The organism is Brevibacterium sp. 239c (genome assembly GCF_900169365.1).
Classification (GTDB): Bacteria; Actinomycetota; Actinomycetes; order Actinomycetales; family Brevibacteriaceae; genus Brevibacterium.
In genome coordinates, this window is the sequence record NZ_FXZH01000002.1 from 113589 (window position 1) to 171111 (window position 57523).

Consider the following 57523-nt stretch of genomic DNA (forward strand, 5'->3'; position numbering starts at 1 on the left):
AGACCGAGGATGATCATCTGCAGCGGCACATGTCCGGCTTCGATCGAGACGAATTGCGGGAGGGCCGCGACGAAGAAGATGATGGTCTTCGGGTTCGAGATGCCCACGATGAAGCCCTGCATGAACATTGAGCGGTAGCTGAGTTCGCGTCCGGCAGGGACAAAGGAATCCACCTCGCAGTCGCCGCTTGTGGCGAGTGTCGGGTCCTCGGGCACTTCATTGCCGATCTTGCGATGACGGATGCCCTGAACACCCAAGTACACGAGGTAGCCGGCGCCGAGGATCTTGACGATCGTGAAGATCACGACCGACTGGGCGACGACCGTGCCCACTCCGAAAGCCACGGCCACAATGAGCGGGATGATGCCGACGCTGCCGCCGAGTACGCTCGTCAGGCCCGACCGTCGTCCATGGGACAGTGATTGGCCGACCACGAAGAGCACTGTGGGCCCCGGGATCACGATGATGATGAGGGCGGCGGCGAGAAAAGCGAGAAGAGCGTCGGTGGTCGGCACAGAAGAATTCTATGGTCGCGACTGAACCGCAGGTAAGGGGCTGACGCGGAGATTTCGATCACGTGACGGGTGCCGGGCGGGGAGATGTCGGGCGGGGAGACGTCGGGCGGAGGGGACCCTGAAGACTCCACTCAGACTCAATTCATAGACTGGGCCGCTATGAATGAGCAGCAGTTGTCTGTGGTGCGGACGATGTCGGCGGTGCCCGCGTGGATCTGAATCAAGGCCTATCGACATGGTGGGACGCCATCACGTCCGGATTCGGGCGCCAGGACGGCCTTGAGCCCGATGCCGTGCAGCTGCTCCTCGTCATCGGCATTCCTCTTCTCGTCACGCTGACGCCCGGAATCTGGCGCTTCTTCGGCATGTTCGTCACCTTCGTGCACGAACTCGGCCACGCCTTCGCCGCGCTGATGACCGGTCGAGTCGTGAAGGGAATCTCCCTGAATTTCGACCACTCCGGACAGATGAACTCCTTCGGCAAGGTCGGCTTCTCCGCGACCTGGTCGGGCTTCTGGGGATATCCGGCACCCGGCGTCCTCGGATTGGTCCTCATCACCTCGGCGACTCAGGGCTGGGCTCCTCTGGCGCTGTCGGTCGGTGCCCTCATCCTGCTTGTTGCGCTCATCTTCATCCGGAACCTCGCGGGCGCCTTGATCGCGGTGGTCACGGCTGTGGCCGCGCAGCTCGTCGTCGTGTTCCTGCCGATCGAATGGATCTCCGTGTTCGTCGCCGGCCTGGGAACAGCTCTGGCTATCGGCTCGCTCAAGGACCTCGTCAAGGTCATCAGAGTCCACACCCGCAGGCGCCATATCCAGCAGTCCGACGCCTACATCCTCGCCCAGGGCTCCAGCCTGCCCGCGGGCGCCTGGCTGAGTCTGTTCGCGCTGGTCATCATCGTCTGCGCGCTCGCCTCCACCTCCATCCTGTATTCGGCATCCACGCTTTCGCTCGGCTGATCTGAGGCTGGGTGTTCCACGACCGATCTGAGGTCACTCGGGGCGGCTCGAGACCGAGGGCGGCGGCAGCTGGGTCAGTGCCGAATGGCAGAATCGGAGTATGAATCTGAGCCCGAAGTATGCCGCTGTGTTGTTCGACTGCGACGGAGTGCTCGTCGACTCTGAGCGCCTCACGAACACGGTTCTGTGGGAAATGCTCAATGAAATGGGGTGGCAGATCTCGCGGGAGGAGTGCATTTCCCGGTTCGTCGGGAAGATGCTCCGCGATGAGGCCGACGTCATCGAGGAACATTCCGGAGTCCGCATCGACGCGCAGTGGCTCAGCGAGTTCCGTGAGCGTCGCAATGACGCTCTCGAGGCTTCATTGGAAGCAATTCCGGGAGTCGCCGAGGCGGTTCGTGCCCTTGACGCCGCCTACCCCGGCCGGCTCGCGGTTGCATCGAGCGCTGACCGTCCCAAGATCAACCTGCAGCTGCAGAAGATTGGACTTTTCGGCGTCTTCGACGGCCGGATCTTCTCCGGTATGGAGCTGCCGCAGTCGAAGCCGGCTCCGGATGTGTATCTGGCGGCCGCCGATGCTCTCGGCGTCGATCCTGCCGAGGCAGCAGTGATTGAGGATTCACCGACCGGTGTGAAAGCGGGAGTGGCGGCGGGCGCACACGTGCTCGGGTTCTGCCCTGACTCACCAGTCCACCAACGGCCCGAAGTGCTCGAAGACGTGGGAGTCCATGAGATCTTCACCGAGATGCAGCAGCTGCCGGGGTTGCTCCTGCGCTGATATTGCTGGATCTGGACGGAGTTCGCCGGGCCTGCTGGGAGGTGCGCCCGGATAGGTTGCTCAGTGAAAGTCGCTCAGACATCCAGGTCAATAAAGCGATGTGATCGAATCATTCTCGAACTAAACCACTGTTTGTGATCATATTGTGATGTTAACCACCGATGACTGCGACTAGAATTGAGGTAGGCACACACAGCGACGTGAAGATCAGGTGACCACCCGTGAAGCTTCCTTCCGATTCCGACAGAACCGAATCCGAACCTGCACGTGACTTCGTTGGAAATCCTCGTCGCCTCCGCATCGATGCGGATTCTCCTTTCGCCGATGCCGCTCAGATATTTGCCGCAAGCGACCAGGCGCAGCTGTCGGCACTGGATGTCTCTGCCGAACTGTTCTTCAACGAAACCGTAGAGAATCTGCGCCTCTACAACCCTCGGCCCGGCCAGCCATATGCACACGCGACGATCGCCGAGACCGTCCGCAGGTTCCAACATGACCGTCGTTCGTCCAAAGTTTCGAAGGCCAAGAATCGGAAGAAGCAACTTCCGTCCTTTCCTCGCTTCAGGCTGGACCAGACCTTCTACGGCTGGGTGCACGACCTTTCCCAAGCTGAAGACATCGCGGAGTTCACTACAGTTTTGGGCACGACGACCGCACGAGCATTTGCGCAGATAACTTCAGCGATGATTCTCCTGCACGGACTGCCCAAATTCTTTGCGCGCTGCCTCGCCGGTGACTTCACCATCGAGCACGTCCACGCCACTGCTCATGCCTGCCGGGACGTGAAGTTCGAGAATCTTCCTCTCATCGATGACTACCTTGCGCAGCGTCGCCCCGACATCACCATTGAAACCTTCAAGAAATCCTTGGGCATGAAGATCGCCGTCCTCGAGCCCCTCGAAGAGCGTATGGAAGAGGCGAGCAAGCGTCGCCGAGTCTCCATCACGACCACTGCCGATGGGACCGCGTTCCTCACCTTGGCTGGACCGGCTCCCGAACTCCAGGCGTGCTATCTGCGGATAGCAGCTTTCGCACGAGCGATACGCTCCGGGAATATCGCAGCATTCAGCGACCAATTTGAGCCGGGCACCGCGATTGACGATGACCGGGGAATTGATGCGCTGATGTTCGACATCCTCACTCGAACCGTTCCCCAGCTCAGCATTCAAGTCACCTCGACCGATACGACGACGGGGGAGACGTCGACACGCGACATTCCCCTTGATCTGTCTGCTGAGCAGCCTCCGACTCCGGCGTCCGTCGTCAATGCCGTGAATAAGAGTGTCACCGGGGCTTCTGCTGACAACGCCAGCGGTTGCGAATCAGACAGCAGAGGTGGCGCAGACGCTGGTGAAGCTGCGAGAGGAGCGGAAGTCGTTCTCACGATGCCTACTCACGAGCAGTGGCTGGACTCGCAGGCAAAGATGATCACGACGGTCCCTTTCCTCACCCTCGCAGGCTCTGCCGAACTCCCCGGAACGTTCTCTGATGGTTCTCCGATTCCAGCGGATACCGCGCGACGCGTCGCCCAACACGCGAAGTCCTGGACTCGGATTCTCACAGACCCGGCCAGCGGTACACCGGTCGACGCCAAGGCTACGACCTACCAAATACCCGCAAATGTTCGCCAGACTCTGATTGCGAAATGGCAGTCATGCACGATTCCCGGTTGCACGCGCAGAGCGGAGACCACTGAGATCGACCACATCGTCCCCTTCGACCACGATCATCCGGCCGCCGGTGGACTTACTCGATTCGGTAATCTCCACCCGCTGTGCAAGCTGCACCATCAGGCGAAGACAGATCGTAAGTACTCGGTACGGATGAATAGATCGGGTTTCGTGCAGTACGTCTTCCGACACGGCATGAGCGCCGAAGTTGCGGCCGGAGACCATCCGATCAATGCCGCTCACGCGAAGATATTCGCTGAGTTGCAGCAGCCCGTCACCACGTCTGATCCACCGAAACCGGAAAGCCGGCCCGCAGGCGAGCCGTGGCACGGGGAGAAGCGAACGTCTCAGGAATGTCCAGGGCCGGCGGCTGCCAATGGGCAAGCCGGATGGGTGAAGAACAGCCCGATGCTCAGCGATCACGCGAGCGAAGACGAGTGGATTTGGGATTCCGGTGGCCCGCCGCCCTTCTGAGCCTCAGGTTCCAGCAGAAAGCCGCCAGTGCTGGGTGCGTATGCACCACCACCGGCGGCTATGACTGAGCTGCGGGACGACGAGTCTATGGAGCTGGGTCGTCCGTTCAGTTGGACAGGTGTCAGTCTTCGGTCTCTCTGATCACTCGGCGCACGTCATCTTGAGTCTGCGCCTCGCCCTTGTTGATCGCCTCCACAACCTTCTCGTGCTGATGGTCGGTGACGACAGGAATCTCCTCACCGTTGCAGTCGACGATCTTTCCGTCCTTTACGGTGTCGCCCTCCGCGAGAAGAGCCTCGCGGTTGATGAGTCGTTCGAGTTCGTCCTTGCGGATTGCTCGGCCGGTGCCTGCGACGAACACCGAACGATCTGTGCGGTCCTTGTTCTTCACACCGATGTGGTTGAACACCAGGTTGAGCAGCACAGCCATCAGAGTGGCCGAGGAGATGCCGGACTGGAGGATGATGCCGACCCAGGATGGGAACGAGCTGTAGAACTCGGGCTCGACGACCGGGATGATGCCGAACGCCAGGGCGACGGCGACGAGGATCATGTTGAGGTTGCCCTCGTATTCGACCTTGGACAAGGTGCGGATGCCCGAGGCTGCCACGGTGCCGAAGAGGACGATGCCAGCGCCGCCGAGTACCGGAGAAGGAACCGCGGCGACGACTCCGCCCATGACCGGGAGCAGGCCGAGGACGACGAGGATGGCACCGCCGGCAGTGACGACGAAGCGGGACTTCACCCCGGTGATCGCCACAAGTCCGACGTTCTGAGCAAAGGCTGACTGGGTGAAGGAGTTGAAGATCGGTGACACTGCCGAGGACAGCATGTCTGCGCGCAGGCCCGAGGCGATGCGCTTGGAGTCGACCTTGGTCTTCACGACCTCGCCGACAGCGATGATGTCAGCGGTGGTCTCTGCAAAGGTCACGATGATGACGATGAACATCGAGACGATGGCGGCCGCTGAGAATGTCGGCATACCGAAGGCGAAGGGCTCCGGGAATGCGAAGATTCCTCGATCGAGGACCTGGGAGAAGTCGGCCCAGCCGAAGATCGCGCAGACGACCGTCCCGACGACGATGGCCAAGAGGATCGAGAGTCGAGAAACCATCGCCACGGGAATTCGGCTGAGCACGAGGACGATCGCGAGTGTGCCGACGGCGATGAGGATGTTGCGGCCACTGCCGTAATCGGGGGCCTCGGCGTTTCCGCCCATTGCCCAACCGGCGGCCACCGGCATGAGGGACAAGCCGATCGTCGTGATGACGGTGCCTGTGACGACAGGTGGGAAGAACTTCACAATGAGCGCGAAACCTGGTGCGACGATGAGGCCGATCACCGAGGCGACAAGGACTGCACCGAAGACCTCCGGCAGTCCGTCACCTCCAGCGAGGATCGACGTCATTGTGGCGACTCCGGCGAAGGACACTCCCTGGACGAGAGGCAGCTGTGAGCCGAAGAAGGGAACGCCGAATGACTGCAGAATGGTGGCCAAGCCGCCGACGAACAGGCAGGAGGCGATGAGTACGCTGATCCCGCCGCCATCGAGGCCGGCTGCTTTGCCGATAATGAGGGGGACGGCGATGATGCCGCCGTACATGGTCAGTACGTGCTGTAGACCGTAGGCGAATGAGGTGCCGACCGGAAGTCTCTCATCCTCCGGACGAGTCGATTCCGTTCGCGTGTTCTTAGGAGCCTGCTGAGATGCCGACATCTATCTCTCCGTTGAGTTCCTCCCTGAGTGACAGCCTCGGGCCCGTTGCCGCGATGGGCGATTCGGGTGGTCGACTGAACGTGAGGGATCGGTTTCACTACTTCCGAGATGTGAAAGTATATTTCCTTATCGCAAAATGCTAGGTGAATGGTCAGTGGATGGCAACTTCATTTGGTGACCTGCCACACATGCTAGAGTTCAGTCTTGCCGGTGGCGCCACGGGGGACAAATAAGTGCCCCCTGAGGTGCATTACCCGAAGGTAAGCGGTATAGCGCGGTATTGCTGCGAGTGCGGAAAGCACTCGCATCCTGCGACCCGCACCATCACACCGGACGGCGGAGCAGCAGACGCCGAGAAACCTGAGCTGGCGGCGATTCGCCCCCAGTCGTGTCGCCGCACAACGGTCGAACTGATGATTTGACCGATTCAGCACCGAAAGGCGGCACCATGAACACGGGAATCGAAACTCCAGCAGCCAACACCCCAACTCCAGCAGCTCGCACCCGGGCAGCCAATACCTCGGCAGGCTCCACAATGTGGCTGCGCAATCCTATGGCCGTCCACCTCGGCCGTGGTATCGATCCGGCTCAGGCCTTGGGCGGAATCGTCGTGGACACGACGTCCGGAACGATTGTCGAGCTTGTTCCCGCAGGTGGTGAGCCCAGTGGGGGAGCACAGTCCGTCGCCGAGGTGGTCGATGCGAGTGCGCACGTGATCACTCCGGGACTCATCAACACCCATCATCACTTCTACCAGACCTTGACTCGGGCCTGGGCTCCCGTGGCGGATTTGCCGCTCTTCGGTTGGCTGACCAATCTCTACCCGGTGTGGGCCCGTCTGACACCGAAGGCCCTCGAGCTGGCCACCACGGTGGCCATGGCGGAACTGCTTGAATCGGGATGCACGACAGCCGCCGACCACCACTACCTGTTCCCGACCGGCATGGATGAGGCGATCGACATTCAGGTCGACGTGACCAGAATGCTCGGCATGCGCGCCATGCTCACCCGCGGATCGATGTCCCTGGGAGAGAAGGATGGCGGACTGCCGCCGCAGCAGACCGTGCAGGATGCGGACGTGATCCTCGCCGATTCCCGCCGCCTCGTCGAGGCCTATCACGAACGCGGCGCCGGGGCGCAGATCCAGATCGGCTTCGCCCCATGCTCGCCCTTCTCCGTGACCACCGAACTCATGCGCGATAGCGCGATCCTTGCCGAGGAGCTCGACGTCCGGCTTCATACTCACTTGGCGGAGACCCTCGACGAGGAGGAGTTCTGCCGGGAACGATTCGGACTGCGCACCGTCGACTACCTCGAGTCGGTGGGTTGGCTCACCGATCGATCCTGGCTGGCCCACGGTGTGCACTTCGACAGTGATGAGATCACCCGCCTCGGCGAGGCCGGTGCCTCCGTGGCACATTGCCCGACCTCGAACATGCGACTGGCCTCGGGAATCGCTCGGGCCGTTGAACTCGAGGATGCGGGCGTCAACGTGGGCCTCGGGGTCGATGGTTCGGCGTCGAACGATGCCTCGAATCTTATTCGTGAGGTCCGCCAGGCCCTGTACATTCAGCGTCTGCGCTACGGCTCGGAAGACGTCACCTGCGCTCGCGTCCTCGACTGGGCCACCCGTGGATCCGCTGCGGCGCTGGGCCGTGATGACATCGGTCGCATCGAGGTCGGCAAGCAAGCGGATCTGGCGATGTTCCGCCTCGACGGACTGGCCTTCTCCGGCTCACACGACCCGATTCCTGCGCTCGTTCTCTGTGGGGCGGAGAAGGCGGATCGGGTCATGGTCGCCGGCCACTGGCGCGTCCTCGACGGCAATGCCATCGGCAGCAACGGTGTACAGCTGGACAAGGAAGCACTCATCGCAGCCCACCAGGAAGAGGCCCGGAAGCTCGTGGCTGGCTGAGCTGCAGTCCCCGAGCTGAGTCCAGCCCTACCTGAGTCCAACCCAGCCGTACCTAAGCCCAGGCTCAGTTCTCGGGTTTCCGGAATACTTCGCGCATGTGATCGCTGGTGAGGAAGTCGCCGACGCCGATCATGATGAGGCTGAAGACGATCTGCTCGGTGATCATCCACACGGGATAGAGGCCGGGGATGGCGGCCATGACCAGGGTGATCACCGGGAAGATCTGGGCAAACAGGCGCAGCCGCTGGTAGCCCCAGTAGAAGCCCTTTGTTGAGCGCCAGAAGAAGTAGAACAGTGTCGCGGTCATGCCGAGGACGACGACGGTGCGCATCCAGACCGCGAACGGCACAGGTTCGCCGGCGCGAGCGATGATGATGGCGAAGACGACGGCACCGAACCCGAGGACCAACTCGAAGATGAGCAGCCCCGTGATCCACGCGAACGCGCGCTTCGTCTTCGGGTGAGTAAGACCTTCGGCCGGAACGATGAGCCCGGCCTTGCTGCCACCCGCGATACGGTCGATCTTTGCGAACACATTTTCGAAGGCCATGACTTCAGGCTAGCCTCCGAACACGCTGGTTCTCCGCGAATCAAGGGATTTTGACCGTGTGAGGACGAACATCAATCAAAAGTTGGGAATAGAGTTCAATCCTCTGGGTCAGGATACTGGGGCCGAATCTTGATGAAGTATAAGCATGAAGAAAATATTCAACGCGGCATTCGCATACATGATCATCGGTGTCCTCGCCGGCCTGTTCTACCGTGAGTTCACCAAAGCCAACGACTTCCCTGAAGGAGACTTCACCCAACTGAGCGTGGTTCACACGCACCTGCTGACGCTCGGCTTCATCGTCCTGCTCATCGTCCTCGTCCTCGACAAGGTCTTCGGGCTCTCGGGCACGAAGATGTTCTCCTGGTTCTTCTGGACCTACAACGCAGGCATCATCCTCACTGTCGGCATGATGGTTTGGCATGGATCGCTGACTGTCCTCGGCCAGGAATCCAACGCCATGATCGCGGGCATCGCCGGACTCGGCCACATCGCGCTCTCCGTGGGCATGGTCCTTCTGTTCCTGTCACTGCGGAAGGCGATCGTCACCGGTTCCAATAAGGTCACCGGAACCGATCCGGTCGCACCGTCGATCACCAACTGATCACGACCACCAAATGATCGTCACCTACTGATCACGACCAGCAGCAGGCCAAGCCCGATCAACTGATCACCGCCGCCGAGGTGGCTCAGGGGCCCGCACCGAACGACGTCATCGTTCGGGGCGGGCCCCTGTTCGACACTCTGCGATTCGTCGAAGGCGCGCGACTCATCGACGCTCTACGATTCATCGACAGCCTGCGGCTCGTCGAGGGCGCGCGATTCAGCTCGTGATCGGCTGCTGAAGTTCGACCACCCAGCCGGAGCGGTCTGAGTCGCTGTTGCTGGAGTCGGCACTGTCGTCGCCGACTTCCAAGTAGACCTCTCGGCACGGACCGATGAGAGAGTATCCCTGAGTAACGCACCACTCCGAGAGGTGCTGCCAGCTCGCGCCGATCCGACTCATCGACCCTTCGTGAATGAGTGTGCCCGCAGTGCACGACGGCAGCTCGGTGATGCGGAGGTCATCAGCGTGGAATTCAACGGCGTGTAGCGAGGCGCTGTTCTGACCGTCGGACGCGGTCGCACGGTAGCCGCACGCGACTTCGGTTCCTGCCTCGGCGACTTTCCTGAGCGGGATGCCCAGAGAATTCAGCGCCATGATTCGGTTCAATCGGGTCAGCTGAGCCACCGAATAACTGCGATGGCCGCTGAAGTGGTCGACCTCGTACGGCGGCAGCAGGCCAAGTGTCTCGTAGTGCCGGAGCATCCGGACGGAGACCTGGCCGAGCCGGGCGAATTCACCGATCTTCATGAGTTGCCCTCTGCATCACTCAGATTCTGGAGCTGTTCGTGTCGTCATTGCCATTGACTCACCTGCCACAGTGTCAGATTCGACCCTCTGTCAGACACAACCCCGTGTCAGGTTCAAGGCTATGTCGACGTTCGTGTTCGACATCAGTGACAATGGTCGGCATGAGCGATATGAGGATCCTGGTCATCGAACATGAGGCCGGCGCGGGACCGAAGAGATTCGGCGAATGGCTGACCGAGGCCGGCGCCGAGGTGGTTGTCCTTCGCCCCTACCTCGGCGATGAGATTCCTACCGCTCTGGACGGCTATGCCGCTCTTCTCGTCCTTGGTGGGTCTGCCGGGCCACTCGAGGACACGGTCAATCCATGGCTGCCCGAGGTCAGGGACCTGTTGCAGCGATCGGCGGCCGGGGAGTTCCCGAGCTTCAACATCTGCCTCGGCGGTGAGCTCTTGGCCGCTGCCACCTCGGCGAAGATCATCCGCCGGGAGCACCCGCAGATCGGGATCTACGACCTGCACACCACCTCGGCGGGAGAAGCAGATCCCGTGTTCTCCGCCATCGCGGGGGAGACGATTCCGGCGGTCCTCTTTCACCAGGAGGAGATGGAGCTGCCCGGCGGTGCCGAACTCCTGCTGACGGGATCCGACGCACCGATCCAGGGCTACCGCGTCGGCGAATTCGCGTGGGGCACCCAGTTCCATCCCGAATCTGATGCCGCGCAGGTTCAGCTGTGGCTGAGTTCGGATCCCCTCCAACTGCCTGCGGGCAAAACCAATGAGTCCATCACGGCCGAAGTCGCCGAGGCGGACTCCGATCTGATCAGGATCAACCGGGCACTCGCGCACAGCTTCGTCGACTTCCTGCGCGGACGCGAGTGAATTCTGGAAGAGCCCCGGTGACCTCAGGGTTTGTTGAAAGCTGAATGTCAGCTGACAGCCGGTGGCGTTCTTGCTAGGTTGATCTCAGGCGCCGGTCCCGGACCGATCCTCCGGACGAATCGCAACCAAGCGCCCGTGAAGATGAAACCTATAATTGAAAATTTTGGCCAGATCCACGACATTGCCGTTGTGGATTCCACTCCGATCAGTGCAGACCGGATGACCACCGTTTCCCAATCCGTTGACGTATCAGCAGGCGGAGACGTCATAGCAAACACGGGCATCACAGCAGACACAGGCATTACAGCAGGTACAGACGTCACAGCGGCAGGCGTCGACCAGGCGATCGAGTCGTTCTTCGGTCCGATCGCTCAGACCTTCAGCGAGATCGTCTTCTTCGAACTCAACATCGGCGGACTGGGCATCCCGCTCATCGTCGTCTGGCTCATGGCAGCAGCCGTCTTCCTCACCATCTATCTGAGATTCCAGCCGGTCACAGGACTGAAGTACTCAGTCGGAATCATCCGCGGACGCTTCACCCGCAAGACCGACCCCGGGCAGGTCTCGAGCTTCCAAGCGCTCGCCACCGAACTCTCCGGCACGGTGGGCCTGGGTAATATCGCCGGTGTCGCGGTCGCCATCACGATCGGCGGGCCCGGTGCTGCCCTGTGGATCATCATGTTCGGCTTCTTTGCCATGACGGTGAAGATGGCCGAGGCTACTTTGGGCGTGAAGTATCGCAAGGTCCATGCTGATGGGACAGTCTCCGGCGGGCCCATGTATTACCTGCGTGACGGGCTGGCTGAAATCGGGCGCCCGAAGTTGGGTAAGTTCCTCGCAGTCTTCTACGCAGTCACCACAGTCATCGGCGTGATCGGTGCAGGCAATCTGTTCCAGGCCAATCAGGCGGCCTCGATCCTCGTCAAGGCCTCCGGTGGTGAGGGCAGCTTCCTCGATGGGAAATCCTGGCTCATCGGTGTTGTGTTCGCAGCGCTGACCGCGTTGGTTATCCTCGGCGGAATCAAGAAGATCGGGCAATGGACGTCGAAGCTGACTCCGCTGATGGCGATCCTCTACTTCTTCAGCGTCATCGTCATCCTCGCCGTGAACGTCGGAGAGATTCCGCACGCCTTTGCCCTCATGTTCACCGGCGCCTTCAGCCCCGACGGGGTGACCGGCGGAATCATCGGCGTTGCGATCGTCGGGATTCAGCGTGCCCTGTTCTCCAATGCCGCAGGCGTCGGCTCGGCCGGTATGGCCCATGCCGCGTCGAAGACGACGAAGCCAGCGACCGAGGGGTTCGTAGCGATGTGGGAACCTCTCATCGACTCCGTCATCATCTGCACCCTGACCTCACTGGCAATCATTACCACAGGCCTTTACGGATCGACGACCGAAGACGGAATCGGTTTGACGTCGGAGGCCTTCGCGACCGTCGCCGGTTGGTTCCCGCTTCTGCTGACGGTCTGCGTCGTCCTCTTCGCATTCTCGACGATCCTCGCCTACGGCTACTACGGTCAGCAGGCCCTGGGATACCTGACCGGCAACTCGAAGAAGGCAGACAAGGCCTATCAGATCTTCTGGATCCTGGCCGTCATCATCGGCGCGTCCATGTCGCTGGATTCGGTCATCGCGTTCTCCGATGCGATCTTCTTCCTCATGGCATTCCCCAACCTTCTGGGACTCTACTTCCTGTCGAGGATCTTGCGGCTGGAGATCCTGCGCCTGCGCAAGCGCATCGATGTCGGAGTGATGCGGGAGATCACGCCCGCCGAACTGCAGGTGGGCATGGGTGACCATGAGCCGACCGCCGAGCAGATCAAAGCCGCCGAGGCGGGCCGTCGTCGCAAGCGGGACAAGTTGCGTGAGGTGCGGGATTCCCTCCGAGCAAAAAAATTGGAGCGTACGAAGAGGAGCGGCTGACCCGTCGCTGAACCGATGGCCGCAATAGGTGTGAGCGCGTCGCAGATCCCGGTGACCCGGGAAACTTCCCTGGTGAGAACATTTGCAGTAGTTTTCGGTCCGCGAACTGGCGGGAAAAGGTTGTGGGGATTTATCCTGGGAGACAAGACCTCTTGGTGTGCATCGGCTGAAAAGAGAGTCGTCTCGAAGTGTTGACTCGAAGTCCAGGACCGATATACTCGTCGGTAACACCTGCTAGTAACTTACGTCACAATAGCGGCTCCGACATAGCAGTCGGTGTCGACAGGAGGATCAATGAAGTTCCCGAAGTTCAACAGTCTTCGCAAGATCGGCTCGTCCCACACAGGACGGATCGCCCTTGTCGGAATACCTGCCGGCATCGTCTCCGCAGCCCTGCTGGGAGGAGTCGCACAGGGTGCCGTACCGGTTTCATTCGCCATCTCGGGCACCCAGTTCAAGATTTCGTCCTCGCAGCTTGAGGGAACTGGGTTCTCCCAGTACAGCGGCACCGCAAAGGACGCCGAGGGCGTTGAGCACTCGGTCGTGACCGCCAACATGAAGGACGCCACGCTCAAAGACCTCTGCCAGTCGGCCGTCACGAAGACACCGATGGGCAAGGTGGGCGTCCTCATCAGTGCAGGCGGCGGCAAGGAGCCAGCATCTGCGAAGAACCTGCAGATCGGCATGACAGGACTCAGGGGCGACGCTGAGTTCAAGAACATTCGGATCGGCGTCGACGCATCAGACGTCAACACCAAGGAAAAGGGCTCCAAGGGTGACTTCGCTCAGGACTCCGACACGGTGTCGATCAAGGACCTGAAGCAGGACTCGTGGAGCACCACGGCATCGGTCTTCACCCTCAAGGACATGAAGTTGAAGCTCACCGACGGAACCGAGACGTGCTTCTGATGAAAGAAGCGGGTACAAGCGCCCAGCAGCTCAGTGAACAGGAGGCAGGTGTGCAGAAGACCAATGAACAGCGGACCAGCCTGCTCGCCTTGTCCCGGCGAAGTCGTCGCGTCGCTGAGCAGGAAACAGGTACTGAACAGGACACGATCGAGATGGAACGCTCCGAACAGGAGAACGACGGTTCGGCTCGGGAGGGGTCCCAGGAGGACGCCGGTTTTCGGCATTGGTGTCGGCAGCGGCCGTTCATCAGTGGACTGCTGGTCGTGGTCGGCGGAGTTGAGCTCTTCTTCTCCGGCCAGCTTGATCTGGGGAATCTGCAGATTCAGTTCGGAATCGAGGGTCTGCAGGCCACAGTCATTCCGATCGTGCTCGTTGTGCTGGGCGCCCTTGCGATCTTCAAGCCGACGCATCACGTGTTCTACGGAATCATTGCGCTCGTTCTTGCGGTCTACTCGCTGATCGGGGTGAACCTCGGTGGGTTCATCGTCGGCATGCTGCTGGCGAGCATCGGTTCGGTTCTCGTGGTCGCCTGGATGGGTCCACGTGAGCCAAAGGCCAAGAAAGCCAAGAAGCTGAAGAAGTCCCGTAAAGCGGAACTGGACGCCGAGGCGCCAGCGGCTGAGCGGAGGGGAAGCCAGGATTCCGTCGGCGAAGAGGGAGATTTATGAAAATGCCCAATCGCCGCACGGCGTCACTCGTTGCGGTACTCGCTCTGAGTGTCGCTTCGACGCTCAGTGCGACGGCGGCGGCCACGGCCGACCCCGCCGCCCCGCTGTGCAACTCACAGACCGGGTGTGAAAGTCCTGACGCATCCGGACCCGGAGAGAGTTCGAAGCCGAAGGTTCCGAGCTCGCCTGGTGCCCCGACGCCATCACCGACGGACCCATCAACTCCGGGACCCAGCGAGTCGCCTGCTCCGACAGATGAGCCGACGGATCCAGCGACACCTGATCCCACCGAATCTGGAATTCCGACCAAGGAACCGACCGAAGAGCCGAGCGAAGAGCCGAGTGAGCCTGTCAAGGCGCAGAAAGATGACGACGCACCGATCTTCACGAAGACTCCGGCGGCAATGGGTTCTGAGTCGCTGTCGTTCAAGGGACTCAGCGGAATCGCCATCGTGAAAGTTCCTACGGCTGATGGAGGGTCCACCCGTGCGCTGAAGATCTCGGCGGATGAGATCAAGATCGAAGGGTTCTCGCTCACGGTCAGCCCTCCCGAGCAGGCTGGAGAGGGCGGACTGGTGACCAAGGCCGACACGATGACGCTCAAGGGAGACGTTGAGGTGTACATCGGGTCGATCACCGCGACGACGAAGGATGGTTCCTCGTTGACGATCGGCACCGACACGCCGCCGCCACTGGATGACGTGGAGCCCGGGTTGCTTCGAGTCACGATGGGGCTGGTCGGCTCCACTGCGGATTCTATTGAGTACACGAACACCGACCAGGCGATCGTCGAACCCTGACCCGCCTCGGGCTGCGTTCGTACGCTGCCCATCGTTCAGGCCCCGTCTCCCACCACGTCACAGTGCTGGGAGACGGGGCCTGACTTGGCTCCTGGCTGCGAGGACCTGCCGAACAGAACAGGGTGATCTTCGTCGGTCTCGACCGATCACCGAACCGGTGCATCGGGGCCCAGCGGGATGCCCAGGCCCCACCAGAGGAAGAAGAGCAGGCTCCACATGATCGTCATGCACACCGCAAGCGGCAGGGTGTGGGAGGCGAGTGTGCCGATGCCGGCGGACTTCTGATAACGCTGCATGAAGCCAAGTGCAAGGATGAAGTAGGGGCTCATCGGGGTGATCGCAGTCGAGCCCGAATCGGCGATGCGGAAGATCGCCTGCGAGGTCTCGGGCGGAACCTCGAGGAGCATGAGCATCGGCACGATGACCGGGGCCATGATCGCCCACATCGCAGATCCGGAGGTAATGAGGACATTGACGACCGAGAGGACGAGCAGGACGAGGACGAAGACCACCCAGGTGGGCAGGCCGAGTCCCATAAACAGCTCCGAGGTCGACACCGAGACGAGCATGCCGATGTTCGTCCACTCGAAGTATTCGAGAAACTGGGCGATCGCGAAGAAGAGAACGAGGACTGGTGCCATAGACACGATGCCCTGGCTCATGAGCTTGGGGACATCGGCGAACTTCTCGACCGTGCCGTCGCGGAAGCCGTAGACGATTCCGCCGACGCCGAAGAGCATGGCGATGATGAAGGCGATGCCGGTGAGGAACGGGGACTCGCCGATCGGGCCGTCCCCGCGCAGCGGCGCATTGTCCGGCACGATGAGGACGACGATGAAGATGACCATCGCGAGCACGGCGACCATCGCGAGCTTGAGAGCCGAACGTTCCTTGTCGCTGATGATGAGGTCCTCGTGCTCGGCGTCTTCATCGGCGTCGAGGTTCTGCCGCTTCGTGAGCACAAGTTCGGTGACGATGGTGATCACGATGGCCAGAAGGATGGAGCTGGCGATGTTGAAATACCAGTTGCCGATCGGAGTCACGATGTAGTCGGGATCGATGATGTTCGCCGCCGCCGAGGTGATTCCCGCGAAGATCGCGTCATTCGGCGTCGGGATGGGGCTGGCGTCGTAGCCCGATGCGATCGAGGTGTAGGCGACGATGACGCCGAGGACGGGGGACCGCCCGACCGCCTTGAACACCATGCCGCCGAGCGGGACGAGGATGACATATGCCGCAGCCGAGGCGACGTGTGAGACCGTTCCCATGAAGGCGACGGTGAAGACGACGAGAGACGCCGGGACTCGGGCGATCGAGACCTTCATGGCCGTCGACAGCAGCCCGGTGCGCTCGGCCAGTGCCACACCCATGATGACGACCATGATCGTGATCAGCGGAGGGAACGACTGGTAGGCATCGAGCGAGGTGCTCACGGCCATCGCGATCCCGTCGCCGCTGAGCAGGTTGTTCACCGGGGTCCATTCCCCGCTGCCGGGATCGTTCACCCCGACTCCCATGACAGAGAGGACGAGGCTGAGGACGGCGAGGATCCCTGCGAGGATCCAGAACAGCCAGAACGGATGCGGCAGTCTGTTGCCGACGTTCTCGATGACATTGAGGAACCGGATGACTGCCGGGAGTCGTTCCTGAGTGGGTTTGTCGGAGGTGGTCGTTTCCATGTCTTACTCCTGAAATCCAGGTGAGTGAAGGAGTGACAAGGCACGACTCGGCGATGCCCGTGAACTCCATCGGTCAAAGTGGTGGGAAGGAAGGCTGGCGGTAGGTGATGGTCTGGTGCGTGGTGGCCCTGCAGTGGCTGGCTCGCGCTCGGCTGCGAGCGGGGGAGGGGGAGTCCTGCAGGTCGGCTCAGGCGGTGGTTGCTGTCATAGGCGCAGCATCTCCCGGGCGTAGGCGGTGAGCTTGCCGGTGATCTCGCCTAGGATGTCCCGCCCGGCCTCGGCAGTTGCGGTACGGGGATCCCCGAGGACCCCGTTCTCGGCGTACTGGTCGAAGGTGACCGCGCTCGATGGCGACTTGGTCCGGCTCAGTCGTGCCCGGGGGCCGAGCTCATCGAGCGTCGTGGCCCCGGGCGTCAGTCGCGGAGAGTCGACGAGGCGGTCATCGATGGCGAGGATCTGCGCGGTCTCTGACTCCCCGCAATGGCCGCTGACCTCGGTGCGCGGCAGAGCGGAGGTCGTCTCCGTCGCTAGGGCACTGACGGGCGAGTAGGCGAAGACCAGGTCCGGATGGGAGTCGAGAAGCGCCTGCTGGGCCACACCGAGTGCTGCCAGGTTGCCGCCGTGGCCGGTGATGACGAGGATCTTGGCGAATCCCGAATCGGCGAGTCTGCCGGCGACCGTGGTGACGATGTCGATGAAGGTCCGAGGGTCGAGGCTGATCGTGCCAGGGAGGAACTTATGGTGCGGAGACACTCCGTAGTCGATGCTCGGGAGGACGAAGGCTCTTCCTGCCAGCTCTTCGGCCACCGTGAGAGCCACATGGTCGGCGCGGATACTGTCCGTGCTCAGCGGCAGGGCATCGCCGTGCTGTTCGCAGGCTCCCACCGGGAGGATGAGAAGGCTGCCGCTGTCCTTGGCAAGCTCGACCTCGAGCGAGGTCAGCTCCCCGTAGGAGCGGATCGCCGGTCGGATCTCGCCTGGCGTTGGTCGTGTCATCCCTCGGCTCCGTTCTGTGGGGCGGCCAGCGGTGAGGTGCCCTCGGAGCCTTCGTCGTTCGTCCAGTCTGCGAGGACGACGGTCTTGATCGCCTCGAGATGCTTGCGGGTCCGATGTGCGGCTTCGAATCCATCCCCGCGTTTGATCGCGTCGAGGATGTCCGCGTGCTCATCGTGATCGCGCAGTCGGTCATAGGTGGTCCGGGCCGCCTGCTGAGTCCGCGAGTGGATCGCGAGCAGGGAGACGAGCATCTCGTGCAGGGCACGGTTTCCCGAGGCTCTGGCGAGTTCGACGTGGAAGTGTCCGGCCGGCACCGCTGTCTCGACCTGCAGTGCATTGTCGAGTGCAGACTCCATCGAGGCGACAGCCTCGACGTCTTGGACCTGAGCCGCCAGATCGGCGATGCCCGGCTCGATGGCGATGCGGGCATCGAGGAGCTCGATCGCCGCAGCAAGGTCGACGGGCACATAGTGCGGGTTGTCGAGGATGCGGCGGTTGATCGCTTCCCGCACATAGGTTCCCGAGCCGTGCATGAGCTCGACCGAGCCCGTGGCTTCGAGCCGGCGCAGCGCCTCGCGGACGGTGGGGACGGTGACCTCGAAGCGTTCGGCGAGGACCTTCGCCGAGGGCAGCGACTGGCCGGGCTGAAGATTCTCGGTTCGAATCGTGTGAACGATTTCTCGAGTGAGACGTTCGACGAGTCCGATAGTTGATGTCATGCCACTCTCCTTCAAGTGTTTAAGTCATCTAATCACTTTGATATGTGTGTGTCAACGGTCACGTGCCGATCCGCTGCCGGCGGGCGCGACTGCGCCGGCTCGACGCGCCTGCGCCGCTTCAGTGCGCCTGCGCTGGCTCGGCGCGCCCGCGTCGGCCGGGGCCCTCAGCGGCTCGTCGGTCCGGGGTGTTTCTTGAAGAACTCCCACAGGGTGTCGGTCGCCGAGAAGTTCTTCGTCACGTACCCGCCGCCGCTGTAGACCACTTCACCAGGCCAGACGTGCCCGCCGTCGGTGACGGAATAGAGCTCGACATCGCCCGTGCGCGAGCCTTTCGCGTCCTGCTTCGACGTGCCGGACGAACACTTCTTCCAGCTCGTGCGCAGGACGTGCTCGCCCTTCTTGCCGATGTCGCGCTCTGTCTTCACCGTGCAGTTCGAGGCCTCGACCCAGGGTTCGATCCATTCGCGCACGCCCGGATAGGTCTCGCCCTGACGCTCGCCTCCGTCGTAGTCCATCGTCGCGTCGCCGGTGCCGTGGATGGCGAGCATCGGCGTCGGCTCCGTGTAGTCGCAGCCCTGCGTCGGCTCCGTGTAGTCGCAGCCCTGCGTCGACTGCGGATAATAGGCTCCGGCGACGATGCCGAAGGCCGAGAATCGCTCGCGCAGATTGCAGGCCAGCACCGAGACGAAGCCGCCGCCGTTGGACTTGCCGGTGGCATAGACACGGCTGAGATCGATGCAGTGCTCGTCCTCGATCGAATCGAGCAGATCGGAGACGAATCGGACGTCGTCGGCACCGCTGGCATAGGGGGCGCCCTGCCACGATCTCTTGCCGTCCTTGAGCGCCCCATCGGGGAAGATGGTGATCGCAGGCAGTGTGGGCAGGCCCGTGTAGTTCTGGAACTCGGCGCCATCGGAGCCGTTTCCGTGGAACCCGATCACCAGCGGCAGGGGCGTCGATGCCTCGTAGTCCCGAGGAATGTTGATTCGATAGGTCCGCTCCTGACCCGCCGAGGTGATCGTCCGTTCGTCATTGCCCGGAGTCTGCTCGGTGCCGCAGCCCGCGGAGGGAATGGGCTTGACCGTCGCAGAGGTGTCGGCTGCCTCACTCGGGTTCGAGGCCTGGGCTGGTCCCAAGGCCGGGCCCAAAGCAAGAAGGCTTGAGGTGAGTACCGCGGCGGAGCTTGCCGCGAGGATGGTGGTCAGGGTGCGTTTCGTTCTCGATTGCATCATGAGTCCTTTGATCGTCGGTGATCGTGGACAGGACTCTAGCACAGGTCATTAGATGACTATATGACTCACGCGATTCCAGGCTGCCCGGATGTCGAGTGTCGTTACGTGGCGAACGGGATCGCTCAGGGAGCGGTCTGCCCGGTGAGGACGGACCAGTTCTCCCTGGTCAGCTCCACGGCTCGGCTCTGGTCGCCGCGGCGGATCGCGGCGATGATCTCGGTGTGCTGCTCGGGGGAGGCGGAGCCCTTCACGGAGTCGAAATGCAGATACTCCGCGCGGCGCAGGGTGGCCGTGACGACCTCGAGGTGATCGGGGATGAGCGGATTCTCGCTGCGCGCGAGGGCCACCTCGTGGAAGTCGTCATCGGCGGTGATAGCCGCGTCGATGTCGCCCTTGGCGAGAGCCGTGCGCAGCCGTTCATTCGCCTCGGCCATCTCTGCGAGGTCCGCCTCGGTGAGGGCGGCGAAAGCGAGTGTCATCGCCAGGGCATGAAGCTCGGCCGCGATCTGGCGCGCGTTGATGATGGCTTCGGGATTCTCCGGTGCGACCCGGGTCATCCTTCCCGGCTGGGCGACGACGAGTCCGGCTTGGGCCAGGCGCTGAAGGGCCTCGCGCACGGGTGTGCGGGAGACCTGCAGCCAGGCGCCGAGCTCTTGGTCACGCAGCTGCTCACCGGGCGCGAGCTGTCCGCGCACGATGGCATCGCGGATCGAGCGGTAGACGTCATCGCGCAGCAGGGTGCGATGCGGCGCGGGCGAATTCTCTGGAATAGGCACGCGCCCATTGTAGTCGAAGCCGAAATGCAATATATTGCATATTGCAGGGTGCGAACCAGATCACACTCTGCGGCAGGTCACCCCACCACACGAAGAGGACGTCATGGCCATCACTGATTTCGAACGCTATCCGCTCACATTCGGGCCGAGCCCGGTCCACACGCTCGACCGACTCGGCGACCACCTCGGCGGGGCCAGGGTCTGGGCCAAGCGTGAAGACGTCAACTCGGGGCTCGCCTTCGGCGGCAATAAGACCCGCAAGCTCGAATACATCGTTCCCGACATTCTCGCCTCCGGGGCCGACACCCTCGTGTCGATCGGCGGCTACCAGTCCAACCACACCCGGCAGGTCGCGGCGGTCGCCGCCCACCTCGGGCTGGGGGCCCGACTCGTGCAGGAACGCTGGGTCGATTGGGACGATCCGGTCAATGACAAGGTCGGCAACATCGAGCTCTCCCGGATCATGGGCGCCGACGTCCATCTGGATTCGGCCGGTTTCGACATCGGCATCCGCTCGAGCTGGGAGCACGCGATCGCCGAGGTCGAGGCCGCAGGCGGCAAGCCCTACCCGATCCCGGCGGGTGCCTCCGAGCACAAGTTCGGCGCCCTCGGGTTCGTCAACTGGGCCTACGAGGTCGCCGAACAGGAGAAGGAACTGGGCGTCTTCTTCGACACCATCATCGTCTGCACCGTCACCGGGTCGACCCACGCGGGAATGATCGCCGGATTCGCGGCCCTCGAAGCCGCCGGGGGACGCCCACGCCAGGTGATCGGCATCGACGCCTCCGCGACCTTGGAGAAGACCCACGACCAGGTGAAGCGAATCGCGAACAACGCGGCACAGCTCATCGGTCTCGGCCGTGAGATCACCGATGCTGATGTCGACATCCGCTCGGGTTGGGAAGGTCCCGCCTACGGCATCCCCGATGAGTCCACCGTCAACGCCATTCGAACCACCGCGCAGCTTGAAGGCGTCATCCTCGACCCTGTCTACGAGGGCAAGTCGATGGCGGGTCTGATCGATCTCGTCGGAGAGGGTACGGTCGGCAAGGATTCGACGGTGCTCTACGCCCACCTCGGCGGTCAGCTGGCGCTCAACGCCTACAGCTCGATCTTCTGACCGCGCTTCGATCTTCTGACCGCGCCGTCAACCACCCCGCCCGCCAACGAAGGATCAATGACGATGAACACGCCGGCCGCCCAGCACTCAAGTGACCTCGACCCGGACCGCGCCCCGGACCCGGATCACGCCCAGGACCGGGACCATATCCAAGTCCCGGACGAAGAACTCCACCAGTTCGAAACGTCCCTGCAGGTCAGTCCGCCCGGGACGAATGACCGTCCGCTGCGGGCATCGGTCTCGGGGGAGGACACGGTGCTCGACGAGATCGCGCAGCGGGTGCTGTGGCTGGCGACATCGATCATCGACCGGGCCAATCGGGGGCGGGCCAACAGCGACGGCGTCAAGGTCGGCGGGCATCAGTCGTCCTCGGCGTCGATGACCGGCATCATGACCGCGCTGTGGTTCACCCAGCTGCGCTCGATCGATCGGGTCTCGGTCAAGCCGCACGCCTCGCCGGTCCTCCACGCGATCAACTACCTCCTCGGCGATCTCGAGGAGAGGCACCTTGACTCGCTGCGATCGCGCGGGGGTCTGCAGCCCTATCCTTCGCGGACGAAGGACCCCGACATGGTCGATTTCTCGACCGGGTCCGTGGGCATCGGCGCGACCGCACCGATCTGGGCGGCGCTGTCCCACCGCTATGTCTCCGATCGGTTCCCGGAGACCCCGAGCGCGGGTCGCTTCTACTCGCTGCTCGGGGATGCGGAGATGGACGAGGGCGCGGTGTGGGAGGCGATCATCGATCCCGAGGTGCGCACGCTGGGCGAAATCGTGTGGATCGTCGACCTCAACCGGCAGTCCCTCGACCGTGTCATCCCCGACGTGCAGATCAAACGGCTGCAGGGCATGTTCGCCGCAGCCGGCTGGCAGGTCCTCACCTGCCCCTGGGGGCGCAGACTCGAGGCCGTGTTCGCCGGGCCCGGCGGTCAGGCGCTCAAGGACCGCCTGGTGTCGATGCCCAACCCCGAATACCAGCGGCTCCTGCGCGCCCATCCGACGGAGGTCCATGATCGGCTGCTCGCCGGCCTCGCCGAGGCGGCCGATCAGTCCCTGAGGGCCGTGATTGACCGTTTCGACGCCGATTCCCTCGCCTCCCTCATCCGTGACCTGGGAGGACACGATCTGGGTCAGCTCGTCGAGACCTTCGAGGCCATCGATGACACACGGCCCACCGTAGTCTTCGCCTACACGATCAAGGGCAAGGGGCTGGCCACGGAGGGCCACCCCGGCAACCATGCCGCGCAGCTGACCGAGGCGCAGATGCGCGACCTCGCGACCGCCTCGGGGATGGATCTCGACAATCCCTGGGTTACCTTCGACCCCGACACCTCGGCCGGACGGCTGTGCGCGAAGACCGCTGCTTCACTGGAGCGGGATGGCCACGAAACCCATGCCGTTGCCGAGGTGCCTGCAGAGTTGGGCTTCACCCCGCGGCCCGTGATCTCGACCCAGGCCGCACTCGGTCGTTTCCTCTCCGACCTCAAACACGTCGCTCCCGAGGTCGCCCGCCGGGTCGTGACCGTCTCACCCGATGTGGCCACGTCGACCAACCTCGGCGGGTGGATCAACAAGACGGGGATCTGGTCACCGGCCGGGCGCGAGGACTGGTTCTCCGACGATCGGGAACGGATCCTCAAATGGCAAGAAGGCTCGCGCGGACAGCACATCGAAATGGGCATCGCCGAGGTCAACCTCGTGTCCCTGGCCGGGGAGCTGGGCTCGACAGGATCCCGCTGGGGACAGCCGCTGCTGCCGATCGCGACGATCTACGATCCATTCATCAACCGCGCGCTCGAGCCGTGGACGTTCAGCCTCTACGCGGGCGGGCGCTCGATCATGGTCGGCACGCCCTCTGGGGTGAGCCTGGCGCCGGAGGGTGGGGCGCACCAGTCGTTCAACACTCCCTCGGTCACCCTGGAGATCCCGGGGCTGACGAGTTGGGAGCCGGCGTTCGCCCAGGACCTGGAGTGGACCCTGCTGGAGGCCCTGCGGGAAATGGCCGACCCGGATGGGGACTCCGCCTACTTCCGGCTCACCACACGACCTGTGAGTCAGGACTTGGCCGCCGTGCCCGGGGACCCCCTGCTGCGGCAGCGCAGACGCGAACAGGTCATCGCCGGTGGTTACCGCCTCAGCGCGCATCCGGCCAGCCAAGATCAGGTGACGTTGGTGGGTGCTGGGGCGATCATGACCGAGGTGATCGAGGCCGCAGCCAGGCTCGAATCGCTGGGGGTGCGGGCAGGTATCGTGTGCTTGACTTCGCCATCGAAGCTCTTCCGTGCTGTCCAGGAGCGCTCACGCGTGAACTCGACGCCGCGCTCGGCGATCGCGGAGGAGCTCTTCCCGGCCGCGCATCCGGCCCCGCTCGTGACCGTCCTCGATGGACACCCGCACACGCTGGCCTTCCTCGCCGGTGTGCGCGGGGATCGCACCCGCAACCTCGGTGTCACCGAATTCGGTCAGGCCTCCTCGGTGAGCGAGGCCTACGAGATCCACGGGATCGACACGGCCTCGATCGCCTCACATGCCTTGGATCTGCTTGGCGTGTGAGGTGCTTCTGCGGTGTTCGGGGACAAGGTGGGGGCGCCGATGTCCGACGCCTCTGTCATTGCCCACCGATCATCGCTAGACTCACAGGCGACTGCTTCTGTTGTGTTCGCTGTTGAACACAAACTCAAATGGTGAAAGGACAACCGACGTCATGGATGCCGTTGCAGAATTTTTCGACACGATCAGCGGATTCGTCTGGGGTCCGTTCCTCCTCATCCCCCTGCTGCTGGGGACAGGCCTGTACCTGACGATCCGTCTGGGTGGACTGCAGTTCACCAAGCTGCTGCCGGCTCTGACCCTGGGGATACTCAAACGCAAAGATGCCGGCTCCGAAGGCGACATCACCCAATTCCAGGCGCTGACAACGGCTCTGGCCGCCACCGTGGGCACCGGCAACATCGTCGGCGTGGCCACAGCGATCGGCGTCGGCGGCCCTGGCGCGCTGTTCTGGATGTGGATGACGGGGCTCCTGGGCATGGTCACCAAATACGCAGAGGGGTTCCTGGCGGTGCGCTTCCGCGGTACAGATGATGCGGGGGAGAAGTCGGGCGGCCCCCAGTACTATCTCGAACGCGGTATCAAGGGGCCGTTGGGCAAGGTCCTGGGACTGATGTTCGCTGTCTTCGCCGTTTTCGCCTGCTTCGGCATCGGCAACATGACCCAGGGCAACTCGATCGCGGCCAATGTCGAATCCAGCTGGTCGATCCCCGCCTGGATCACCGGTGCCGTCCTCACCGTCCTCACCCTGGTGGTGCTCGTCGGCGGCATCAAGTCCATCGGCCGGGTCACTGCCGGACTTGTGCCGGTGATGATCGTCTTCTACGTCCTTGGGGCCCTGTTCATCCTCCTCGCCAACATCGACAAGGTGCCCGGCGCCTTCGCTGCGATCTTCACCGAAGCCTTCACCGGCACCTCGGCGGTCGGCGGATTCGCGGGGTCGGCGATCATCATCGTGGTGCAGATGGGCGTGGCCCGTGGTCTGTTCTCCAATGAGTCGGGCCTCGGCTCGGCGCCGATCGCCGCTGCTGCCGCGCAGACCACGCACCCTGTCCGCCAGGGGCTGGTCTCGATGACCCAGACATTCATCGACACCATCATCGTCGTCAGCTTCACCGGACTGACGATCATCGCCACCGGCACCTGGAATCAGGTCGACCCCGAGACCGGGGAACAGATCAGTGCCGCACTCATGACCGGAGAGGCCTTCTCCAATGGGCTGCCCGGGCAATGGGGCCATTGGATCGTGACCATGGGCATCGTTCTCTTCGCCTTTTCTACTCTGCTCGGTTGGTCGTACTACGGCGACCGCAATGTCGAAAGGCTCGTCGGCCGCCGCGGTGTCCTGCCGTTCCGGATCTTCTTCTCACTCGTCGTGTTCGTCGGCTGTACCACCGAACTCGAGCCGATCTGGAACTTCTCCGATGTGATGAACGGTCTGATGGCCCTGCCGAACCTGCTGGGCATACTCATCTTGTCGGGTCTCATCTCTCGCGAGACCAAGCACTATCTCAAGAACGACCCGAATCTCACCGCGGACAAGTCCACGATCGAGGCGTTCATGGTCGGTCAGCCGGGCTGGAGTCAGTGGAAGGCGGGCGACGTGGTCGGTTCCTCACGACGGTTTGACTGAGCGACCGTCCGGTCGGCAGTCTGTCTGATCGCTCGTGCGGCCGAACGCTGGTTTCGTCGAGCTAGTAGTTCGCGCGGAAATCGTCGCATAAACTGCGGAATTCGCAGCAATGTAGCAATTCGCCAGGGCTGTGTGCGGAACTGATGATTCCCCCAGGCTGCGGCACTTGTTGCGCACGTCACGTGTTGATAGCGTGAGAGGTGGGCCTACGCAATCCGTCGATTTCGACGGTGATCAGGTAGGCAAACGCCTTTTCCGGCGCCACCCGGGCGCCACACAAGTCAAAGGAGTCTGGAATGAGCAATGTAGGCAGTGCTGCAGGCGGTTACCGCGTCGAGAATCCGGCCACGGGCGAAGTCGTCGAACGCTTCGAGAACGCCACCGACTCACAGATCGAGGAGGTCCTTGAGGGCGCTCACCAGGGCTTCCTGAGCTGGCGGGAGAAGACCACCGAAGAACGCGGAAAGATCGTCAATAAGGTTGCCTCGCTCTTCGGGGAGCACAAGGAAGAACTCGCGAAGATCATCGCAGAAGAGATGGGAAAGCCCGTCGCGGAAGGCATCGAGGAGGCCGAATTCTGCGAGGAGATCTTCAACTACTACGCGGACAACGGACCGGATTTCGCCGCCGACGAACCCATCAAGTCGATGTCGGGCGGCAAGGCTTTCATCCAGCGCCGCCCCGTGGGCGCGCTGCTGGGCATCATGCCGTGGAACTTCCCGTATTATCAGGTCGCCCGCTTCGCAGCACCGAACCTCGTCCTCGGCAACACGATCATCCTCAAGCACGCTGAGATCTGCCCTCGTTCGTCGGCGAAGATCGCCGAGATCATGAAGGAGGCCGGCGTTCCTGAAGGTGTGTACAACAACATCTACGCCACCCACGATCAGATCGAGACCATCATTGCCGACGATCGGCTCGAAGGCGTCTCGCTGACCGGTTCCGAGCGCGCCGGTTCGGCCGTCGCGGCCACAGCGGGCAAGCACCTGAAGAAGGCCGTACTCGAACTCGGCGGCTCCGATCCCTACATCGTCCTCGACACGGACAATATGGACGAAGCCGTCGACACTGCTTGGGGCACTCGTCTCTACAACACCGGCCAGGTCTGCAACGCGAACAAGCGCATGATCGTCATGGACGACATCTACGACGACTTCGTCACCGGACTGACCAAGCGCGCCCAGGATTGGACGAAGGGGACTCCCGCCGAGGCGGGCGACGGCAAGTACTCGCCGCTGTCCTCCCGTGGAGCCGCAGAGAACCTGCGCAAGCAGCTCGACCGCGCTGTCGAGCAGGGTGCGACACTCGTCGGCGGCGAGCTGGCATCGGACGGCTCGGCTTACGTCTCGCCAGCCGTGCTGACCGGAGTCACCTCTGACATGGACGCCTACCGCGAAGAGCTCTTCGGGCCGGTGGCCACGGTGTACAAGGTGACCAGCGACGATGAGGCCCTCAAGCTGGCCAACGACACGCGCTTCGGCCTCGGCGGCGCGGTGTTCGCCAAGGACGAGGAGCGTGCCGCGAAGCTCGCCCAGCGCCTCGAGGTCGGCATGTCGAACGTCAACACCCCCGCCGGGGAAGGCGCCGAGATCCCCTTCGGCGGCACCAAGCGCTCGGGCTTCGGCCGCGAGCTCGGCCCCTACGGCATGGACGAGTTCGTCAACAAGCGCATGTACTACGTCGCTGGCTGACCGTCACCGATTCCAGACGCGGGCGCTGAACTGAGACGCGGGTGCGCACCCGTTTCTCAGCGCAGCGCCCGCGTTGTGCTGTCACGGTGGGATCAAGACTTCACCCTATGACGGGCACCGTGGGTGAGGTTCGTCGGAACCTCGACACTCGGGGAGGCACTCGGTAGCGTCTGTGACGTCCCTGACCGATGAGCGAACCCATGAATGAGGCGAGACGGATGCCCAGAATGCTCATCCTCGGCCTGTGTGCCGGACACTTCCTCGTTCTCCTCGATGTGACAGTGGTCAATGTTGCGCTGCCGCAGATCAATGCTGACCTCCAGGCAGGTCAGACGGGGATGGCCGGGGTCGTCAATGCCTATACCTTCGTCCTGGCAGCGCTGCTGCTCGCGTTCGGCGCAATCGGGGACAGATGGGGCCACCGTCGTGTCGTGGTTCTCGGTTACCTCTGCTTCTTCCTCGGTTCGCTGGCCTGCTCGCTGTCGCCGACGATCGATCTGCTCGTCGCCTCGCGCGCCCTCCAGGGCGTGGGGGCTGCCGCAACGATGGCTGGGACCCTGGCGATGCTCTCCGAATCGGCCGCGGACGAGCGCGAGCGAAGCAAGCTCGTCGGACTCTGGGCGGCTCTGGGCGGGATCGCTCTGCCGATCGGGCCTCTGCTGGGAGGACTGCTCGTCGACGTCGGCAACTGGAGGGCGGTCTTCTGGCTGAATCTGCCGGTCATTCTGCTGGCGCTCATCCCGATCCTTGTGCAGTCCTCACCGTCGAGAACATCGGTCCCGTCGAGAAGACTCGGCCGAGGAGGCGGTGACCTGATCGAGGATGCCGGGCCGTCCGAGTCCTCGCACCCAATGCGAGCGAGGTTCGCCATCGCCTGCGTCATTGCGGGACTGCTGAACTTCTGTGTCCTCGGCTCACTGTTCCTCCTTACCCAGTACTTCCAGGACGAACGAGGGCTGTCTCCGTTCCAGGCAGGGCTGGCCACACTGCCTGCCCTGCTGCCGCTGCCGTTCTTCGGGGCGTTGTCAGGGGTGATCAGCAACCGGCTCGGCGTCTGGAAGACAAGCGCAGTGGGGCTCATCGTGGCTGGAGTGGGCCTGGGGCTCATGGGGCTGACGATCTCGGGGGCACGTCTGTGGCTCCTGTCGTGCGCCCTCGTCGTGTGGGCGATCGGTGTCGGGATCCTGATGCCTGCGATCGTGGCGGCGGCCATGCATGCCCTGCCGCAGAGGCCAGGATTGGCCTCGGGTGCTGGAAGCACTGCGCGCAACGTTGGAGGAGCCCTGGGCGTGGCGGTCTTCGCCGCTCTGCACGAGGTGGAGACCGGTGTCCTGATGGCAGGGGCCGGCGTCGCCATGGTCGCCGCCGCATTCCTCTGCATGAAGGTGCAGCAGCGTGGGAGAGCTCAAGTCTCGAGCGCCAACCGCGCATCAGTCGGCCGTGAGGGAAGCGGTCACTCTGGGCCTCCGGGGCACGTCATCTCCGAGAATCGGCGGCATTGACACCGGAACCCGATGTCAGGGTCGAGATCACCTCTGCCGGACTGAGTGCGGTGTCAGTGAACCAGCGGCTTGCCGCGTTCTCGGCAATGCCCTCAGCCTGGTCGATGAGTACTCGGCCGCTGTCGGTGAGGGTGAAGTCGCCGGACTCCGAACGTGAAAGCCAGCCGAGCTTGACCAGAGGAAGGCTGGAACGCACCGTAGACGACCGGGTCTCGCCCATCGCCTCGGCGAGATTCTCCCGGGTCAGTCCCTGCGGGCGCGCGCCGATGATCCGCAGCCGGCGGAGATCGTCGAGTGACAGGCCCACGCGAGAGAGCGCAGTGCCGATCACAGTGTCCAGTGAACTCTTCGCCCCGGCTAGGAGCAGTGCAGCATCCAGGTTCGGTGCTGCATCCGCGGTCTCGAGCGTCGGATGCTCAGAATTCATCGGCGTGGCCCCGAGCGCACTTTGACATCCTCGACGCACACGGGGGAGACATCGACGGTCCTGCCGTCGAGACCCCGATTCTTGAGGTCGGCTTCGGAGAGTTCCTGAGCTCGGATGCTCGCCGCCACATCGGCGTCATCGGGATTTGCTTCGTCGATGGAGAGCAGAAATCGGTGCTGATAGTTCACGAGTTCGGGTGTGTAGAGGAACGTCCCCTCCGGTGTGAAGCGCGCGGCGAACATATCGTGGTCCTCCTGTGCTTCTCGCAGGGACGTGCGCTGGGAGTCATCGAGGTCGATGAAGCGGCCTCGGACCGTGGTGCGGTAGGTGCGAATCATAGATGTGTTCCTTCTGGAGCTGCGTTGGTGGTGCTGCGGGTGGCATGGTCGAAGAGCGACACGAACTCAGCTGTCATGGCTTCTGTGCGGGAGGCACCAACAGGTGCTCTGCTGCTGCTGCTCAGGCTCGCGGCCGCCGTGTCGAGGACCGAGCGGAGTGCCAGTGCCATCGTGAGCGGGTCGAACCTCCGCATCTCCCCCAGCCGCTGTCCGTCCTCGAACAGTGCGATCAGATCGCCGACGGAGTCCCTGGCGCGATCTTCGTAGGACTCGGTGCCGTTGCGGCTGAGGTAGCCGACGGCGGCGACGATGGCTGCGGCCGAGGCCGGCTTGGCACGGGAGTAGTCCATCGAGGTGGTGATGTAGTCTGCCAGCCGTGTTCTGCTTGAGGCGGCGCGGGAGAGAGCTTCAGCCAGCTGTGCGCCGAGGTCATTCGAGACTGAGTGGACCACGGCGCGGGCAAGCTCGTCCTTGCCGGAGAAGTTCCCATGCACTGCACCCCTGCTGAACCCCGCGTGCTCGGCCACAGCATTGAGCGGGGAGCCTGACACCCCCTGAGCGGCGAAGAGTTCGATCGCCGCAGCGACGAGGTCTCGCCGAGTTCTCTCGCGACTCTCCTTGCGTGTGAGGCGAACCGGGCGGTGCTCGGAGTCGGTTGGTGATATCATAAATATAAGGATACATGAGGGTATCTGAATACTTAAATGTATCTTTAGGCGATGCCGACGGCTGCCGATCCGGGTTCGGCCGCACGCCTGTGTCAGGGGCACGGGCGGGTGGAGGCAGCGCGCGCAGGTCAGCTCTGGCGCGGTACAGTTTCAAACGCGGTTCAGCCCTGGAGCTCAGCTGCCTTCGCGGCGGCGCGCTCTTCGGCGGTGGGAATCTGGACGATGGGGCCGAGCACCACGGTGAAGAAGAAGATTCCGATGGCCAGTATGACCGCGCAGACGATGAAGGCGGCGCTGAAGCCGCCGGTCGCCTGCACGACGAAACCGGTGACGATCGGTGCCGAAACGCCGATGAGGTTATTCACTGAGTTCATGATCGATCCGGTGGCCCCGACTCCGCCCTCGGGGGCGATGAGCGCGGGCAGTGAGTTCGTTACGCAGAAGGTGATCGTGATTCCGCTTGTTCCCAGAGTGATCCAGAACAGTGCCCACGCCGGATCGTGCGTGAATGCCGCACCCATGACCGTCATGGCGATGAGCATGCCCGAGATGATGAAGACCTTGCGAACCGCGGTGCCGGACTTGCCGATGCGCATGAGGTGGTCGAGCAGCCAGCCGGGGAAGATGAACTCCACGGCCACTGCGACGAGCCAGGGCAGTGCGGTGAAGATGCCTGAAGACATGATGCTCATCCCCATCTCCGACTGCAGATATCCAGGCAGCCAGGTCAGCAGCATCCACTGCGTGTAACCGGCGCAGCCCAGGCCCAGTGACATCCCCCAGACCTTGCGTTGTTTGAGGATGTATCCCAGGTTCGCCAGGGGGTTGGGGCGAGGCGCGTCCTCGTCCTGTGCACCGCCCTCCCGGATGTAGTCGAGCTCGGTGTCCTTGAGTTTGCCGAGGCGGTTCATTGCACCGCCATTGCCACCAGGGGGAACCCGACGACATTGGACAGACGCTGCCCGGAGTCGAAGATGGCGGTCGCTGTCCCGCGCTCAGATCGCGGGAACCAATAGCCGGTGGCCTTCATTGCGCCCGGGAAGATCGGTGACTCGGCAGGCCCAGGATGATGCGAGCGAGGATGAGCAGCCCGGTTCCGCTGATGATGGCAGTGAGAAAGCAGGAGAGGCTCCACGGTGAGTCCCTTCGTTGGTGTCTCGCTCGTCAGTGAGCGTGTGGCGTAGTGGACTCCGCGGCGAACTCCCCAGAACTTCCACGCTATAGAAACATGATTTCGCTGGATCGAAGTCAATGTATAGCGGCGATTAGTCGAGTGTCGAAGCGAAGATCTACCCCGGGTGTCGTTTGGGGTGTTTTCCGGCGCGCATTAAGTCCTGTGATAAATCATCATCCCAGGTAATCGAGGCTCCTGGCTTGATTCGCCCCTCGGTATATTGGAATGACTCAAATGAACTCCATGGTCATTCTGTGCTCAGATCACCGTTAGCGAGAATCGAATCATTCCACAATAGGCAAACTGCGAAAATGCGACTCAGGAAACCGTATCGACTACCGGGCTGAGTGAGAGCAGAACTGCATCGAGTCGTGTGCGCTCCTATACTGAGAAGGCGAGTCCCGCAGGCGTAATGACTGCCCGTGGACGCGATGAACACTCGTCGATCCAGCGAATCCAGGAGGCTGCACTTGCCGATCACCGCGATGATCCTCAACGTTGCGCAGTCCGATCCAGAGCAGCTCGCACTTGTCGGTGCCCGAGATCGCCTGACCTACAGCGGGCTCGTCGAGGACTCACGGTCCATGTTCGCCATCGTCGACGAACTGCATCGGACGCAGCCACTGCCTCCCACGCCTGCGCCGGAGACCGACAACATACCGATTACGGCGATCAGCACCACCTCGGCGTACGACACCTCACGCATCATCGCCGGACTCGCCGGCTACCGTGCCGTGTCCGCGACGATCGACCCGCGGTGGCCGCTGAACCACCAGCTCGGCGTTATCCGAACCACCGGGATCGGCGTCGTGATCAGCGACTCGCCCGCCCTTGCCGAGGCGCTCGCCGCCTCCGGGTGGACAGGCACGGTCATCAGCCTCACCGACTTCCGGGCTCGTCAAGCAGCCGCTCTCCCCGCTCCCGCACCTGCCGTTCGGGACGGGAATGAGCCGTTCCTCATGCTCTTCTCCTCGGGTACGACGAGCAATCCGAAGGCCTTCATCAAAACCCGTCAGCAGTATCGGGAGAACGTGGCCGTCTCTTCGGCCCACCTGGGGCCCTTGCCCGGTGTCGCGACCTTGGCACCAGGGCCGGTGTCCTACAGCCTCACGCTCTACGCCGTCATCGAAAGTCTGGCGATTGGCGGCAGCGTGCATCTCGCCGACGAATTCGATCCGATTACGATGGGCAGCCGCATTGCCGCGGAGGAGATCACCCGCGTCGTTGCGGTCCCCGCAGTGGTCCGTGCCCTCGCCGAGGCTGCCCGCCGTGACTCCGAGCGCTTCGCCTTTGTCGACCTCGTCGTCACCGGGGGAGCCAATCTGCCCGCGAGCATCCGGGACCGCCTCGGCGAGATCCTCCCCGCAGCTCGCCTCATCAGCTACTACGGTGCTGCCGAGATCGGATTCATCGGTGACAGTCGAGACGGTGACGGCACCTGGATCCATGTCTATCCGAGCATCGGTGCCCAGATCCGTGACGACTCCGGTGCAGAGCTTCCCGAGGGCGAACTCGGCACTCTGTGGATTCGAGCCGCCGCCTGTTCCTATGGCTACGTCACTGGCACCACTGAGGCGGTGCTGCGCGGCGCGGACGGTTGGGCCACCGTCGATGACCAGGGGCGGGTCGTCAACGGCATGCTGCAGCTGGCCGGTCGGGCCGGGGACATCGCGATCACCGGAGGTCACAAGGTCTCACTGCCGGAGGTCGAGCGCGCATTCGAAACGTACGACAACCTCGGCGAGGTCTGCGCTATCGCCCTCGACGACCCTGCGTTGGGCAGCATCATCGTACTCGTCATCGAAGCGAGCACAGACAACGCAGACAACGCAGACAACGCAGGCAAGGCTGCCCTGCTGAATCACGCACGCGCCCGCCTGGCACCGCAGTTCGTTCCGCGTCGCATCTATCGGCTCGATCGCCTACCCAGGACGGTCGGCGGGAAGGTTCGGCGGACCGAAACCGTTGACCTCATCATGGACGGACAAGGACAGAGACTGTGAGAGAAGAACGCCGCGTCGTCATCACCGGGATGGGCGCGATCACGCCGAGCGGCAATGACGTCGACTCCCTCTGGGACTCGGTGGTCACCGGCCGCAGCGCGATCGGCGTGCTCGAGGGGGAGCAGTTCGCGGACCTGGCTGTTCGCATCGGAGGCCAGGTGAGAGATTTCGACGCCGAGGCAGTCCTGCCCCGAACGCTTGCCCGACGTCTCAGCCCGGTCCAGCACTGGGCTGTCGCCGCGGCCGACCAGGCCCTGGCCCAGGCGGGGATCGCGAGCCCGACAGCTGGCGCGAAGACGGCTCAGAGGGAGACATCGCGTGGTGGAGACGCCGACGAACTCCCCTGGGTCCGATCCCGCGTCGCCGTCATCGCGGCCACCGGCTCCGGACCTGTCGATGCCATGCAGAACGCTACACGCTCGCTGCTCGACGGCGGCCCCCGCTCGGTTCCCCTGACACTGGCGATTCACGGCGCACCCGACTCGGCCGCGGCGCTGCTGAGCCAACGCTTCGACTTCCGCGGGCCGGGGCAGGGAGTCTCGGCCACCTGCGCCAGCGGAGCGATCGGCCTCGGCGAAGCACTGCGGCGCATCCGTCACGGATACGCCGACGCGGTGCTCGTCGTCGGGATGGAGGACTGCCTCAACGCGATCAACCTGGCCTCGAACGCGAACATGAGGGCCCTGGCCGCCGGCTTCGAAGACGACCCGAGTTCGGCCAGCAGGCCCTTCGACAGTGCGCGGACCGGGTTCGTCATGAGCCAAGGTGCCGGCGCGATCCTTCTCGAGTCCGAGACCGGCGCCGCAGCCCGCGGGGCCACCGTGCTCGCCGAACTCGCAGGATTCGGTGCTGCCAGCGACGCCCACCACCCGACGAATCCGCACCCCGATGGTCGCGGTGCTGCCTCGGCGATGCGAGAAGCCCTGGCCGACGCGGACCTGAGGGCCGCCGATATCGATCACATCAACGCCCATGCCACCGGTACCCCCGCCGGCGATGCGGCCGAGCTCAAGGCCTTCGACGCGGCGCTTGGAAAGACCGCGCACTCGATTCCGATCAGCGCCACGAAGTCGTCCACGGGCCACCTCCTTGGTGCCTCCGGTGTCGTCGAAGCCATCATCGCCATTCGTGCGATGGCAGATCAGAGGCTTCCGCCGACACTCAATCTCAAGAACTGCGAATTCGACGGCTGGGACATCGTCACTGATCAGGCCCGTGCAGTTGACCATTCTGAGAAGCCGATCGACACCGTCTTGTCGACGTCGTTCGGATTCGGCGGACACAACGGTGCAATCATCCTGCGCCGAGTCCGCACCGACTGATTGCCCGCTGTGGTGAGCAACCGACCCAATGAGCAATCGACTCCATGAGCAACGGACCCCGTGAACAAGGAGACATAATGTCTGACCGTGAGACCCACCTCGGCGAACTTGCCGAAAAATACCTCCCCGACGAGGTGCTCGAGCGCTTCCGCGAACGCGCTGGCGTCTATGACCGCGAGAATCGCTTCTTCGACGAGGACCTCGCCGAGCTGAAGTCGCTGGGCTACCTCACGCTGTTCGTTCCAGACGCCTACGGCGGTCCCGGACTGAGCCTGCACGAGGTCTCGCGCCTGCAGCAGCGATTGGCTGCAGCGGCCCCGGCCACGGCCTTGGCGATCAACATGCACCTCATGTGCACCGGTGTCGTCAAGGCCCTCAACGATCGCGGCGATGCCTCCCTGAACTGGGTGTTCGAGGAGGTGATGGCCGGAGAGATCTTCGCCTTCGGCATCTCCGAACCCTCCAACGACTGGGTGATGCAGGGGTCGAACACGGTGGCCCAGCCGACCTCCGACGGCGGCTACCTGCTCACCGGAGTGAAGATCTTCACCTCCTTGTCCCCGGTGTGGACCCGACTAATCGTCCACGGAGAGATCGTTGCCGATGAGGAGGGAATCGCAGGCCCCAATGCGGAGCAGCCGGCCGAAGGCCAGTTGGTCTATGGCTTCATCGAACGCGGCACCGAGGGCATCACGATCTCCGATCACTGGGACGTCATGGGGATGCGGGCCTCGCAGTCGCGGGCGACGATCCTCAAGGAGGTGTTCATGCGACCCGAACGGGTCTCGCGCATCATCCCGGCCGGCAAACACCCCGACCCGCTGACCTTTGCCATCACCAGCAATTTCCAGCTGCTCATCGCCTCCGTCTACGCCGGTGTCGCCGCCCGAGCGCTCGAACTCGGCGCGGCTGGTCTGAAGAAGCGCAAGTCTGCGAAGGCCGGAACCACCTTCGCCGAGGTGCCCGAGACTCGCGCTCGCCTCGCAGACGCGCACCTGGACTACCTCGCCGTGCCCGCCATGCTCGATGCCTACACCAGGGACTTCGACGCCCTCGTCGACCACGGGGCAGGCTGGCCATTGCGCCTGGTCGGAGCCCGGATCAAGGCTTCCGATGCGGCCCGGAACGCGGCCGAGACAGCACTCATGTGCAGCGGTGGCAGCGGCTTCGACAACAGTCACGAACTCTCCCGCCTCTACCGGGATGCGACCGCCGGCCTGTTCCATCCGCCGAGCGCCGATGCCGCCCGCCCGATGTATGCGGCGGCACTGCTCGACGGCTGAGGAGAATTGTCTGCTGGTCTCAGCGGCGAAAGACGTCCGACCGTTGAAGGTTGTGACGTGGCACGATGGTGAGCAACTCACACCAGCTGCAGAGACGGAGCATCCCATGGAGGAGAGAACACCGACGATCGTGCGCGCGGATTCGATCGTGTCGCAGGCAGGGACGCCAGCAGGGATTCAAGCAGGCGCCCCCGAGCCCGAAGCGCTCGCGATCACCGGCGAGACCGTCAGCGCGAGCGGGACGCTGGCCGAACTGCGGGAGCGGTTCCCCGCCGCCGAGGTGCTCGACTTCGGTGACTCGACCATCATCCCGGGGCTCAACGACGCCCACATCCACCTCGCCATGACCGCCGGTGATGCCCTCCACCTCGACCTGTCCCATGAAGCGGTGGGAAATGTTCCCACCCTGTTGGACACGATCGCCGCTGAGGTCAGCACCACCTCGGCGGGGGAATGGGTCAAAGGCAGTCGCTATGACGACGAAAAGACCGGGATCGTCCTCCGCGACGAACTCGACCGGATCGCGCCCGAGACCCCGGTGATCGTCAACCACGTCGCCGGGCACTGGGGCGTTCTCAACTCTGCCGGACTGCGATTCCTCGGGATCGAGGAGTCCTCTCCCGACCCTGACGGTGGCCGCTTCGACCGCTACTCCGACGGTCGACTCAACGGGAAGCTCATCGAGCGGGCGCTGATGAACGTGCTGATGCCGGCCACTGCCCGCGGTGACCGTTTCATCCCCGGTGACACGGTTGAAGATCTGCAGCTCGGTGCCGCGCGGACGATCGCGAAGTGGAGCGCCGCGGGCCTGACCTCGATTTGCGACGCACTCATCAGCCCCCAGGACATCGGGATCCTCTCCGCCGTGCGCGATGCCGATGCGCTGAACCTGCGCATCGGAATGCTCCTGTCCATCGACCACTATGACAAGGCCGTCGAGCTCGGAGTGGGCAGTGGATTCGGTGATGATCGGCTCAAGCTCATCGGCGTCAAAGCCTTCCTCGACGGAGCGATCGGGGGACGAACCTGCCTCCTCTCCGAACCCTTCACCGACCCGAACTATCAGGGTGTGCAGACCACCTCGACCGAGGAGCTGCGGGCAAACGTCGAACGCGTCCATGCCGACGGCAACAGGATCGGCGTCCACGCCAACGGGGACGCCGCGATCCGTCTCGTCCTCGACGCGTTCGAAGACGTCGCCCAGCGCATTCCACGCCCGGGCCTACGTCATCGGATCGAACACTGCAGCCTCATCGACGACGACATCCTCGAGCGGATGAACCGCCTCGGCGCCATCGCGGTCCCCTTCGCCGGATATCCCGGCTATCACGGCGGGGCGCTGAACTCCTGGTACGGGGAGGAGAGGATGGAGAGGATGTTCGCTCACCGCTCGTTCCTCGACAAGGGTGTGACGGTGGCAGGTTCCTCGGACTATCCGTGCGGGCCCTACCAGCCGCTGTTCGGACTGCAGTCACTGATCACCCGCACTGGCGTCGACGATGGGACCACCGTCGGAGCTTCGCAGAAGGTCGCTGCGGCCGAGGCGCTGTCGATCTTCACGCTCGGATCCGCCGAAGCCTCAGGGGAAGAGTCTTACAAAGGCAGGCTGGCGCCGGGTTACCTCGCCGACTTCACCGTCCTCGGAGACAACCCACTGAGCATCGACCCGCACGGAATCGCGGACATCGACGTGCGAGCGACCTATGTCGGTGGGGACGAGGTGTACGCGGGCTGAGGCCTCCGGCGCCGTGCGTGCAGGTGCCGCTGCCGTGCCTCAGGTGCCCACCTTCGCCCGCTCCGCCGCCGGAACCCAACGCGGGTCCGGCTTAGCGAGAGTGACAACCACGACGACGATGAGGTTGGCGGCGACGGCCCACAGGCCGCCGTTGATGCCCAGCAGCGGATCGTTGCCCGTGTAGTGCAGGGCCACCATGGTCACCGATCCGACGATGAGTCCGGCGGCAGCAGCCTGCTTGCTCATCCGCGGCCAATAGAGGGCGAGGAGCGCGGCGGGCACGACCTGTGCCAGACCTTCGTAACTGAGCACGGACAGCTCAACCAGTGCGTCGGGCATGAGCAGGCTCATCACCAGGGCAATCACACCGACGATGAGACACACCCACTGGGACAGTGTCTTCTGCCGCAGACCCCGCGCAGCCAGCTGGTCCTTCGTCATCGTCGCGGAGTTCTTCGGTCCAGACAGTCCTCCGCCGAGGACCGTGCGTCCCCACATCGAGCCGATCGAGAGCATGTACACGCTCATCGGCACGATGGCTGAGAGTGCACCGGCGACGCCGATGACAGCGACGAGCGGGGCCGGCAGCGAGTCGATGACCACGGAGAACAGCGCCAAGTCTGCATCCTTGAGAGCGGGAATGACGAAGAGCGCTGCCACACCGACCATCATCGGCACGAGAAGCAGCAGCTGGTACCAGGGCAGGATGATGGAGTTGCGGCGCAGAGTGTTCGCCGAGGTACCCGAGAGGTAACCAGCGATCGACGTGGGGAAGACGGTGATCGTGATCCCGTTGAGGATGATCGTCGAGATGAACCAGGCGCTTCCATACGTTCCCTCGCCCGCACCCGGGAAGGTCAGCCACTGTGACTTCTCGACCACGAGCCGGTCGAGCAGCGGGGCCAGACCGTCGAAGTAGTGCAACGGAACATAGATCGCGAGGAAGGCCACGGCGAGGATGACGAGCCCATCCTTGAGCGCACTGACCCAGGCGGAACCGCGCAGACCGGAGAAGAGGATGAACGCCTCGGCGACGATGAAGGAGATGATGGCGGCGACCTTGAGGTCGATGGCCCCGTAGCTCATGGCGTTGACGACGGCGCCCATACCCTGAATCTGCAGCTGGATGTAGGGGACGATGAACACGGTCGCGAGCACGGCCACGAGGATCGCCAGACCCCGCGAGCGGAAACGGTGCTCGACGATGTCGGAGAGGCTGACGAGTTTGTGCCTGGCCGCATAGGTCCAGAACAGCGGTCCGACGAGGTAGGCGACAACGAGCCCGACGCTGAGGTAGCCGATGAGGTAGAGGATCGGCACACCGTAGGAATACGACCAGCCGGCGGTGCCGAGGAACGAGAACGAGGTATAGGTCTCGCCCGCCATGAGGAGGAGGATGAAGATGAATCCGAGGCCGCGTCCGGAGACCGACCATTCGTCGAGTGACTTCTCACGTCCCCTGCCTGACCAGACGCCGATGCCGATGGTCGCGAGCATGCTGAGGCCGAAGATGATGCAGGCGATGATCGCTGAAGAGCTCATTTCTGGGTCTCCTCTCCACCGGCTGCGGGGGTGCTATCGATCGCATAGTCCTCACCGAAGGCAGCGTCGGCTGGGACGTATTCGGCCTTGTCGCTGCGGTAGTAATGATCACCGCGTGCGGCCATCCACACGAAGAACCAGGTGAGGATCGTGACGACGATTGTGTAGGTGAGAATGAACGGCATCCCGAAGATACGCGGTTCGATCGTGTTCGCCACGAACGGGGTGAGCAGATAGAGAACGACCGGAACGATGAGGAAAAGCAACGAGAACCGCCGCCGAGGCGGCCGCGGCGGCGGTGACGAATCGTGAACTCCCGACATGCGCAACCTCTTCCCCATCGAATGGACACCGCAGGTGAGCGGACTGCGCCAGGTTAGTGCTGCGCGTCACGGGAGGTGAAAGTCAGTCCGAAATGTGGAATCGGGGTGCGCCGCGCACAATCCTCAAAGGAGAGAGCTGAAGATCTGCTCCCTCAATTGGCCCCAGGCGACTACAGCTCCGGCAGCAGCGAGATCGGGTTTTCGATGCAGTCGGCGATGAAGGTGAGGAACTGGCTCGGTTCGGCACCATCGCAAGCGCGGTGGTCGAAGACGAATGATAAGAACATGACCTTGCGGACGGTGAGTTCGCCGTCGACGACCCAGGGGCGATCCTTGATCCGTCCGAGGCCGAGCATCGCAACCTCGGGCAGGTTGATGATCGGCGCAGAGCCGTCGACTCCGAACACGCCGTAGTTGTTGAGCGTGAACGTCCCGCCGGTCAGCTCCTGGGTGCTGAACTTGCCGGTCGAGGCCTTGCCGACGGTCTCGGATACCGAGTCGCGCAGCTGCCGCAGGCTCATCTCGCCTGCGCCATGGACGACGGGAACCATGAGACCACGTGGCGTTTGCGCGGCCAGGCCTAGGTTGATGTCCCCGTGGGTGACGATCTCGTTGTTCTCGGTGTCGATCGAGGAGTTGATGATCGGGTGCTTCTTCAACCCCGCGACGACGAAACGGGACACGAGTGAGAGCAGGGAGTATTTCTCCCCGGTCCTCGACTCGAGGGCGCGTTTGGTATTGAGCAGTTCGGTGGCGTCGACGTCGAGCCAGATCGTGGCTTCGGGAATCTCCTGCCGCGACCGCGTCAGACGCTCGGATACGACCTTGCGCAGTCCCGTGATCGGAGTCCTGGTATCGCGGTCGGCGGGTGACCCGAAAGGGGCCACGTTCGCCGAGGTGGTAGTGCCGACGTGGCCGTCACTGGCCAGAACGGTGTTGTTCGGGACGGAGGTCGTCGTGCCGGACTCGATGGCCTTGAGCACGTCCGCCCTGGTGACGATACCGCCAGCGCCGGTACCCGGGAGATGTTTGGCGCTGAGTCCGTTGTCTTTTGCGAGCTTGCGCACGATCGGGGAGGAGACCGGAGAGACTGAAGGTTCGGCCGGGGGAGTGGCCGCCGGGACTGCACTGTGAGCAGCCGTTGAGCCGCCGGTCTTCGCACCGAAGGACCGTTTCTTCGTCGACCGCGTCTTGGGCTCGGACGTGCCGTATCCGATGAGGTTCGCGCCGCTGCTATCTGAACCGGCACCGGAATCGGAACTGGAACCGGGACCAGAGTCCGCGTTCGCACTCGAACCGGCACCTGCCTCGGCGACGGAAAGCAGGGGCTGACCTGCGGACACGGTGTCACCGGCGTTCGCGTGCAGCGCCTCGATTCGCCCCGTAAATGGGCACGGCAACTCGACGACGGACTTGGCGGACTCGACCTCGACGACCATCTGATCGACATGGACCTCATCGCCGACGTTGACCAGCCAGCTGATGAGCTCGGCCTCGGTCAGTCCCTCACCCAGGTCGGGGAGGATGAAATCGCGGGCGTTCGTCGCGCGCGCGGAACTCGTCTCGGCACCCATCACAGCTCCCAATCCCAGGATTCGAGGGCATCAAGAATGCGTTCGGCGGTCGGCAAGAAGTACTCCTCAAGCTTCGGCGACGGATAGGGCACATCGAAGCCGGTGATCCGCAGGATCGGAGCCGAGAGGTGGGTGAAATTAGCCTCGGTGACCCGGGCAGCCACCTCGGCGCCGTAGCCACCGAACTGGGCAGCCTCATGGATGATCGCGGCACGAGACGTCTTTCGCACCGACGCGGACACCGTCTCATCGTCGAAGGGCGAGAGCGACCGCAGGTCGATGACCTCGATCGACAGTCCATGCTCTGCACCGTCCTCGGCCGCGGCCAGGGCGGTGCGCACGGTGGGACCGTAGGTCAGCAGGGTCACGTCCGAGCCTTCGCGGACAACCTGCGCTCGATCCATCGGTGCGGTCTGCACGGGCAGGCTGAGCTTGTCCTTCATCCAGTACCGGGACTTCGGCTCCATGAAGATGACCGGATCCTCGGAGGCGACTGACTCGCGCAGCAGAGAGTAGGCATCGGCTGGGTTCGAGGGCGTGACGACGGTCAGGCCCGGAGTCGAACACCAATAGGCCTCTGAGGAATCCGAGTGATGCTCGACGCCGCCGATGTCACCGGCGTAGGGAATCCGGATGGTGATCGGCAGGCTGACATGGCCCTTCGTGCGGTTGCGCATCTTCGCCACGTGGGACACGATCTGCTCGAAGGCAGGATAGGCGTAGGCATCGAACTGCATCTCGATGACCGGGCGCATCCCGGCCATCGCCATACCGATCGCGGTGCCGACGATGCCGGACTCCGCCAGCGGCGAGTCCCAGACCCGTTCGGGTCCGAATTCCTTCCGCAGACCTTCGGTGACACGGAATACCCCGCCGAGGCGACCGACATCTTCACCGAAGACCAGGACGGTGTCGTCCTCGGCCAGACTGTCGCGCAGAGCCTGGTTGAGTGCCTTCGTCATCGTCACCGAGGCCGGTGCCGGAACGTCTTCTGCCGTGGTGAGCGCGGTGACGGTCATGACTGAGCCGCCGCTGCCAGCTCGGCTTCGAGCTTGCCCTGCTGGGCGATGAGGTTCGCACGCGGATTCGCATAGACGTAGGCGAAGAGTTCGCTCGGATCGACCTCGGCCTCGGTGTTCATGGCGTCACGGACCGAGGTGGCAAGCTCCTCTGCGCTCGCCGTGATCTCAGCGGCGGTCTCGTCATCGAGGACCCCGGCTGTGCGCAGGTGCTTCTCGAGGCGGTCGATGGGATCGAACTGCTTCCAATGCTCGACCTCCTCGGCGTCACGGTACTTCGTGGGATCGTCGGAGTTCGTGTGCGACTCCATCCGGTAGGTCAGGCACTCGATGAGGGTCGGCCCCTCACCGTTGCGGGCGCGTTCGAGGGCTGCCGTAACGGCGGCGAACACGGCGGCGATGTCGTTGCCATCAACGCGCAGTCCCGGCATTCCATAGCCGGCGGCGCGGTCGGCGAGCATGGTCGCGTTCGACTGCTCACGCAGCGGAGTCGAGATCGCATACTGATTGTTCTGCAGCACGAAGACGGTCGGGGTCTGCCACACCGAGGCGAAGTTGAAGGCCTCATGGGTGTCGCCCTCGCTGCTGGCGCCATCGCCGAGGAAGGTCAGGGTGCAGGCGTCTTCGCCCTTGAGCTTCGCGGCCATGGCGAAGCCGGTCGCGTGCAGGGTCTGCGTTGCCAGGGGTGTCGCCGCAGGTGAGGTGTGATATTCGTTCGGATCGAACCCGCAATGCCAGTCGCCGCGGAAGGCCGCGAGGATCTCTGTCACAGGAACACCGCGGGTCAGCAGCGACGCGGAGTCGCGGTAGGTGGGGAACAGCCAGTCGTTGGGTGCCAGTGCGGTGGTCGCACCGACCTCGATGGCCTCTTGGCCGGCGGCGGAGGGGTAGGTCGCCAGGCGTCCCTGCCTGGTCAGATGCGTAACCTGTGCCTCGAATCGACGGACCTGCACCATCTTCTGATAGAGCCCCAAGAGGGTGCGATCGCTGGGGATCGTGAGCCCATCGGCAGGGACATCGGCGGGCTGTCCGTCTGCACCGATGAAGCTGACGGGCTGCAGCTGGGGCAGTGCGCGGCGAGAGGTGGGAACGTCAATGGTCATGACCCCATCGTGGCGTGAGCCGAGTCACCGATCCAGGGTCTGCGAGCAGCCCCGGACGCCGATGCCGATTGTGTTGAGAAGTGTGGACGAAGTGCTCGGTTGTCGTATGGGCGGAGGGACGTTTGGCCGGGGTGCGGAGCTCAGATTTCGCCCCATCGATAGTCGCGCGAGGTGAACGCTTCGGCGACCTCATCCTTCTTGCCTTCGACGTCTCCCTTGTACGCCTGGTGACCGCCTGCGGTGAGGACCGTCAGTTTGCCGCCGTCGAAATAGGCAGTGGAGAAAGAGGCTCGCGAGATCCGCAGCGGATGGTCGTCGGGGCGCCCGATGAGGATGTCGTCATCGCTGATGCGCAAGGGAGTCGTCGAGACGGTGATGACAACGGTGGCGATCGCGCCGATTACCGCACCGATGATGGGTCGGGCGATGACGACCCAGGCCTGGTCGAATTGGCTGAGCTTTTCGACGGCATCTCCGAAAGGGATCGGGAATCTCGCGGCGAAGGCACCCAGCGCGGGAAGGAAGAATCCGAGGGCGATGCCGACCCCCACGCAGACTGCGCCGATGACGATGACCTCGGTCCAGCCGAGGGCGAACACCGAGGCGTCGTCGGGTGCGGGACTTCCTGAAATGCCGTTTGGCTCGGACGTCTCGATCGAATGTGTGCGGTTGGTGTGGGGTTCCCTGTCTGCCATGGTCTCTCCGAGCCTTGCTGCGACGACGATCTGTGGGGAATCGTCGGGCATTCGCGTCAATGTCGATGGTTCGCGTAGGGGTCAGCGAACCAAGTGGTATATAAGTGTACCAAACTGGAACAATGGTGTACCACCATAAATGTGATCAGGCATGATTGACGGAAGGAAGAGACTGGCCGAAGGAATGAGGGCGTTGATGGGTGAGGTGAACGGCGGAATGCGTCGGCTGGGGAAGGGCGCCCTGGTCACGGAGGCGCTGGCCGTGCTCGCCGAGGATTCGGGGGCGTCGATGGCTGATATCGCGAATTCCATCGGTGTTGGGCGGACGACTCTCTACCGGCACTTCGGTGACCGTGAGGCCCTGATTGCCGAGGTGGCTCGGCAGGGGGCGCGCATGTTCACCGACGCATTGCAGGGCGCTCGCCTGCACGCGGGTCTCGGCCTCGAGGCCGTCGAGAGAGTCTGCGCGCAGCTGTTCACCGTTCCGGATGTCCTCACGCTCATGTTCGCCGACAATCCGATCATCACAGACGATGTATTCGCCGAGGTGGAACGTGAGCAGAGTGCCGGGCCGGGAGCCGCCTCGACGGGCGGTGACGACGCGACTGGCGAGGGTGGCCCGGGAGAAGGCGACCCCGTCGAGGCGATCATCCGGAGGGGCCAGGGCGACGGCTCCATTGCTCGGGATGTGCCTGTCGAGTGGGCGGCGATGTACGTGTTCCTGACAATCGGATCGGGGCACCTCTACGATGTGAGCTCTCGCTCCGGTGATCGCGACCAGAGCGGTCGCGCGGCCGCTCTGGAGCTGACGATCCGAGCGATCAGGAAGACTCTGAGCCCAGCCTAGGGCAACCTCGGCGTCGGCACTTGTAGGGTTTCCATCGGTTAGGTTAGGCTGACCTTTGAGACAGAAGGAGCATTCGTATGCCTCTGGCAGTTGACACACCTGCTCGAAGCGGCGAACTCCTGGTCTCGACGTTTCATCCGTCAAGAGACCCTCGGAGCTGAATCCATGCCGCGAACTTCCAGGCCTATGCAGGTATTGCCGATCATCCTGCGCGAGGTGGAAGTCACGGACATCACGGACATCACGCCGAACATGCGACGCCTGACAGTGGCAGGCGACGACTTGTCGGCGGGCATGGTGAACGGGATGCCACGGCCGCAATTCCGCTCCGAGGGCTTCGACGATCACGTCAAACTCGTCATCCCGACGCCCGAAACCGAATCCATCGACATCGGTGAGCAGGGAGAATTCCGGTTCAACTGGAATCGCGAGGCTCTGAACTTCACCCGCGACTACACGGTTCGAAGCATCGCCGCGGACTCCAGCTCTTTCACCTTCGACGTCGTCCGCCACGACTCGGGACTCGCCTCTGATTGGGCCTTCGACGCAGCTGTCGGCGACAGCCTCAATTTCGCCGGACCCAAGACCTGCTCCGGCATCAGCGAAGGAATCGATTTCCACCTGCTCGTCGCCGACGAAACCGCCCTGCCCGCAGTGGGTCGCTGGCTCGAGACCGCTCCCGCAGGCACCAGGGGACATATCATCGTCGAGGTCGCGAGCACCACTGATATTCAGGAGATCCGCACGGAAGCCGAAGTCGAAATCGACTGGCTGGTCCGAGGCTCCACCGCGCCGGGGGAGTCCACCCTCTTGTACGAAGCCGTGCAGAACATCGCTCTGCCCCCAGGCCGAACTTACGCATGGTGCGCGGGTGAGGCGCTGACCGTTGCACCCATCCGGCGTCACCTGCGACGTGACCTCGGGCTGCCCAAGGAAGACGTCGAAGTCCTCGGGTACTGGCGCAAGGTCTCCACGGTGAAGGACTCCGAGCCCGCAGCGCACGAGAACACTGAGGCTGCCGCAGGTGAGAAGGGCGAGAATGCCGAGGTTGCCGCAGGCGAATCAGTCGGTTCCCCAGAGGCTTCCGATAGCAGCCAGAACATCGTCAGTGACGTCCATGAGATGACCGAGATCCTGCCCCCGATCATCACCCGTATCGCAGTCACCCTCGGCATCGGCGATCTCATCGCAGGGGGAGCCACCACCGCCGAGGCGATCGCCGCCCAGGCGGGCATCGATCCCGATGGTGCACGCGTAGTCCTCACCGCCCTGTGTGCACTCGGCCTGCTGACACGCGAGGGCGAGAACTACCGCAACACTCAGTCCGGCGCCGTACTCATCGGCGACGGTGTCGGGGACGGACTCAACCTTGACGATCCGGCGGCGCGGGACCTGTTCTCGATCGTCAACCTCCTCGACCTCATCAGGGGCGGTGGCAGGTCCACGGCCACACCCACCTCGGCGACGGAGTTCCTCGTCTGGGCGGAACGGCGCGCGGCCGACGCCACTCTCGACGCCGCTCACCGGAGCCGTACGCTCGAGCACCTGCAGTACGTCCTCGACATCATCCTCGATCTCGACCCCATCGCCTCCGCCTCGAGCATCGCTCTGACCGGCGACGCCGGCGCCGAGGTGGCCGCCGCCCTCACGCGCAAGGCCACGGAGGCAGGACGCAGCATCCACTCCCCCGGGCTTCGCGCCCATGCGGGCGAGGAAGCCTGGCCCGTCGTCGACACCACCCTCGTACTCGCGGGACTGACTGGCCGTTCGCGAGAGGATGCGAAAGCGCATTTGGCGCGAATTCTCGCGTCCAGTCGCAGCCTCGTCATCGTCGAACCCTTCACCGACGACGCCGAGGCCGATGACCATCAGGCCGAGGAGCTCGTCGCCACTTTCGCAATGACCGGAAACGCTTCGTGGACGAGTCGCGAGGTCTGTGCCTGCATCACCGAGCTCGGCGTCGAGTCGGTCGAGGTCGTCGACATCGGGTGGGGCTTCGGACGCTTCCGCAGTGCTGTCATCGCCCGAAGGCCTTAAGCGCTCACCCCTCACCTGTCCCTCTGACAACCCGCATTCTTCCCTCTGCCCAGGAGGGGTCATCAGTCGCGAGCCGCCTGCTCGACGTTGAAAGGAACACATGAAACTCAATCGCATCGCCACAGCCGTGATCGCCTCAGTGGCCAGTCTTGGACTATTGGCAGGCTGTGCAGGCGGTGGTGGAGGCGCCGAGGCCTCGGGTGAGGCCGAGACCCGCACCGTCACGGATTCCAGTGGCGCTGAGGTCGAAGTCCCCGCCGATCCGAAGAACGTCGCGACCCTGCACTATGCCGCCACCGAGACCCTCATGGACCTTGACCTGCCTCCCGTCGGGCAGGGCGAATTTCAGGAGCCCTCAGTGCCCGAAAAATGGGTCGATCAGCTCGGCGACATCCCTGTCGTGGCCCAAGAGGAGCCCGACCTGGAGAAGCTCGCCGAGGTGTCACCCGACCTCATCCTCGCCCCCAACATCTATGAGCAGGACATGATCAAGCAGTTGGAGGAGATCGCGCCGGTCTACCAATTCACACTGCGCGGCGGCGACCGGGCGAACTGGCAGCAGCGAGTCGAGGAAGTCGCCGAGGCGATCAACCAGACCGATGATCTCAAAGAGCTCGACGCCGACTTCCAGGCGGAGCAGAAGGAGATCGCCGAAGAGTACGGCGAGGTCACCAAGGGCACGAAGCTCGGAGTCGTCTCCTCCTTCGAAGACAACTCCGCCTACCTCTGGGGCAGTGAGAACATGGTCGGCACCCTGTTCACTCCGCTCGGCCTGGATTGGTCGGCTGACGAGGACGCCACTATCAAGAAGTACGCGAAGGCCAGCCAGGGCGGCAACAAGTCGGGCATCAAGGAGCCCGAGGCCCAGATCTCAATGGAGGTCCTCGACAAGAGCCTGACCGATGCCGACGTCATCTTCGTGACCTCGAACATGCGCGGCGAGTACGACGAGCTGACGAAGACGATGATGGATTCGGCGGTCTTCAAGGACCTGCCCGCGGTCAAAGCCGGACATGTCTACCCGCATGGCAAGGCCACGATCGCCGGATACTCCGACGCGAAGTACGGGGTCGAGATGGCCGAGAAGGCGATCAAGGAATACCAGAAGGGCTGAAGGCCGGGACTCTGAGTGAGTCGCTCAGTGGCCTGAGCCGGGCCTGTGTCCTTCCGCCTCATCGAGGATGAGCAGAGAGCGGGAGGACACCACGCCGGGTACTTCGTGGATCCTGCGCAGGATGACCTGGGACAGTGCAGTGTTGTCGGGAGCATTCACGGTCACCAGGGCATCGATGTCACCGCTGACAGCCTGAACCTTCTCCACGAACGGCAGCTCGGCAAGATCGTCTCTGACTTTGGGCCACGGGCGATCGCCGATTTTCACGACGACCACTGCGGTCACGGTCATGCCGAGGGCGCTGCGGTCCACCTCGGCGGTGAATTTCTTGATCGCCCCGGACTCGACGAGAACCGAGAAGCGTTTATGGGCGGCCGACCGGGAGATGTGCACCCTCTCGGCCAGTTGGCGCACGCTCAGGCGTGAGTCGTCGACAAGAGCGGCGATGATGCTGCGGTCGATGTCGTCGAGATCGAATGCCACGTGGCGCTCCTTCAACGTTGATGCGGGCGTCGGACTCTTCGGTCCAGTTCCGGTACCTGGTCGCAGTCGGTGGCTTCCGATGCCTGGTCACGGTCGGTGCCTCCATTCTAGGGCCCCTTCTCTGTGCGCGCTCCTCACTGCTTTCGGAAGCCGCCTCGTACATCGCGATGATGACCAATCTGCTTTGGAGATGACGACCCATCAGCTTTTGGCGGGTAGAATTTGTTCGAACGTTCGTACAATTGGCATGTTAGCTATGGCACACAGGAAGTAGGATGTCTGACTGAGTACTTTTCCGGGCTTCCTCGTGAACCCGGGTGTCGGGCGAGAACGTGCTGACGGTAGATTATGAGGCAGAAGTCTCATTTGCAGATGAATTGCCTCACGGAATAGGAGTCATCCTTGAAGATCGCGGTGTTGGTCAAAGAGGTCCCGGATACATACGGGGATCGGAAACTGAATTTGGAAACCGGCTTGGCGGATCGTTCCGCCTCGGAAGCGGTTCTCGACGAAATCGGCGAGCGTGCCCTCGAAGTCGCGCTTTCCTATAAGGACAGCAGTGACGGAGCCGAGGTGACCGTCATTTCGATGGCGCCATCGACCGCGACCGCCACGATCCGCAAGGGCCTGGCTATGGGCGCGGACAACGCCGTGCACATCTCCGACGAGGAACTCCTCGGCGCCGACCTCGGCCTCACCTCCGAAGTCCTGGCCGCAGCCATTCGCCGTGGCGGCTTCGACCTCGTCGTCACTGGCAACGTCTCCACCGACGGCAACGGCGGCATGATTCCCGCCATGCTCGGCGAGCACCTGGACTTCCCGCATGTGACCGGCCTGACCTCGGTTGAGATCAGCGACGGCAAGGTTGCAGGGACCCGCGGAGTCGAGGGCGGCAAGCAGGAAGTCAGCGCCGAACTCCCGGCCGTCGTCTCCATCACCGAGGCGCTTCCCGAGGCCCGCTTCCCGAACTTCAAGGGCATCATGGCCGCGAAGAAGAAGCCCTTCGAGGTGATCGCGCTGTCCGACCTCGAGGTCGATGCTAACGACCAGTCCACAGCACGATCAATCATGGTCACCGTGGCCGAGAAGCCGCCGCGCGAAGCCGGAGAGAAGATCGTCGACGAAGGAAACGGCGGAGCAGAGCTCGCCGAATACCTCATCAAGAACCGCCTGGCCTAAGGAGAATCGATATGTCCGAATTCGCACAAGACTCCATTCTCGCCGTCCTCACCGTCGACTCCGAGGGTCAGTTGGAGAAGCCGGCTGCTGAGCTGCTCGGCGGTGCCGGTGAGATCGGTTCACCCGTTGCGCTCGTGCTCGCACCTGCTGGTCGCGGCGAGGCCGCGGCGCAGCAGGCCGCATCATTGGGTGCCGTGCAGGTGCTCACCGCCGAGGTTCCAGAGGGCAACTCCGCTCTGGGAACCTTCGCAGTCGATGCTCTCAGCGCTGCGAGCGACCTTGTCGCACCCGATGCCATCCTCATCTCGCACTCGATCGACGGCAGAGACATCGCCGGACGCTTCGCAGTCCGCAACGGCTCGGCCGTCTCGGTCGACGCACTGGGCGTCGAGCGTGACAGCGAAGGCATCGTAGCCAACCACTCCGTCTACGGCGGCGGCTACACCGCAACCTCGGCACCGACCTTCGGTGCCCCGGTCATCACCATCCGTCAGGGATCCATCGAGACCCGTGGGGAAGCCCAGTCTGCGAACGCTCAGGCCCTCGAGGTTGCCGATTCCGGCAAGCGCTCGGCCCAGATCGACTCCTTCGAAGCCGTGGTCGAGACCTCTTCGCGTCCCGAGCTGCGTGGCGCCTCGAAGGTCGTCTCCGGTGGCCGCGGTGTCGGCTCCGAAGAATCCTTCGAGCTCGTCGGCGAACTCGCCGACGTCCTCGGTGCTGCTGTCGGTGCCTCACGTGCGGCCGTCGATGCCGGATACATCGCCCAGTCTCACCAGGTCGGACAGACCGGTGTCTCCGTGTCGCCGCAGCTCTACGTTGCACTCGGCATCTCGGGTGCGATCCAGCACAAGGCCGGTATGCAGACCTCGAAGACGATCGTGGCTGTGAACAAGGACGGCGAGGCGCCGATCTTCGACATCGCCGATTACGGCGTCGTCGGCGACCTGTTCAAGGTCGTCCCGCAGTCGATCGAGACCTTGAAAGAGAAACAGTCCTGATATGGCCACGTACTCCAGTTCGCTGCGCTCGGGCCTGCCCAGAGTTCCGGGCGGTGAGCCATGGCCCCCAGAGGGTGTCATCGGTGAGCCGGTCGAGCCGGGTGCCTCAGCTGCAGCGGAAGAATCGTTCGAGCCGGAATCAGCCGATGCCGGCGCCGAGGTGGATGACTCGGTAGACGCGGATGAGTCGGCAGCTGCCGAGTCGCCCGAAGCTGCCCAAGACTCCGGCTCCGTCGGGGCCGGTGCGGCAGTCGGCGTGGCCGGTGTTGCCACGGGTGCAGCTGCTGGTTCGGCCGCCGTTGCCTCCGAGGCGAGCAGTGAGGTTCCGCTGCGCCGGGGTCTGCCCCGCGTTGAAGGCGGCGAACCATGGCCACCCGAGGGGCTCGCGCCCGCCGGCGTGAAGGCCGCCTCGAGTTCGGATGCTGCTCCGGCGGCCTCCGACTCTGACGCTCAGGAAGCAACTGCTTCCGAGGCGCCTGCTTCCGAGGCGCCGCCTGCTGAAGCTGAGTCTGCTGATGCGAGCTCCGCAGCGACTGGGTCTGCAGCATCTGAGTCAGAAGCGACTGAGTCGGCACCTGCCGGCGACGTTCCCCTGCGCCGTGGACTGCCCCGCGTTGCCGGCGGCGAACCATGGCCGCCAGAGGGACTGGCTCCAGCCGGTGCGAAAGCCGCCTCGGCGACTTCTGCTTCCACGTCCGCGCCTGCAGCTGCCGCCGCTCCGGCCGCCGCAGACTCAAGCGCATCCACAGATACTCCAGCTGCAAGTGAGAAGCCTGCCGAGACGGAAAAGTCATCGGCAGCTCCCGCCGGTGCAGCAACCGCTGGCGCAGCCGGTGCAGCTGTTGGTGCGACTGCCGCCGGTGCCGCTGCTTCCTCCGGGAAGAAGTCATCCGGTGAGCTCAGCGATACACCTCTGCGTCGTGGACTGCCTCGTGTGGCGGGCGGGGATCCATGGCCTCCAGAGGGCTTTGCACCTGCTTCTGCCGAGTCGGCTCCAGTCTCCACCGAACCGGCTCCTGCTGCTTCAGGGTCGTCGGCTCCGGCTGAGAAGACGCCTGAACAGTCATCGAGTGATTCCTCTTCGGCTGCTCCTGCAGCCGCTGCGGGAGCAGCAGCCGTCGGTGCCGGTGCGGCCGGTGCCGCAGCTGCGGCCTCAAGCTCGGACGATAAGGCAGATCAGTCCGCTCAGGACGAGAAGCCAGCCGCCACCTCGGCGGCTCCGAAGTCGTCACGGTCCGGACTGCCGAAGTCCACAGGACCCGCGCAGAAGAAGCCGACGGCCAAACCCGCCGCTAAGGCGACGGACAAGCCGACCGCGAAGCCGGCAGCGAAGCAGGCCGACAAGCCTGCCGCCAAGGCGAGCTCGGCCTCGGCTGCCAAGAGCGCTGCACCGAAGAAGAAGGAACCGACGATGATCGGTTCGAAGTCCGTGGGTCAGTGGGCGAAGCTCGGTGGCTTGGGACTCGTCGGACTCGTCATCGTCGCGGGCGTCATCGTCCTCGCCGCAAGGGGTCTGACGACTCTGCCCGGTGTACCTGAGTTCCTCAAGCGCTACCCGGGCGAGTATGAACTGCCCGCGTTCGTCGATGACGGATTCCCCGGTTGGGCGAGGTGGACTCACTTCCTCAACATGTTCTTCATGGTCCTCATCATTCGGTCCGGGCTCCAAGTTCGGCACCAGCAGAAGCCGCCGGCTTTCTACACCCCGAAGAAGGGTGGCAAGAAGGTCAGCATCAACCTGTGGTTCCACACTGGTCTCGACCTGCTGTGGATGGTCAACGGCGTCGTCTTCGTCGTCCTGCTGTTCGTGTCCGATCACTGGGCGCGAATCGTACCGACCAGCTGGGAAGTGTTCCCGAACGCTGTCTCGGCCATGCTGCAGTACATGATGTTGGACTGGCCTGCGGAAGACGGCTGGGTCAACTACAACTCGCTCCAGCAGCTGATGTACTTCCTGGTGGTCTTCGTGGCAGCTCCGTTGGCCGCGATCACGGGTCTGCGAATGAGCGAATGGTGGCCGAAGGACGCCACCAAGCTCAACAAGATCTACCCGGCGCCGCTGGCTCGGGCGATCCACTTCCCGACGATGATCTTCTTCGTTGTGTTCATCCTCATCCACGTGTTCCTCGTCTTCACGACGGGAATGCTGCAGAACCTCAACCACATGTTCTCAGGATCGGATCAGCTCAACTGGGTCGGCTTCATCTGGTTCGTGGTCTCGCTGGCAGTCATCGTCGGCGGCTGGTTCGCCGCCAGGCCGATGCTGCTGGCACCGATCGCGAATATGTTCGGCCGGGTCTCCAGCCGGTAGCGGGATTCGCAGCACCGGACCTCGAGGGCCTCTGCAGGACGTTTGAGTTCTGCAGGGGCCTTCGTCGTGCCGCAATACGTCCTGCAGGTGAATGTGTGCCAGCGGTTGGCAAGTTCTTCGCGATCCAGCGCCGCTTCTCGAACATTCGATACCAACAGTTGTCGGGGGATGGCTGGCCCACAGCCCTTTGCGAACTGCGAGGTAGTCGATCAGTTGCGAAGAGCGTCGGCGTTCGATGCCGACCTGCGATAGTGCACCGTTGACGACTGACGTGTGTCGACCCAGCACACGGTTTCCTTGGCGACAACCCTTGACCGGGAAGTTCGCCGCCTCTATTGTTGATGCAACAGGGTTGCACTGATTGCAACTGACTCATATCAGTCACGATGATGGAGAAGACAAAGATGTCGATATTCGCTCCCATGAGATCGGCGGTGTGACCATGACTCAGGTCTCGGATCCCGCCACCTCCCCTTCGGTCAAACAGAAGCGCGTCCTGCGCCGTGTCATCTCCGCGAGCTTCATCGGCAACTTCGTTGAGTGGTTCGACTACGGCGTCTACGGATACTTCGCGGCTACGATCGCACTCGTCTTCTTCCCTGCCTCAGAGGGCAACATCGCTCTGCTCTCAACCTTCGCGGTCTTCGCGGTGTCCTTCGTCGTTCGTCCGATCGGCGGGTTCATCTGGGGTCACATCGGCGACAAGATCGGTCGTCGTTCGGCGCTGTCCTTGTCGATCCTCATCATGTCGGTCTCGACCTTCGCCATCGGCCTGCTGCCCAGCTACGCTATGGTCGGTCTGTTCGCGCCTCTCCTCCTCCTGCTCGTCCGCCTCGTCCAGGGATTCTCCGCGGCTGGCGAATATGCGGGTGCCTCGGCATTTCTCGTCGAATATGCGCCCCCGGGCCGGCGTGGTCTCTACGGGGCAGTGGTCCCGGCCAGCACCGCTTCCGGGCTCCTGCTGGGCTCCGTGCTCGCCGCGATCCTGACCTCTGTGCTCACCGACGTGCAGCTGGAGACCTGGGGCTGGAGGCTGCCGTTCTTCCTCGCGGCTCCCATGGGTCTCATCGGCCGCTATATCCGCACGCGACTCGAAGACACCCCGGCCTTCCGTGAACTGGCCCAAGAGGACGAAGTCATCAAGGCGCCGGTCTTCGCAATGTTCCGCGACCATTGGCGTCCACTCGTCATCGCCATGTGTGCGGTTCTGCTCAATGCGGTCGGTTTCTACGTGGTGCTCACCTATATGCCCACCTACCTCACGACGGAATTGGGATACGGTGCCACCGAATCCTTCGTCGCCACGACGATTGCGCTGCTGACGTATATCGGCTTCATCCTGCTGACAGGGCTGGCCTCGGACCGGTTCGGGCGTAAGCGGATGCTCTTCATCGCCTCCATCGTCTTCATCATCTTCACAGTTCCGGCGTTCATGCTTCTCGGCTCCGGCAGCTTCACCGTCGTCGTCCTCGTCCAGATCGCTCTGGGCGGCATGTTGACGCTCAACGACGGGACGCTGCCGACCTTCCTCGCCGAGATGTTCCCGACGAGGATCCGCTACACCGGATTCGCCGTCAGCTTCAACCTCTCGAATTCCCTCTTCGGCGGCACGGCACCGTTCATGGCCACCCTGCTCATCGGAGTGACGAATTCGCCGCTGGCGCCCGGCTGGTATCTCATGGCTGCCGCCGTCGTCTGCCTGGGCGCGGTCCTCTGTGCCAAAGAGACTTTCCACAAACCCCTGCGCGAAGTTTGATCCGCGCAGACGCACCCCTCCCGGCTCACTCGCAACGCACCCCGACCCACCCACGGTTCACCCACACGAGAAGGAGATCTCATGACCACCACAACCACCGACACAGCCTCCGTCGCCGACCTCGAGCGCCTCAAGGTCCTGCACAACGGTTCCAAGTCGACGCTGACGTTCTCCGACGCAGAGATGGAGCGGCGCCTGACCGGGCTGCGGACGATCATGGCCGAGAAGGAACTCGACGCCGTTGTGCTCACCTCTTATCACAACATCAAATATTATTCAGACTTCCTCTTCACCTACTTCGGTCGCTCCTACGCGATGGTCGTCACCCCAGACGACTCTGTGACGATCACGGCCAACATCGACGCGGGCATGCCCTGGCGGACGAGTTACGGTGAGAACATCGTCTACACGGACTGGCGCCGGGACAACTACCTCTACGCCATCCAGGAAGGTCTGCGCCAGCGCGGCATCGCCGCCCCCAAGCGCCTCGGCGTCGAGGACGACAACCTGCCCCTGGAGAATCGCAACAAGATCCAGGGGGCCTTCCCCTCGGCAGGCCTCGTCGACATCTCACAGGCCGCGATGCGTCAGCGTATGATCAAGTCAGCTGAGGAGATCGAGGTGATCAAGCACAGTGCCCGGATCGGAGACCTCGGCGGGGAGGCGATCAAGGCCGCGATCACCGAAGGCATCAGTGAGTACGAAGTCGCCCTCATCGGCACCGAGGCGATGGTCCACGAGATCGCCGAGACGTTCCCCGACCAGGAGATCCGCGACACCTGGGTGTGGTTCCAATCGGGCATCAACACCGATGGAGCGCACAATTGGGCGACGACGCGGAAGGTGCGCAAGGGCGACATCCTCAGCCTCAACTGCTTCCCGATGCCCTCGGGCTACTACACCGCTCTCGAGCGCACCCTGTTCTACGGTGAGCCCGACCAGGCCTCGCTCGACCTGTGGAACGTCAACGTCGAGGTGCACAAGCGGGGCATCGAACTGATCAAGCCCGGAGCGGTGTGCAAGGACATCGCGGCCGAGCTCAACGAGATCTACTTCGAGCACGGTCTGTTCCCGAACCGCACCTTCGGATATGGTCACTCCTTCGGTGTGCTCAGCCACTACTACGGCCGCGAAGCGGGCCTCGAACTGCGCGAGGACATCGACACCGTGCTCGAGCCGGGCATGGTCGTGTCGATGGAGCCGATGATCACCGTCCTCGAGGGGCAGCCGGGAGCCGGCGGCTACCGCGAGCACGATATCTGCGTCGTCGGCGAGTCCGGATCCGAGGACATTACGAAGTTCCCCTTCGGACCCGAGCACAACATCATCCCTGCCTGAGCGGCACGACCGCTCACGCAGGAGCTGAAGCAGGAAGGACCGGGTCGCTCCCGGAAATGTCCGCGGGCACCGCGTCAGTCGGTGCCCGCGGACGAATACACTGACATCATGCCTCGACAGTCTTCCGACATCTCCCACCGCGGTGCCTCCGTCATCGAGAACACGGTGTCGATCCTCCGCTGCTTCTCCCCAGATCGGCAGGAGCTCGGCGTCACTGAGATCGCGCCGCGAGTGGGTCTGCACAAGAGCACCGTGTCCAGAATCCTCACCGCGCTCGAAGCCCAGGGCATCGTCGAGCAGGAATCCTCACGCCGCTACCGGCTGGGTCTGGGAATCCTCGCGATCGCCGGGCCCCTGCTCGCCGACCTCGATGTCAGGAGGGCCGCCTATCCGATCCTCCAGGATCTCACCCGCCGGACCGAGGAGACGAGCGCCCTCATCGTGTGGAACGGGACCGAGGCGATCACGGTCGAGCAGATCCCCAGCCCGCAGCAGGTCAAGCACACCTCGAGCCTGGGGTCGCGCTATCAGACCGCCTACAGCGCATCGGTGCAGGTCTTCCTCGATTTCGCTGAGGTCGCCGAGGTCCAGGCGCTCGCCGACAGCGACTCCCTCCTCGGTCTGGACTCCAGCCCCGAGAGCTTCGACGCCTACCGCGCGCTTCTGCGCAGCAATCGGCAGCGAGGCTACGCGCTCAATGATGCCCACACGTCGCCGAACGAGGTCGGGATCGCAGCCGGGGTGCACGACCATCGCGGAGCGCTCGTCGCCGCCGTTCTCATCGCCGCACCCAAGTTCCGCACCGATGCGGATCAGATCGCGAAACTCGGTCAGTGCTGCGTCGACGCCGCTCGACGAGTCTCGCAGCGTCTGGGCGGCCACTGACTCGCAGCGGCCACTGACTCGCAGTGCTCGACCTGCCACGTGCCAGATCGATCCACCACGGGCCAGATCGATCCACCACGGGCGTCATCGCCGGCTTCTTTCCAGAACTCACCTCAAGGCTGCGCGCAGGGTCCTGTCGAAATCGCGGACATGGTCGGCGGCAAGTTCCGCCACTGCCTCCTCGTCGCCCTCGACGATCGCCTCGAGCAGGTCGATGTGCTCACGGATATGTCCGATGAGGTCCGGCATGCGCGGGATGACCAGGCACCAGATCCGCGTCGCCAGATCGTCGAGGCGCACGAGGGTCTCGGTGAGATGCAGATTGTCGACGGAGCAGTAGATGAGGCGGTGGACGGACAGA

49 protein-coding genes (2 of these 49 only partly in view) are annotated in these 57523 nt (G+C 63.5%); 28 read left to right on the forward strand and 21 right to left on the reverse strand.

Translation table 11 applies throughout. The annotated features are described in order from the left end of the window. On the reverse strand, window positions 1-515 hold the 5' portion of the coding sequence (locus BSP239C_RS02360) for a LysE family translocator (RefSeq protein WP_101570021.1). Its footprint begins 166 nt before the window's first position; 515 of the gene's 681 nt are visible here — the first part of the coding sequence; it begins with the start codon at window positions 513-515; its stop codon lies beyond the left edge, outside the window. 209 nt (window positions 516-724) lie between these two features. Here BSP239C_RS02360 and BSP239C_RS02365 point away from each other — a divergent pair, with 209 nt between their 5' ends. The 3 genes from BSP239C_RS02365 (at window position 725) to BSP239C_RS02375 (ending at window position 4396) form a co-directional block, all read left to right on the forward strand. Beyond that, entirely contained in the window at window positions 725-1474 is a 750-nt protein-coding gene (locus BSP239C_RS02365) for a M50 family metallopeptidase (protein ID WP_101570022.1), read from the forward strand. Between the two features lie 100 nt (window positions 1475-1574). Next, window positions 1575-2252: an HAD family phosphatase gene (locus BSP239C_RS02370; RefSeq protein ID WP_101570023.1), complete on the forward strand. Its 678-nt coding sequence runs from the start codon at window positions 1575-1577 to the stop codon at window positions 2250-2252. Window positions 2253-2473: 221 nt separating this feature from the next. After that, window positions 2474-4396, forward strand: a complete 1923-nt coding sequence (locus BSP239C_RS02375) for an HNH endonuclease signature motif containing protein (RefSeq protein WP_101570024.1) — start codon at window positions 2474-2476, stop codon at window positions 4394-4396. Between the two features lie 121 nt (window positions 4397-4517). Here the strand turns inward: BSP239C_RS02375 and BSP239C_RS02380 are convergent, their stop codons facing one another. Next, window positions 4518-6113, reverse strand: a complete 1596-nt coding sequence (locus BSP239C_RS02380; protein WP_101570025.1) for a nucleobase:cation symporter-2 family protein — start codon at window positions 6111-6113, stop codon at window positions 4518-4520. 535 nt (window positions 6114-6648) lie between these two features. Here BSP239C_RS02380 and BSP239C_RS02385 point away from each other — a divergent pair. Continuing rightward, window positions 6649-8028: an 8-oxoguanine deaminase gene (locus tag BSP239C_RS02385; protein ID WP_101570201.1), complete on the forward strand. Its 1380-nt coding sequence runs from the start codon at window positions 6649-6651 to the stop codon at window positions 8026-8028. Window positions 8029-8092: 64 nt separating this feature from the next. On the opposite strand, the gene BSP239C_RS02390 is transcribed toward BSP239C_RS02385, so the two are convergent. After that, complete coding sequence (locus BSP239C_RS02390) at window positions 8093-8578, reverse strand: hypothetical protein (protein WP_101570026.1); 486 nt, start codon at window positions 8576-8578, stop codon at window positions 8093-8095. Between the two features lie 145 nt (window positions 8579-8723). Between BSP239C_RS02390 and BSP239C_RS02395 the strand changes: the two genes are divergently transcribed. Then, the gene (locus BSP239C_RS02395; protein ID WP_101570027.1) at window positions 8724-9182 is read left to right on the forward strand and encodes a DUF2871 domain-containing protein; all 459 of its coding nucleotides are present in this window, start codon (window positions 8724-8726) and stop codon (window positions 9180-9182) included. 219 nt (window positions 9183-9401) lie between these two features. Here the strand turns inward: BSP239C_RS02395 and BSP239C_RS02400 are convergent, their stop codons facing one another. Next, a complete protein-coding gene (locus BSP239C_RS02400) occupies window positions 9402-9932 on the reverse strand; it encodes a MerR family transcriptional regulator (RefSeq protein ID WP_101570028.1) in 531 nt (176 codons plus the stop codon). Between the two features lie 161 nt (window positions 9933-10093). On the opposite strand from BSP239C_RS02400, the gene BSP239C_RS02405 reads away from it, so the two are divergent. The 5 genes from BSP239C_RS02405 (at window position 10094) to BSP239C_RS02425 (ending at window position 15110) form a co-directional block, all read left to right on the forward strand. After that, window positions 10094-10810, forward strand: coding sequence for a type 1 glutamine amidotransferase (locus tag BSP239C_RS02405; protein ID WP_101570202.1), 717 nt, complete (start codon window positions 10094-10096; stop codon window positions 10808-10810). 141 nt (window positions 10811-10951) lie between these two features. Then, window positions 10952-12733 carry a sodium:alanine symporter family protein gene (locus BSP239C_RS02410; RefSeq protein ID WP_101570203.1) on the forward strand — a complete coding sequence of 594 codons (1782 nt, stop codon included), beginning with the start codon at window positions 10952-10954 and terminating at the stop codon, window positions 12731-12733. A gap of 294 nt (window positions 12734-13027) precedes the next feature. Beyond that, window positions 13028-13642: a DUF6230 family protein gene (locus BSP239C_RS02415; protein ID WP_101570029.1), complete on the forward strand. Its 615-nt coding sequence runs from the start codon at window positions 13028-13030 to the stop codon at window positions 13640-13642. Further along, window positions 13642-14310, forward strand: coding sequence for a DUF6114 domain-containing protein (locus tag BSP239C_RS20655; protein ID WP_226841668.1), 669 nt, complete (start codon window positions 13642-13644; stop codon window positions 14308-14310). The genes BSP239C_RS02415 and BSP239C_RS20655 overlap by 1 nt, the downstream gene beginning before the upstream one ends. Further along, on the forward strand, window positions 14307-15110 hold the full coding sequence (locus tag BSP239C_RS02425) for a hypothetical protein (RefSeq protein ID WP_145997396.1): 804 nt from the start codon (window positions 14307-14309) through the stop codon (window positions 15108-15110). The genes BSP239C_RS20655 and BSP239C_RS02425 overlap by 4 nt, the downstream gene beginning before the upstream one ends. A 146-nt stretch (window positions 15111-15256) precedes the next feature. On the opposite strand, the gene BSP239C_RS02430 is transcribed toward BSP239C_RS02425, so the two are convergent. The 5 genes from BSP239C_RS02430 to BSP239C_RS02450 form a co-directional block, all read right to left on the reverse strand. Next, a complete protein-coding gene (locus BSP239C_RS02430) occupies window positions 15257-16789 on the reverse strand; it encodes an AbgT family transporter (RefSeq protein WP_101570031.1) in 1533 nt (510 codons plus the stop codon). A 204-nt stretch (window positions 16790-16993) separates the two neighbouring features. Further along, window positions 16994-17785 (reverse strand): creatininase family protein, encoded by a 792-nt coding sequence (locus BSP239C_RS02435; protein ID WP_101570032.1) that lies wholly within the window; start codon window positions 17783-17785, stop codon window positions 16994-16996. Continuing rightward, on the reverse strand, window positions 17782-18504 hold the full coding sequence (locus tag BSP239C_RS02440) for a FadR/GntR family transcriptional regulator (RefSeq protein WP_101570033.1): 723 nt from the start codon (window positions 18502-18504) through the stop codon (window positions 17782-17784). The genes BSP239C_RS02435 and BSP239C_RS02440 overlap by 4 nt, the downstream gene beginning before the upstream one ends. Window positions 18505-18668: 164 nt before the next feature. Then, window positions 18669-19736 (reverse strand): PHB depolymerase family esterase, encoded by a 1068-nt coding sequence (locus BSP239C_RS02445; protein ID WP_101570034.1) that lies wholly within the window; start codon window positions 19734-19736, stop codon window positions 18669-18671. A 122-nt stretch (window positions 19737-19858) separates the two neighbouring features. Beyond that, the gene (locus BSP239C_RS02450; protein WP_101570204.1) at window positions 19859-20512 is read right to left on the reverse strand and encodes a GntR family transcriptional regulator; all 654 of its coding nucleotides are present in this window, start codon (window positions 20510-20512) and stop codon (window positions 19859-19861) included. A 103-nt stretch (window positions 20513-20615) separates the two neighbouring features. Here BSP239C_RS02450 and BSP239C_RS02455 point away from each other — a divergent pair, with 103 nt between their 5' ends. The 5 genes from BSP239C_RS02455 (at window position 20616) to BSP239C_RS02475 (ending at window position 29008) form a co-directional block, all read left to right on the forward strand. Next, on the forward strand, window positions 20616-21632 hold the full coding sequence (locus tag BSP239C_RS02455; RefSeq protein ID WP_101570035.1) for a 1-aminocyclopropane-1-carboxylate deaminase: 1017 nt from the start codon (window positions 20616-20618) through the stop codon (window positions 21630-21632). Window positions 21633-21695: 63 nt separating this feature from the next. Beyond that, window positions 21696-24185: a transketolase-like TK C-terminal-containing protein gene (locus BSP239C_RS02460; protein WP_101570205.1), complete on the forward strand. Its 2490-nt coding sequence runs from the start codon at window positions 21696-21698 to the stop codon at window positions 24183-24185. A 151-nt stretch (window positions 24186-24336) separates the two neighbouring features. Then, complete coding sequence (locus BSP239C_RS02465; RefSeq protein WP_101570036.1) at window positions 24337-25815, forward strand: sodium:alanine symporter family protein; 1479 nt, start codon at window positions 24337-24339, stop codon at window positions 25813-25815. Between the two features lie 296 nt (window positions 25816-26111). Further along, window positions 26112-27506, forward strand: a complete 1395-nt coding sequence (locus BSP239C_RS02470) for an NAD-dependent succinate-semialdehyde dehydrogenase (RefSeq protein WP_101570037.1) — start codon at window positions 26112-26114, stop codon at window positions 27504-27506. Window positions 27507-27706: 200 nt separating this feature from the next. Continuing rightward, window positions 27707-29008 (forward strand): MFS transporter, encoded by a 1302-nt coding sequence (locus BSP239C_RS02475; protein WP_219618828.1) that lies wholly within the window; start codon window positions 27707-27709, stop codon window positions 29006-29008. Here BSP239C_RS02475 and BSP239C_RS02480 read toward each other — a convergent pair. The 4 genes from BSP239C_RS02480 to BSP239C_RS02495 form a co-directional block, all read right to left on the reverse strand. After that, window positions 28983-29435: a hypothetical protein gene (locus tag BSP239C_RS02480; RefSeq protein WP_101570039.1), complete on the reverse strand. Its 453-nt coding sequence runs from the start codon at window positions 29433-29435 to the stop codon at window positions 28983-28985. The genes BSP239C_RS02475 and BSP239C_RS02480 overlap by 26 nt on opposite strands. Beyond that, complete coding sequence (locus BSP239C_RS02485) at window positions 29432-29773, reverse strand: DUF6204 family protein (RefSeq protein WP_101570040.1); 342 nt, start codon at window positions 29771-29773, stop codon at window positions 29432-29434. The genes BSP239C_RS02480 and BSP239C_RS02485 overlap by 4 nt, the downstream gene beginning before the upstream one ends. After that, window positions 29770-30441 (reverse strand): TetR/AcrR family transcriptional regulator, encoded by a 672-nt coding sequence (locus BSP239C_RS02490; protein ID WP_101570041.1) that lies wholly within the window; start codon window positions 30439-30441, stop codon window positions 29770-29772. The genes BSP239C_RS02485 and BSP239C_RS02490 overlap by 4 nt, the downstream gene beginning before the upstream one ends. Window positions 30442-30602: 161 nt before the next feature. After that, window positions 30603-31352, reverse strand: coding sequence for an MFS transporter (locus BSP239C_RS02495; RefSeq protein ID WP_101570042.1), 750 nt, complete (start codon window positions 31350-31352; stop codon window positions 30603-30605). Between the two features lie 694 nt (window positions 31353-32046). Here BSP239C_RS02495 and BSP239C_RS02500 point away from each other — a divergent pair. From BSP239C_RS02500 to BSP239C_RS02515, 4 genes are all read left to right on the forward strand, one after another. Beyond that, the gene (locus BSP239C_RS02500; protein ID WP_257930037.1) at window positions 32047-33618 is read left to right on the forward strand and encodes a class I adenylate-forming enzyme family protein; all 1572 of its coding nucleotides are present in this window, start codon (window positions 32047-32049) and stop codon (window positions 33616-33618) included. Then, window positions 33615-34940 carry a beta-ketoacyl synthase gene (locus tag BSP239C_RS02505; RefSeq protein ID WP_101570043.1) on the forward strand — a complete coding sequence of 442 codons (1326 nt, stop codon included), beginning with the start codon at window positions 33615-33617 and terminating at the stop codon, window positions 34938-34940. The genes BSP239C_RS02500 and BSP239C_RS02505 overlap by 4 nt, the downstream gene beginning before the upstream one ends. 77 nt (window positions 34941-35017) lie before the next feature. Next, window positions 35018-36223 carry an acyl-CoA dehydrogenase family protein gene (locus BSP239C_RS02510; RefSeq protein WP_101570044.1) on the forward strand — a complete coding sequence of 402 codons (1206 nt, stop codon included), beginning with the start codon at window positions 35018-35020 and terminating at the stop codon, window positions 36221-36223. A 106-nt stretch (window positions 36224-36329) separates the two neighbouring features. After that, entirely contained in the window at window positions 36330-37958 is a 1629-nt protein-coding gene (locus BSP239C_RS02515; RefSeq protein WP_180958895.1) for an amidohydrolase, read from the forward strand. Between the two features lie 39 nt (window positions 37959-37997). Here BSP239C_RS02515 and BSP239C_RS02520 read toward each other — a convergent pair whose 3' ends face one another. The 6 genes from BSP239C_RS02520 to BSP239C_RS02545 all read right to left on the reverse strand — a co-directional run bounded on the left by BSP239C_RS02520 (window position 37998) and on the right by BSP239C_RS02545 (window position 44265). Continuing rightward, window positions 37998-39500 carry a sodium:solute symporter gene (locus tag BSP239C_RS02520; RefSeq protein ID WP_101570046.1) on the reverse strand — a complete coding sequence of 501 codons (1503 nt, stop codon included), beginning with the start codon at window positions 39498-39500 and terminating at the stop codon, window positions 37998-38000. Further along, window positions 39497-39823 (reverse strand): DUF3311 domain-containing protein, encoded by a 327-nt coding sequence (locus tag BSP239C_RS02525; RefSeq protein ID WP_101570047.1) that lies wholly within the window; start codon window positions 39821-39823, stop codon window positions 39497-39499. Before BSP239C_RS02525 ends, BSP239C_RS02520 begins: the two co-directional genes overlap by 4 nt. A gap of 170 nt (window positions 39824-39993) precedes the next feature. Further along, on the reverse strand, window positions 39994-41397 hold the full coding sequence (locus BSP239C_RS02530; RefSeq protein WP_101570048.1) for a dihydrolipoamide acetyltransferase family protein: 1404 nt from the start codon (window positions 41395-41397) through the stop codon (window positions 39994-39996). Then, entirely contained in the window at window positions 41397-42416 is a 1020-nt protein-coding gene (locus tag BSP239C_RS02535; protein ID WP_101570049.1) for an alpha-ketoacid dehydrogenase subunit beta, read from the reverse strand. The genes BSP239C_RS02530 and BSP239C_RS02535 overlap by 1 nt, the downstream gene beginning before the upstream one ends. Next, window positions 42413-43519 carry a pyruvate dehydrogenase (acetyl-transferring) E1 component subunit alpha gene (gene pdhA, locus BSP239C_RS02540; protein ID WP_101570050.1) on the reverse strand — a complete coding sequence of 369 codons (1107 nt, stop codon included), beginning with the start codon at window positions 43517-43519 and terminating at the stop codon, window positions 42413-42415. The genes BSP239C_RS02535 and pdhA overlap by 4 nt, the downstream gene beginning before the upstream one ends. A 140-nt stretch (window positions 43520-43659) precedes the next feature. Then, the gene (locus BSP239C_RS02545) at window positions 43660-44265 is read right to left on the reverse strand and encodes a hypothetical protein (protein WP_257930039.1); all 606 of its coding nucleotides are present in this window, start codon (window positions 44263-44265) and stop codon (window positions 43660-43662) included. A 145-nt stretch (window positions 44266-44410) separates the two neighbouring features. On the opposite strand from BSP239C_RS02545, the gene BSP239C_RS02550 reads away from it, so the two are divergent. The 3 genes from BSP239C_RS02550 (at window position 44411) to BSP239C_RS02560 (ending at window position 48212) form a co-directional block, all read left to right on the forward strand. Further along, window positions 44411-45061, forward strand: coding sequence for a TetR/AcrR family transcriptional regulator (locus BSP239C_RS02550; protein WP_219618829.1), 651 nt, complete (start codon window positions 44411-44413; stop codon window positions 45059-45061). A 165-nt stretch (window positions 45062-45226) separates the two neighbouring features. Then, window positions 45227-47098, forward strand: coding sequence for a siderophore-interacting protein (locus tag BSP239C_RS02555; protein WP_145997397.1), 1872 nt, complete (start codon window positions 45227-45229; stop codon window positions 47096-47098). Between the two features lie 100 nt (window positions 47099-47198). Beyond that, entirely contained in the window at window positions 47199-48212 is a 1014-nt protein-coding gene (locus tag BSP239C_RS02560) for an ABC transporter substrate-binding protein (RefSeq protein WP_101570052.1), read from the forward strand. A gap of 24 nt (window positions 48213-48236) precedes the next feature. Here BSP239C_RS02560 and BSP239C_RS02565 read toward each other — a convergent pair whose 3' ends face one another. Continuing rightward, window positions 48237-48695 (reverse strand): Lrp/AsnC family transcriptional regulator, encoded by a 459-nt coding sequence (locus tag BSP239C_RS02565; protein ID WP_101570053.1) that lies wholly within the window; start codon window positions 48693-48695, stop codon window positions 48237-48239. A 402-nt stretch (window positions 48696-49097) separates the two neighbouring features. Here BSP239C_RS02565 and BSP239C_RS02570 point away from each other — a divergent pair, with 402 nt between their 5' ends. From BSP239C_RS02570 to BSP239C_RS02595, 6 genes are all read left to right on the forward strand, one after another. Beyond that, window positions 49098-49874 (forward strand): electron transfer flavoprotein subunit beta/FixA family protein, encoded by a 777-nt coding sequence (locus BSP239C_RS02570; protein ID WP_101570054.1) that lies wholly within the window; start codon window positions 49098-49100, stop codon window positions 49872-49874. Between the two features lie 11 nt (window positions 49875-49885). Further along, window positions 49886-50872, forward strand: coding sequence for an electron transfer flavoprotein subunit alpha/FixB family protein (locus BSP239C_RS02575; RefSeq protein ID WP_101570055.1), 987 nt, complete (start codon window positions 49886-49888; stop codon window positions 50870-50872). 1 nt (window position 50873) lies between these two features. Then, window positions 50874-53183, forward strand: a complete 2310-nt coding sequence (locus BSP239C_RS02580; protein WP_101570056.1) for a cytochrome b/b6 domain-containing protein — start codon at window positions 50874-50876, stop codon at window positions 53181-53183. A 442-nt stretch (window positions 53184-53625) separates the two neighbouring features. Then, window positions 53626-54939, forward strand: coding sequence for an MFS transporter (locus BSP239C_RS02585; RefSeq protein ID WP_101570209.1), 1314 nt, complete (start codon window positions 53626-53628; stop codon window positions 54937-54939). A gap of 81 nt (window positions 54940-55020) precedes the next feature. Beyond that, window positions 55021-56277: an aminopeptidase P family protein gene (locus tag BSP239C_RS02590; protein WP_101570057.1), complete on the forward strand. Its 1257-nt coding sequence runs from the start codon at window positions 55021-55023 to the stop codon at window positions 56275-56277. Between the two features lie 108 nt (window positions 56278-56385). After that, window positions 56386-57162: an IclR family transcriptional regulator gene (locus BSP239C_RS02595; protein WP_101570210.1), complete on the forward strand. Its 777-nt coding sequence runs from the start codon at window positions 56386-56388 to the stop codon at window positions 57160-57162. A gap of 108 nt (window positions 57163-57270) precedes the next feature. Here BSP239C_RS02595 and BSP239C_RS02600 read toward each other — a convergent pair whose 3' ends face one another. After that, a protein-coding gene (locus BSP239C_RS02600; protein WP_101570058.1) for a GntR family transcriptional regulator crosses the window boundary here: on the reverse strand, window positions 57271-57523 show its 3' end. It continues 410 nt past the right edge of the window; 253 of the gene's 663 nt are visible here — the last part of the coding sequence; the start codon falls outside the window, past its right edge — the gene reads right to left on this strand; its stop codon occupies window positions 57271-57273.

Excerpts from the sequence above, each read along its gene's own strand:
- BSP239C_RS02370 (WP_101570023.1), top strand. The coding sequence starts at position 1,575 with ATGAATCTGAGCCCGAAGTATGCCGCTGTGTTGTTCGACTGCGACGGA.
- BSP239C_RS02380 (WP_101570025.1), bottom strand. The coding sequence starts at position 6,113 with ATGTCGGCATCTCAGCAGGCTCCTAAGAACACGCGAACGGAATCGACT.
- BSP239C_RS02385 (WP_101570201.1), top strand. The coding sequence starts at position 6,649 with ATGTGGCTGCGCAATCCTATGGCCGTCCACCTCGGCCGTGGTATCGAT.
- BSP239C_RS02390 (WP_101570026.1), bottom strand. The coding sequence starts at position 8,578 with ATGGCCTTCGAAAATGTGTTCGCAAAGATCGACCGTATCGCGGGTGGC.
- BSP239C_RS02395 (WP_101570027.1), top strand. The coding sequence starts at position 8,724 with ATGAAGAAAATATTCAACGCGGCATTCGCATACATGATCATCGGTGTC.
- BSP239C_RS02400 (WP_101570028.1), bottom strand. The coding sequence starts at position 9,932 with ATGAAGATCGGTGAATTCGCCCGGCTCGGCCAGGTCTCCGTCCGGATG.
- BSP239C_RS02405 (WP_101570202.1), top strand. The coding sequence starts at position 10,094 with ATGAGCGATATGAGGATCCTGGTCATCGAACATGAGGCCGGCGCGGGA.
- BSP239C_RS02410 (WP_101570203.1), top strand. The coding sequence starts at position 10,952 with ATGAAACCTATAATTGAAAATTTTGGCCAGATCCACGACATTGCCGTT.
- BSP239C_RS02415 (WP_101570029.1), top strand. The coding sequence starts at position 13,028 with ATGAAGTTCCCGAAGTTCAACAGTCTTCGCAAGATCGGCTCGTCCCAC.
- BSP239C_RS20655 (WP_226841668.1), top strand. The coding sequence starts at position 13,642 with ATGAAAGAAGCGGGTACAAGCGCCCAGCAGCTCAGTGAACAGGAGGCA.
- BSP239C_RS02425 (WP_145997396.1), top strand. The coding sequence starts at position 14,307 with ATGAAAATGCCCAATCGCCGCACGGCGTCACTCGTTGCGGTACTCGCT.
- BSP239C_RS02430 (WP_101570031.1), bottom strand. The coding sequence starts at position 16,789 with ATGGAAACGACCACCTCCGACAAACCCACTCAGGAACGACTCCCGGCA.
- BSP239C_RS02435 (WP_101570032.1), bottom strand. The coding sequence starts at position 17,785 with ATGACACGACCAACGCCAGGCGAGATCCGACCGGCGATCCGCTCCTAC.
- BSP239C_RS02440 (WP_101570033.1), bottom strand. The coding sequence starts at position 18,504 with ATGACATCAACTATCGGACTCGTCGAACGTCTCACTCGAGAAATCGTT.
- BSP239C_RS02445 (WP_101570034.1), bottom strand. The coding sequence starts at position 19,736 with ATGATGCAATCGAGAACGAAACGCACCCTGACCACCATCCTCGCGGCA.
- BSP239C_RS02455 (WP_101570035.1), top strand. The coding sequence starts at position 20,616 with ATGGCCATCACTGATTTCGAACGCTATCCGCTCACATTCGGGCCGAGC.
- BSP239C_RS02460 (WP_101570205.1), top strand. The coding sequence starts at position 21,696 with ATGAACACGCCGGCCGCCCAGCACTCAAGTGACCTCGACCCGGACCGC.
- BSP239C_RS02465 (WP_101570036.1), top strand. The coding sequence starts at position 24,337 with ATGGATGCCGTTGCAGAATTTTTCGACACGATCAGCGGATTCGTCTGG.
- BSP239C_RS02470 (WP_101570037.1), top strand. The coding sequence starts at position 26,112 with ATGAGCAATGTAGGCAGTGCTGCAGGCGGTTACCGCGTCGAGAATCCG.
- BSP239C_RS02475 (WP_219618828.1), top strand. The coding sequence starts at position 27,707 with ATGAATGAGGCGAGACGGATGCCCAGAATGCTCATCCTCGGCCTGTGT.
- BSP239C_RS02480 (WP_101570039.1), bottom strand. The coding sequence starts at position 29,435 with ATGAATTCTGAGCATCCGACGCTCGAGACCGCGGATGCAGCACCGAAC.
- BSP239C_RS02485 (WP_101570040.1), bottom strand. The coding sequence starts at position 29,773 with ATGATTCGCACCTACCGCACCACGGTCCGAGGCCGCTTCATCGACCTC.
- BSP239C_RS02490 (WP_101570041.1), bottom strand. The coding sequence starts at position 30,441 with ATGATATCACCAACCGACTCCGAGCACCGCCCGGTTCGCCTCACACGC.
- BSP239C_RS02495 (WP_101570042.1), bottom strand. The coding sequence starts at position 31,352 with ATGAACCGCCTCGGCAAACTCAAGGACACCGAGCTCGACTACATCCGG.
- BSP239C_RS02500 (WP_257930037.1), top strand. The coding sequence starts at position 32,047 with ATGAACACTCGTCGATCCAGCGAATCCAGGAGGCTGCACTTGCCGATC.
- BSP239C_RS02510 (WP_101570044.1), top strand. The coding sequence starts at position 35,018 with ATGTCTGACCGTGAGACCCACCTCGGCGAACTTGCCGAAAAATACCTC.
- BSP239C_RS02515 (WP_180958895.1), top strand. The coding sequence starts at position 36,330 with ATGGAGGAGAGAACACCGACGATCGTGCGCGCGGATTCGATCGTGTCG.
- BSP239C_RS02520 (WP_101570046.1), bottom strand. The coding sequence starts at position 39,500 with ATGAGCTCTTCAGCGATCATCGCCTGCATCATCTTCGGCCTCAGCATG.
- BSP239C_RS02525 (WP_101570047.1), bottom strand. The coding sequence starts at position 39,823 with ATGTCGGGAGTTCACGATTCGTCACCGCCGCCGCGGCCGCCTCGGCGG.
- BSP239C_RS02530 (WP_101570048.1), bottom strand. The coding sequence starts at position 41,397 with ATGGGTGCCGAGACGAGTTCCGCGCGCGCGACGAACGCCCGCGATTTC.
- BSP239C_RS02535 (WP_101570049.1), bottom strand. The coding sequence starts at position 42,416 with ATGACCGTCACCGCGCTCACCACGGCAGAAGACGTTCCGGCACCGGCC.
- pdhA (WP_101570050.1), bottom strand. The coding sequence starts at position 43,519 with ATGACCATTGACGTTCCCACCTCTCGCCGCGCACTGCCCCAGCTGCAG.
- BSP239C_RS02545 (WP_257930039.1), bottom strand. The coding sequence starts at position 44,265 with ATGCCCGACGATTCCCCACAGATCGTCGTCGCAGCAAGGCTCGGAGAG.
- BSP239C_RS02550 (WP_219618829.1), top strand. The coding sequence starts at position 44,411 with ATGGGTGAGGTGAACGGCGGAATGCGTCGGCTGGGGAAGGGCGCCCTG.
- BSP239C_RS02555 (WP_145997397.1), top strand. The coding sequence starts at position 45,227 with ATGCCGCGAACTTCCAGGCCTATGCAGGTATTGCCGATCATCCTGCGC.
- BSP239C_RS02560 (WP_101570052.1), top strand. The coding sequence starts at position 47,199 with ATGAAACTCAATCGCATCGCCACAGCCGTGATCGCCTCAGTGGCCAGT.
- BSP239C_RS02575 (WP_101570055.1), top strand. The coding sequence starts at position 49,886 with ATGTCCGAATTCGCACAAGACTCCATTCTCGCCGTCCTCACCGTCGAC.
- BSP239C_RS02580 (WP_101570056.1), top strand. The coding sequence starts at position 50,874 with ATGGCCACGTACTCCAGTTCGCTGCGCTCGGGCCTGCCCAGAGTTCCG.
- BSP239C_RS02585 (WP_101570209.1), top strand. The coding sequence starts at position 53,626 with ATGACTCAGGTCTCGGATCCCGCCACCTCCCCTTCGGTCAAACAGAAG.
- BSP239C_RS02590 (WP_101570057.1), top strand. The coding sequence starts at position 55,021 with ATGACCACCACAACCACCGACACAGCCTCCGTCGCCGACCTCGAGCGC.
- BSP239C_RS02595 (WP_101570210.1), top strand. The coding sequence starts at position 56,386 with ATGCCTCGACAGTCTTCCGACATCTCCCACCGCGGTGCCTCCGTCATC.